Here is a 46,480-nt window from a genome sequence, read left to right as displayed (position 1 = left end):
GCGTGACCTGCGAGAGGTTCACGGCCTGCGCGCGCGTGTCGCCCAGTCGTCGTACGGCTTCGAGGACGGCTTTTTGCGCTGCCTTGAGGAGCTGCCGGCCCCAGGCGAGGCCTGCCGCCGTGAGCGCGCCCCAGATCGCGAGCGCGGCGATCGACCTCGGTGAGCCGAGGTCGCTGAGCGCGTCTCCCAGTGTCGCGGCGAGCACGGTGGACGGGATGAGGCCCAGTGCGGTGCCGGTGGCGAAGTGCCGCGGTTTGACCGACGTGACGCCGGCACCGTAGTTCGCCGGCGTGAAGGGCACGATCGGGAGCAGCCGGACGACCAGTGTGGCCTCGACGCCTTTCTCGGCGAACACGTCTTCGATCGTGTGCAGCCGCTCCCCCAGCCAGTTCCGCACGGCTTCGCGGCCGAGCCCGCGGGCGATGCCGAACGCGATCATCGCCCCCGCCGTGAACCCCGCGATCGCCAGTGCGCTCCCCCACGCGACGCCGAACAGCAGCCCCGCCGCCGTGGCGAGGACCGGTTTCGGGAAGAAGATCGCCGTGCCGAGCGCGCAGAGCGTCAGGAACGCCGCTGGGGCCAATGTGCCCGCTTGGCTGACTCGTTCGCGGAGCTGTGCGCCGTCGGGGATGTCCACGAACTGTGCGATGGCGGCCAACGCGACCACGAGCAGCACCAACAACACAAGGCCCGCACGTCGCATCAGTCCAACCTACCCACCTGAATGGAACAAACCTCGCGCCGCAGCGGGCCGCACTGCCACCCTCAAGATCATGATGAGGACAGGTGTGGGCGTTGTGATGGCACTGGCGTTGGGGACCGCGCCTGCCCAGGCGGCTGCGGGTTCGTTCGCGGTGAGCGTGCCGGGCGGCGAGCTGGCCGGTCGCGTTGCCTGGAACGCGTCGACCGCCACGGTGGACGCGGTGGTCGTGGGGCACCGGCAGGACAGGTGGACGACCGCGATCGTCCTGGCGTATTCCGGCGACACCCAGGTCGGCGCCTGGACGCAGGGCGTGCTTCGCGAGGCCAAGGAGTTCTCGGTCGAGCTCGGCGAGCCCGGTGTCGTCGTCTCCCGCGTCACGGCGCAGGTGTGCGCGCCGGTCGGCCAGACCCGCGAGCGGTGCAGCTCGGTCAAGGAACTTCACCGCCGCTGAGGCATGCTGGGCGGTATGACCGTGACGCTGCCGTCAGGAGAGATCGTCCCAGCCCTGGGCATGGGCACGTGGATGATGGCCGAGCACCCTTCTCTGCGCGCCGCCGAGATCGCGGCGCTGCGGGAGGGTCTCGACCTCGGCCTGGCGTTGATCGACACCGCCGAGATGTACGGCTCTGGTGCCTCGGAGTCGCTCGTCGGCGAGGCGGTCCGCGGCCGCCGGGACGAGGTGTTCCTGGTGTCGAAGGTGTTGCCCTCCAACGCTTCGGTGTCCGGGACGGTGCGCGCGTGCGAGGCCAGCCTGCGCCGCCTCGGCACCGACCGCCTGGATCTCTACCTGCTGCACTGGCGCGGCAGTGTGCTGCTGTCGCAGACGGTGGAGGCGTTCACGGGGCTGGTGTCGTCCGGCAAGATCCGGCATTGGGGCGTCAGCAACTTCGACCTGGCGGACATGCGCGAGCTGGTGGAGTTGTCCGGCTCCTGCCAGACCAACCAGATCCTCTACAACCTGTCGCGGCGCGGCCCGGAGTACGACCTGCTGCCGTGGCACGCGTCGGCCGGCCTGCCGATCATGGCCTACTCCCCCGTCGAGCAGGGCCGGTTGCTGGGCTCGCCGGTGCTCGCTTCGGTGGCGGCCCGCCACGACGCCACGCCCGCCCAGGTGGCGCTGGCGTGGGTGCTGCGGCTGCCCGGTGTCATCGCGATCCCCAAGGCGGGTTCTGCCGCGCACGTGCGGGAGAACGCGGCGGCTTCGGCGTTGCGGCTGTCCTCTGAGGACCTGGCGGAGCTGGACCGCGCCTTCCCTCCCCCCGCGGGTCCTGAGCCGCTCGAGATGCTTTAGTTCCTTGCCATGAGCTGGACTGGGATCGAGAGCTGGATCCGCGCGACGTCGCCGACGCTGCACGCCGCGCTCCGGCCGCCCGCCACGGACGCGGACATCGCCGCCGCGGAGGAGACGCTCGGGCTGTTGCTGCCGGCCGAGCTCGTCACGTGGTGGCAGCAGTTCGGTGGCATCGCGCAGACGTACACGCATTGGCCGCTCATCCCGCCGCACTGGCAGCCGCACGGGCTGGAGGACGCGCTTCGGTTGCGCAAGCTGATGATCCAGGCGATCAGCGGCATCCACTTCGCGACGCGGGGCGAGGAGAAGGACTTCGAGGCGGCGGCCTTGCGGGAGCCCGCGGGGACGCCGTGCGTGGAGCTGTGGCTGCCCGCGTGGTTACCGGTGGCGGGTGATGGCGCCGGGTACGAGCTCTTCGTGGACCTGCGCGGCGGGGCGCGGCACGGGTGCGTGATGGAGTGGGACAAGTACAGCGGCGCGGACCGCGAACCCGTGTGGCCCGGCGTCACCGCGATGCTGGAGGAGACCGTGCGGGCGTTGAGCGGTGAGCACGAGCAGCATCGCCTGGTGTTCGAGCACCACAACTTCTTCTGGGAGTGAGACGTCCGTCCCACTCTCACCCTGCGCTCACACCTCGTTCAGTAACGTGAACCGGTCTTGCCAACCAGACACCAGGAAGCGAGGTGAGCGACACATGCCAGGCGACAGTAGCCCGCGCAGGTCTTTCACCTCGCACGCTCCAGTTTCTGGCGTGTGACGCACACCCCCTGCACAACAAGGGGAGTCACACGATGCACGTCTTCGACATGACGCTGCGCATTGCCGAGAGCATGGGCCTCGGCGCGTTGATCGGTTTTGAGCGGCAGTACCGCTCGCGCATGGCGGGCCTGCGCACCAACGCCCTCGTGGCGGTGGGGGCGGCGCTGTTCGTGCTTTTGTCCGCGCAAGGGTTCGACGGCCAGGGCGACCCGACGCGGGTCGCCGCCCAGGTGGTGTCCGGCATCGGTTTCCTGGGCGCGGGCGTGATCCTGCGCGACGGGCTGTCCGTGCGCGGACTCAACACCGCGGCCACGCTGTGGTGCGCGGCCGCGGTGGGGTCGCTGGCGGGTGCCGGGCTGCACGTCGTGGCGGCCGCGGGCACGGTGGCGATCATCGCGGTCAACGTCGGCCTGCGTGAGCTCGGCCGCGCCGTGGACCGCAAGGAGGACTAACGCGGCTGGTAGGTCAGGCAGTTCGCGTGGTGGTCGCCCTGGCCCTCGCCGATGCGCACGCTCGGCGCCGTGCACTCCAGCGACGAGTTGTGCGTGCAGTCCGTCCGCGAACAGGCGCCCACCTGGGCGACGACCTTGTCCAGACCGCCCTTGGTGCCCAGCGGGATGAACGTGCCGCAGTCGGCCGCGCCGTTGTCGCCGCGCACGGTGATCGCGAACGCGTGGCAGCCGTCGTGGTTGTACGAGCAGTCGCTCACGGTGCAATCGTGGACGGAGGGCATCGCCGGGTTCTCGAGGGTGGTCATGTCCGCTCCTGCCGTGGTGGGAAAGGTTCGGTGATTCGGACGATGCCACCACGGCAGAAGGGCCGCAATTCGAACGAGAATTAGGCGAGCCTATCCTCAAGAATGGCGATCGCGTCGGTCAGCCACTGTCGTTGCGCGGCGCTGAGCAGCGGTAACGCCGCTTCGAAGTCGATCTGGTCCTTTGGACGTGGCGATTTCGACTTGTAGAAGAGCTGGATCTCCGGCACGAGGTACGGGATGCCGGAAGCGGTGATGTTCCCGATCGAGGAGATGCTTCGACGCACGTCTGGATGGCGGCGTGAGACCCAGTCCTCGCCATCGGATTCGTCGAGCATCACCTGCACTCGCCAGTGGTCGGAGCCCGCCGGCCGGCACCAGATGTCGTGCACACCGACAGGCAGGACCTCGCCGGGTCGCCACGGGCGGAGCGTTCCCGGCGGGTCGGCCGCCCACCACTCCCAGCCGGCCAGCGCGCGTTGTACGGCGAGCTGACCGCGGCGCAGCACCAACACGTCGATGTCGGAGTGCGAGCGCAGCGGGCGCCCCACAGCCAGCTCGATCGCGTACCCGCCTGCGATCCACCACGGCGCGCCCGTGAACAGCCCGGCGACCTCGGCCGGGCTGAGCGGGTCCCACGGGAGCTCGGTGAGGTTCAGCCGTGGTCCAGGATTCGGCTCAGGAACCGTCGGGTGCGTTCCTCTTGCGGGTCGCCGATCACCTGTGCGGGCGGGCCGCTTTCCACGATCACGCCGCCGTCGAGGAACAGCACCTGGTCGGCGACGTGGGACGCGAACTGGATCTCGTGGGTCACGATCACCATCGTCCAGCCCTGCGAGGCCAGGTCCTTGATCACCGCCAGCACCTCCCCCACCAGCTCCGGGTCCAGCGCGGAGGTCGGTTCGTCGAAGAGCACCACGCGTGGCTTCAGGGCCAGGGCCCTGGCGATGCCGACGCGTTGCTGCTGGCCGCCCGACAGCTGGTACGGGTACGACGAGGCACGGTCCGCGAGGCCCACCTGGTCCAGCAGGACGCGCGCTTCGGCCTCCACTTCCTCGACCGGGCGGTGTTGCGCCACGACCGGGCCCTCGGTGAGGTTCTGCAGGACGGTGCGGTGCGGGAACAGGTTGTGCGACTGGAAGACCATGCCGCTCTGCCCGCGCAGCCGCTGACTCACCACCCGACCTGCCTTACCTGCGGGCAAAGCGGCGAAGTCCACGGTCACGTCGTCGATGCGCACGACGCCGCGGTCCGGGGTGTCGAGGACGTTCAGCGAGCGCAGCAGGGTGGTCTTGCCGGAGCCGGACGGGCCCAGCAGGGCGGTGGAGGTACCGCGCGGGACGGAGAAGTCGATGCCGCGCAGGACGTCGAGGGAGCCGAAGGACTTGTGGAGGTCCGTGACCTCGATGCGAATGTCGGTCACGCGATCACGTACCTGTTCAGCCTGGTCTCCAGTCGTTTCTGGCCCGCGGAGAGCGCCACGCAGATCAGCCAGTAGTAGAGCCCCGCGAACGAGTACAGGGCGAGGAACTCGTTGCTCTCGGCGGCCGCGAGCTGCGACTCGCGGAAGAGCTCGGTCAGCAACACCACAGACCCGAGCGAGGTGTCCTTCAGCAACGACAGCAGCGTGTTGGACAACGGGGGCACGGCGGTGCGGGCCGCTTGCGGAAGCACGATGCGGCGCAGGGTCTGCGAGTAGTTCAGGCCGATGGTCGCCGCCGCCTCGAACTGGCCGCGCGGCACGGACAAGATCGCCGAGCGGATGACCTCGGCGGCATAGCCCGCCACGTTCAACGAGAAAGCCACCACCGCGGCGGTGAAGGGCGGGAACTTCAGGCCTATCTGGGGCAGGCCGTAGAAGACGATGAACAGCTGCAGCAGCAGGGGTGTGCCGCGGATGATCGAGATGAACGCCCGAGCCGCGCCCGACAGCACCCGGTAGGACGAGATTCGGGCCAGGGCGACGAGAAGTGCCAGGGCCAAGCCGATCGCGAACGACAGCGCGGTCAGCGGGATCGTCACCTTCACGAGGCCCACGAACATCGGCCACGCGGTAGAACGGATGACGTCCCAGGTGCTGCGCGGACCACGGCCCTGCGACAGATCCGCCGAGCCACCGTCCTCAACGGACACGTCCGCCTTGAAGTACTTCTGCGAGATGCCGCGCAGAGTGCCGTCCGCGCGAAGTGCGTCGATCGCCTGGTTCGCTTGCGACAGCAGCGAAGCATCGGCCTTGCGCAGTGCCAGGACCTGCTGGCTGCCCGACTGGCCCGCGTCACCCGCGATCTCGACGTCCTTGGAACCGGTCGTGGCGAGGTAGTCGAGCACGGCGATGTTGTCGTTGACGATCGCGTCGACCCGGCCCTGTTGCAGCAGAGCGGCGGCCTGGGCGAAGCCTTCGACGGCCTCCACGCGGGCTCCGGCGTCGCGGGCGACCTTGGCCCAGTTGCTGGTGCTGGACTGGGCGGTGGTCTTGCCGTTCAGGTCCGCGAGGGACTTGATGCGCGTGTCGCCGGCGCGGCGGACGATCACGCCGCGCGAGTAGGTGTACGGGGTGGACAGGCCGTACTTGGCCGCGCGTTCGGGGTTGACCGACACCTGGTTGGCGATCAGGTCGATGCGGCCGGAGTCGAGGGCGGGGAAGATCGCGTCCCACTGCGTCTCGACGAACTCCAGCCGCCAGCCGGCCTTCGCGGCGATCGCCTTGATCACCTCGATGTCGTAGCCGGTCAGCTCGGCGGTCTGGGGGTCGTGGAACGAGAACGGCGGGTAGGTTCCCTCGGTACCGACCTTCACCACCGGCTGTTGTTGCGCCGTCGCCGGTGGCGGGACGACGACCAACAGCAGCAGGAGCAGCAGAGCGCCCCTGATCACTTGTCGCATCCGGGCAGGGTAGAACGAACAGGGCAGGTGGTGCTGAAGATCCACTATGCGGGAAGCGCGAGGTGCGGTGGCATGGCGACGGTGACGACGGGCGACGGGCAGCTGGTGTCCTACGTGGACCACGGCGGCGACGGGCCCGCGGTGGTGCTGCTGCACAGCTTCCTGATGGACGCGTCGATGTGGGCGCCGCAGGTCGAGGCCTTCGCAGACGCCTACCGGCTGATCGCGGTCGACGAACGCGGTCACGGTGAGACGCCGGCGACCGGGCCGTTCGACCACTGGGACGTCGCGCGGGACGTGCTCGCGGTGCTGGACCACCTGAACATCGGCAGCGCCGCGGTGATCGGCACGAGCCAGGGCGGGTTCGTGGCGCTCAGGATGGCGTTGCTGGCCCCGGAACGGGTGAGGGCGCTCGCGGTGCTGGGCACGTCCGGCGAGGCGGAGGACGAGCAGATCGCCGCCGCCTACGACCAGCTCACCGAGGTGTGGATCGCGCAGGGGCCGGAGACCGTGGTCGAGGCCACCGCCAAGATCTGCCTGGGCGACCACGACGCCTCGGAGTGGATTCCGAAGTGGTCGCAGGTCGAACCCGAGCGACTGAGGCTGATCATGAACGCCCTGGTCAGCCGCGATGGCGTGCTGGACCGTGCCGGGGAGATCGCCGTGCCCATGATCGTGCTGCACGGCACGGCGGACCTCGCCTACCCCGTCGCGAAGGCCGAAGCCCTGACCGCCGCGCTGCCCAAGGCCGAGCTGGTCGTCGTCGACGGTGGCGCGCACTTCCTGAGCCTCACGCACGCCGCCGACGTGAACCCGCACCTGGAGCGGTTCCTCAGCGCGAACCTCTGACGGCCCACGCCCTGGCGGTCAACGAGATCGGGCCTTCCGCGGGCAGACGTGACCGGAGCAGGTCGCGGATCGCGTCGCGCTGCTCCACGGGCAGCGTCGCGGCGTAGGCGGGCGCCGCGCCGGTGCCGCCCTCGAACGGCTCCCAGAAGTCGGCGAAGTCGCGGAACACCGTGGGCACGACGATCCCGGTCACCTCGACGTCCCGCAGCCCGGCGCCGGTCCAGAACGTGCGCAACGGGTCGGGATCGCTCACGTCGCCGAAGCGCAGGCCTTCGTCCTCGGCCTCGGCGGCGGGGTCGACATCGCGGGCGGCGTCCCAGAACAGGCGCATCATCTGCATGCCGCTGCTGTAGTCCCACAGGTAGGAGCCCACGTACGACCCGACGCGGGCGAACTCGGCCACGGCCTGGGCGACATCAGGCACGAAGGTGAGCACGAGCCCGCTCACCACGACGTCGGCCTGGCGATCACCCAGATCCACCGCGGACCCGGCCTCGAACGTCGCGCCGGGGACCCGTTGCCTGGCGAGCTCCAGGAACGCGGCGGAGGGATCCACACCGGTCACCGACGAAGGCTGAGACTGCGCCAGCACGGTCTCGGTCAGCGCGCCGGTGCCGCAGCCGACGTCCAGCCACGACCGGCCCGGTGGCACGTCGAGCCACCGCAGGAACTCCACCGCGACCGGCCGGCTCCACCGGCCGACGTACCGCTCGTACGCGTCACCGCCGTCCCACATGCGAAGAAGCTAACGCAGCGAACGGAATCCCGCTCGGAGCTCCTCGGCGAGGATCCGCGGCTGTTCCCAGGCGGCGAAGTGCCCGCCCGCGGCGACGCGGTGGTAGTGGATCAGGTTCGGGTACGCGCGCTCGGCCCAGCTGCGCGGCGCCTGGTAGACCTCCTCGGGGAACACGCTGACCGCGACCGGCAGCGTCACGCCCTTCGCGGCGATCACCGAGTACTTGCTCTCCCAGTACAGCCGCGCCGCGGAGATCGCCGTGTTCGTGAGCCAGTAGAGCGAGATGTTCTCGACGACGTCCTGCCGCGACAACGACTCCTGGTGCCCGTCGAACGCCCGCGTGATCAGCGCGAGGCTCGCGAGGTTGTGGTCGATCATGAACGACGCCAGCCCCACCGGGGAGTCCGCGAACCCGGTCAGCGTCTGCGTGCGGGTCGCCATGATCCGCGCGTAGTTCTGTCCCTTGCCGTACCGGAACAGGATGTCCTGCCACGCTTTGAGCTCGTCGCCGACGAGTCCGGCAGGCTGCGGGCCACCGGCACGGGCGGCGTTGTCGATCTCGACCGGCACCGCGCCGGGCAGGTTCGTGTGCACGCCCAGCAACCCGGCGGGCTGCTGCATCGCCATCAGGTCGACGATCAACGCACCCCAGTCGCCGCCCTGCGCGACGTACCGGTCGTAGCCGAGACGCCGCATCAGCTCGATCCACGTGCGGGCGATGCGATCGGGTCCCCATCCGACAGTCGTGGGCTTGCCGGAGAAGCCGTAACCGGGCATCGACGGGATCACCAGGTGAAAGGCATCAGCGGGCCGGCCGCCGTGCGCGGTCGGATCGGTCAACGGCCCGATGATCTTCAGCTGCTCGATGACCGAGCCGGGCCAGCCGTGCGAGACGAGCAACGGCAGCGCGTTCTCGTGCTTCGAGCGGATGTGCAGGAAGTGGATGTCCAGCCCGTCGATCTCGGTCATGAACTGAGGCAGCGCGTTGAGCTTGGCCTCCGTCGTCCGCCAGTCGTACTCCTTGGCCCAGTAACGGGCGAGAGCACGAACGGTCCGCTGCGGCGCGCCCTGCGACAGGTCGGTGACGGTCTCCGCATCAGGCCAGCGGGTCTGCGCCACGCGGCGGCGCATCTCCGCCACCTCGCGCTCCGGGATCCGCACCCGGAACGGCCGGATCTCCCCCGCTGCCAGCGCCGGACCGGCGTTGAGCAGGCCGAACCCGACGGCGGCAGCGGCGGAGACGGACAGGAAACGGCGGCGAGACGGCTCGTTGGACACGCGAAAGACCGTACGAACGCTCCGTGACGGGTCGCGAGCGTCGCGTGACGGTGATCCGGTACGTCACCCGAGGAATAAGCGGGGTACAGTCCGGTTATACCCGGTGTGAAGACAGCTGTTCTGGGTGCGGGCCACGTCGGCCCCGTCATCGCCCGCCTCGCACTGGCGGCGGGTTACCCGGTGACCATCGCGGGCTCCGGCGACCCGGCGCGGATCGAGATGATCATCGAGTTCCTCGCGCCGGGTGCCACCCCGCTGGCGGCCGCCGACGCCGTCGCGGACGCGGACCTGGTGGTGCTCGCGATTCCGTGGCACCGGTTCGTGACGCTCGATCCCGGGATGTTCGCGGGCAAGGTCGTCATCGACGCCATGAACCAGTGGCCGCCCACCGCCGAGCCGCAGGGCACGAGTGAAGAGGTCGCGCAGCGGCTGGTGGGCGCGCGTGTCGTGAAGAGCCTCAACCACATCGCCTACCAGGACATGGAACCGCCGGACGGCAAGGCGGTCGGGCTGGCCGGCGACGACCCGGCGGCGCTGGACGTGGTGGCGGAGTTCTTGTCCCGCATCGGTTTCGAGCCGGTGCGCGTGGGTTCGTTGTTCGACGGGCGGCTGCTGGAACCCGGCAGCCCGGTTTTCGGGAAGTTCGCGAAGGAGCTGTCATGACCACGTTCGGGCTCGACACGTTCGGCGACGTCACGTTCGACGCCGAGGGCAAGCCGCTGACGCACGCCCAGACCATCCGCAACCTCGTCGAGGAGGGTGTGCTCGCCGACCAGGTGGGCCTGGACTTCTTCGGCATCGGCGAGCACCACACCCCGGACATGCCGTTGTCGGCGGCCGACGTGGTGCTGGCCGCGATCGCCGCGCGCACGCGGAACATCCACGTCGGCTCGGCCGTCACCGTGCTCAGCTCGGACGACCCGGTGCGCGTGTTCCAGCGCTTCTCCACGCTGAACGCGGTGTCCGGCGGACGGGCGGAGATCATCCTGGGCCGCGGGTCCAGTGTGGACTCGTTCCCGCTGTTCGGGTACGACCTCGCCGACTACGAGGACCTGTTCGAGGAGAAGACCCATCTCTTCGCGGAGATCCTCAAGGGCGGCCCGGTGACGTGGCAGGGCAAGACCCGCGCGTCACTGCACGAGCAGGACGTGGTGCCGTTCAGCGAGCCGTTCCCGGCGTGGATCGGCGTGGGTGGCAGCCCGCAGTCCGTGGTGCGCGCGGCCTCCTACGGGTTCTCGCTGATGCTGGCGATCATCGGCGGCCACCCCGGCCGGTTCGCGCCGTTCTCCGAGCTCTACAAGCACGCGCTGGAGAAGTTCGGCCGCGACCCGTTGCCGATCGGGATCCACTCCCCCGGTCACGTGGCGCCGACCGACGAGCAGGCGCGCGAGGAGTTCTGGCCGCACTACCTCGACGTGATCAGCAGGCTCGGCCGGACGCGCGGGTTCTCGACGCCGACGCCCGAGTCGTACGCGCACGAGGTGGGGCCGCACGGCGCGTTGTTCGTCGGGTCGCCGGAAACGGTCGCGGAGAAGATGGCGCGGACGATGAAGACGCTGGGCGCCAGCCGGTTCGACCTGAAGTACGGGATCGGCGGGCTGTCGCACGAGTCGCTGATGCGGACGATCGAGCTGTACGGGACCGAGGTCGTGCCTCGGGTCCGCGACCTGCTCAGCTGATCAACCGCTCCATCTCGGCGTGGCTGATCGGCAGGAACCGGCCGGGATACGCCCTGCCGACCTCTTCGCCCGGGCCCACCGGCACCCAGCCGGCGGGCCCGGCGAACTTCTCCTCCGCCTCGTCCCGGCGCCGGATCACCAGCACGGCCTGGGAGAGGTCGAGGGCGTGAGACGGAAAGACCGCGAAGTACCGGTACTCGTCCTTCGCGAACCGCACCGACCGCCCCTGCAGCGCGGAGGTGTACCGGAGCCGTTCCACGCCCTGCTCGTCGACCTCGCCGACGAACCACGACCGCTCACCCGGCAGCCGGGTGAGGACGTCGGACGGTTCCCAGCCGAGGTCGACGGCCGACTCCTCGGTGGTGCCGGTGAGCCGCAGCAGCGCGACGGGTCCCGTCTCGCGGCTGCGCACCTTCAGATAGCGGTGCTCACGGGACATGAGTGCGGCGGTGACGGCGTCCAGGTCCGCTGCCGCAAGTGGCAGCAGCGTCCGGTCCGACGGTCGCACCGCGGGCAGCCACTCCCCCTGCCGCAGGAACACCTCCCACTTCTGCGGCCACGAGTCCACTGTGGAGCGGATGACCGAGTGGGCGTTGCGCGGGTCCACCGCGTCCTCCGTGCGGATGAAGAGCGCGAAGTACTGGTGACCGGCGACCGGTCCGGCCTGCTGCTTCGCTCTCCTGAGGCCGATCAGCGCGGTCAGGCGGCGCGCCTCCTGCTCGCTCAGCCGGGCCGTGAACTCATGCTCGGGACCCGGCCGCGGCACCACCGCGTACGCCGAGTCGAGGTCGAGGACGTCGATCAGCGTGTCGAAGACCGCGTACCCGCCGGAGTACCACGGGTCCTCGCGCTTCCGTTCTTCCATCCGCACCAGTGCTTCGATCGCGGCCGCCGGTTGAACGTCCTCGACGCTCCACGTCGGCTCGTCCGGCACGCGATCGAGCAGGTCCGTCCGCCCGTGCCCGCGGTGCTCGTGCCGCCCGATCCGGTACGGCCCCGCTCCCCACTTGGGGTCCTTCGCGGACACGACCACCGCGAACGGCGTCCCGTCAGCGGAGATGACGTGGTGGTTCCACGCGGTCGCCCAGCCCGTGTCGATCTGCTGCCTGAGCTCCCGGGCCTCGGCTTCGGTGAGCGCGCGGTAGTCGTCGTTCCAGTCCCGGCCGGAGTCGAGCCGGTAGAGCTTGTCCGTGTCCACCCACAGGCCGTGGCCGGCGTACTCCTCCTCGCGGTGGCGTTCCGGCCTGCGCACGAGCATCGAGGCCCGGTCCACGCCGCCGACGCCGTTCTTGAAGACCGCGTAGTGGTGAGATTCGGCGAGTTCTCGTTCGAAATCCATGTGATCGCCCCCCAGCGGATCTGTCGCCCGAGTGATCATCGTCACTGATGTGGAACTCTCGCGCAGGTTTTCACGTTAGTGCGCTGGGAGGCCACGCGTGATTATTCCGATGCCGTCGAGCGCGCCCCGTCGCACGGGTGCGTTCGCGTTGACCGAGGACGTCGCGGTCCGGGTGACCGGGCAGGCGCGGACGGCGGCCGCGATGATGCGCGAGCTCATCTTCCGGCAGACCGGTTATCTGCTCGCCGAGTCGGCGGACGGCATGCTGATGGTGTCGCACGACCCGGCGATGCGCGGCCTCGGACCGGAGGGGTACGCGCTGCTGGTCAGCAACTCCGCGGTGATGCTCCGCGCGGGCACGCAGGCCGGGCTGCGGCACGGGGTGCAGTCGTTCCGGCAGCTGATGACCGCTGACGGCACGGTGCGCGCGGCCGACGTGCAGGACTCCCCCGCGTTCCAGTGGCGTGGCGTGACGAGCGCGTTGCTGCCGCCCGCCGAGATGCGCAAGGCCATCGACAGGATGGCCGCCTACAAGCTCAACGTCATGCACGTGTTCCCCGAGGGCGATCCGGACGCGTTGCGCGAACTGGTCGAGTACGGGCGGGACAACGGCATCACGGTCGTGCCGGAGCTCAGCCCGGCGACGCTCGACCTGCTGGAGCTGTTCCCGAGCCGGTGGGTGCACATCGGCAGTGCCAAGCTGACGTCCAAGCTCGCGGGTGTGCTGGAGCGGCACGGGCGGCTGCCGGTGCGGTGGCACGACGGCAACTCCGCGGCGGACGTGCTCGGCCCGCACGGTCAGCTCGCCGAAGGTGATCCCGGGCTGCGCGCGATCGCGACGGCGGGCTGGGTCGGCGGCCGCTTCACCACGCCGGCCGTCGTGCGCGCCTGACCGTTCACACACATCGGGCTCGCGCAGGTCATGATCGGCGCGTGATTCACATGTTTATTCGTTGATCAGCGCATTCACGGCTGATACAAAGGCTCGCACACGGCTGCTGAGCTGTGAATATCACATTCGTGAACAATATCGGCAGCCTGTCCGTTGGCTGTTGCACTGCCGGTGACCTGGTCGGATGCCGTGGCAGCGTGGGATTCTTCGTCTGTGCGGCTACTGCTCGTGGAAGACGACAGAGAGCTCGTGGAGTTGCTCGCCGTGGTGTTGCGCGGTGAGGGACATGTCGTCGATGTCGCCCTCGACGGGCAACGCGGACTGCACCTCGCCCTGACCCGGCCCTACGACGTGGTGGTGATCGATCGCGGCCTGCCGGTGCTCGACGGGCTCGATCTGCTGGCGCGGCTGCGGTCACGCGCGGTGCGCACGCAGGCCTTGATGCTGACCGCGATGGGGTCGGTGCGGGACCGGATCGACGGGCTCGACGCGGGTGCCGACGACTACCTGATGAAGCCGTTCGACCTGGGTGAGCTGTTCGCGCGGTTGCGGGCTCTGGGCCGGCGGGCGGCGGAACTGGCGGCGGTGCTGCGCATCGGGGCCGGTCGCCTGGAGCTCGAACAACACCGGGTGGTGCTGCCCGACGGCGAGCTCGTGCCGCTGACCGAGCGCGAGTTCGGCCTGCTGCGGGTGCTCGCGACGCATCCCGAGACGGTGCACACGCGAGCGTCGTTGCGGCGGACCGTGTTCCACGACGCGCCTTCGCAGTCCATTGTGGACACCTACGTGCACTACCTGCGGACCAAGGTCGGGCGGTCCGTGGTGCACACGGTGCAGGGGGTCGGTTACCGGTTGGGGGCCTTGTGAAAGAGGAAGTCCGGACGGCGCGGTTGCGGGTCAGCGTGCTGGTGGGGCTGGCGATCACGCTGATGGTCGCGTTCGTCGGCGGGATCGCGTACGCCGTCATGGTCCACGCGCAGGAAACCCAGGTGACGCGCGAACTCCAGTACAACGCCCGGTTCGGTGTGCCGAGTGTCGCGCCCAAATGCGCGTGGGTGTTCGTGCTGAAGGACGGCGTGGTCGACGTGGGGCCGCTGGAGGTGCCCGCCGGGTTTCCGCTGCGCGCCGATCTCACTGCCGTCGGGTCGTCCGGGGTGGCGATCTCGCGGGACGTGTCCGCGAACGGCACCTCGTACATGGTGCTCACCACGCCAGGTGCGGCCGGCGCGGTGCAGGCCGTGTTCGACCTGCGGTACCAGTTGGCCGACCGCGCGCACCTCTTGCAGGCGCTCGGGATCGCGCTGCTGGCCGGGTTGCTGCTGGCGGCGTTCATCGGGTTGAGCGTGGGGCGGCGCACGGTCGGGCCGCTGGCCGAGGCGCTGGCCCGGCAGCGGCGGTTCGTCGCGGACGCGAGCCACGAGCTGCGGACGCCGATCGCGCGGGCGTACCTGCGGGCGCAGTTGTTGCAGACCGCCACTGATCTGCCGGACGGCCACCGGGACAACCTCGACGCGTTGGCGAGGTCGATCCGCGGACTCGGGGACGTCGTGGACGACCTGCTGCTGTCGGCGCAGTTGAGCGGGCAGCCCGGGCAGCCGGTGGATCTGACGGCGGTGGCGGACGCGGCGGTCAAGGGCGAGAGCGTGCGGGCCGTCGAGCGCGGGATCGTCCTGAGCGTGGAGCACGCTGGGATTCCATTGGTGGTCAACGGGATTGAGACGGCGTTGCGGCGTTCGGTGGACGAGCTGCTCGCGAACGCGGTGCGGCACACGCCGGAAGGTGGGCGCATCTCGGTGCGGCTGCGCGCGGTGGGCGGGTTCGTGGAGCTGGTGGTGGCGGACACCGGTGAGGGGTTCGACCAGCGCGAGGCTGACGGGTTGTTCGAGCGGTACCGGCACGGAGCCGGGGAGAACCGGTTCGGGCTCGGCTTGTCGCTGGTGCGGGAGATCGTCACCGGGCACGGCGGAACCGTGGAGGCGGTGGGACATCCCGGCCGGGGAGCTCGGTTCACGCTGCGGCTGCCGTTGGCGGGGCAGCGGCAGAACCCGGTGCCGCTGCGGGAGAGGATCACGGCCGCCTGTCCATGACCACGTGCGCCGCGACACGGACGTCCTCGTCCAGCGGCCTGTCGGGATCGATCGGTTCGATGGCCTCGGCCAGTGCGTCCAGCAGCTCCGCGCACTTCGGTGCGGTCGGTCGTCTCCCACCGACGTGCACGGCCTGCCGCAGCCCCAACGCGAGCGAGCCGATCAGCAGGCGGAGCAGTTCGGCCAGGTCGTAGGCGCGCAAGGCGGCCTGGGTGCCGAACGGCACGACGTCCTGGTTGCGCAGGTTGGTCGAGAGGCTCTGCGTGCTGGCGGGCAGGACGTTGCGGCGGATCTCCGCGACGAACGCGGTCGTCGCCAGCTGCACGCCCTGCAATCCGTGCTGCTGACCGGGTCCGGCGGCGAGCATCGGTGGCAGACCGGTGTTGCGCGAGGGGTCGACCAGGAGGTCCAGCTGGCGTTCGGCCAGGTTGCCGACAGATGCCGTGACCATCGCGAGCACATCAGCGGCGAACGCGGCGGGCTGGCCGAAGAAGTTGCCGCCGTGCGCGACCAGGTCGTCGTCGGGGAAGAACAACGGGTTGTCGCTCACTCCCCCGAGATCCGCGGCGACCACGCCGTCCACGTAGCGCAACGCGTCCTCGGCCGCACCGAGCAGCTGCGGTGAGCACCGCAGGCTGTACGGCTCCTGCAACGGGCGGTCGCCGCTGGGCTGAACGCCTGCCAGCAGCGCACGCATCCGTTCGGCGACCGAAGTGGCACCGGCGTGACCGAACGCGGTGATCAGGCGGTGGTCCAGGAAACCGGGATCCGCACCGAGAACGTCGGCCAGCAGACAGGTCAGGTCCGCGGCTGCCCGATGTGAGGCGCGGATCGACGACAGCGCGAGAGAAGTAGCCGCCGTGGTGACGGACGTGCCGTTGACGAGGGCGAGCGCGTCCCGGCCGTCCAGGTCCAACGACGTCAGACCGGCTGCTGCCAACGCATCGGCGGCGGGCCTGCGGACGCCGCCCAGGTAAGCGTGTCCACGACCGCGCAACGCCTGCGCCGCGTACGCCAGCGGGATGAGGTCTCCGCTGGCCCCAACAGATCCGTAGCGCGGGATCGCCGGAACGAACGTGGTCGCGAACATCGCCGCGAGCCCCTCCACGACGTGCGCGGACACGCCGGAGAGTCCCTGCGCGAGCGACCACGTGCGCACCAGCAGCGCCGCTCGGGCGATGTCGAGCGGGAGGTCGGGTCCTTGGCCCGCACCGAGATGTGCGAGGGTGTTGTCGCACTGGTCGGCCTCGGTCGACCGGCCCGCGAAGCCCACCAGGGCACCGAACCCGGTCTTGGCGCCGTACACCGGGCGTTCGTCGTCGGCCAGCACCTTGCGCAGGTACGCGCGGCCCTGCTGAACCCGGTCCAGCACCACGGGTCCGACCAGCACGGGCAGTGGCTCCGAGGCACGGAGAAGGTGCCCGGCGGTCAGCGGCGAACTCAGGTCCACGGTCACCGCACGGACCGTAGGCAGTCGATCTCAGAAAGTTCTGAGATCACCTCAGTACGTTCCCCGGACATGGCGCACGACTACCTGATCATCGGCGCGGGACCGGCCGGTTTGCAGCTCGCCGCACTGCTGGAGCGGGACGGTCGCGACTACGCCGTCCTCGAACGCGGCAGCGGGGCCGGCACGTTCTTCACCCGCTTTCCCCGGCACCGCAAGCTGATCTCCATCAACAAGGTGCACACCGGGTTCTCCGACCCGGAGCAGCGGATGCGGATGGACTGGAACTCGCTGCTGCTCGACGACCCGGACCTGCTGTTCACCCGCTACAGCCCCCGGTACTTCCCGGACGCGGACGACATCGTCCGGTACTTCCAGGACTGCGCGGCCGGGCTCAGCGTGCACTACGACATCGATGTCACCACGATCTCGCGCTCCTCCGGCGGATTCGTCGTGACCGACCACAGTGGACAGACGTGGCAGGCGAGGAACCTGGTGATGGCCACCGGGGTCTCGCAGCTGTACGTGCCGGAGATCCCCGGCATCGAGCACGTCGAGCGGTACGACACCTTCAACACCGACCCTCGGGAGTTCACCGACCAGCGAGTGCTCGTGATCGGCAAGGGCAACTCGGGCTTCGAGACCGCCGACGCACTGGTCGAGCACGCCGCCGTCATCCACGTCGCCGGGCCGCACTCGGTGAAGCTGGCGTGGCAGACGCACTACGTCGGGCATCTGCGCGCCGTCAACAACAACTTCCTCGACACCTACCAGCTCAAGTCCGAGAACGCGGTGATCGACGGCACGGTCGAACGCATCGAACCGCGGCCCGCTGGTGGGTTCCGGATCCAGTTCCGGTACGCGCGCACGGTCGAGAAGCTGCGCGAGCTGGAGTACGACCGGATCATCGCGTGCACCGGGTTCCGGTTCGACGCCTCGATCTTCGACGACAGCTGCCGGCCTGCGCTGGTGATCAAGGACAGGTTCCCGGAGATCACGCCTGCGTTCGAGTCGGTGAACGTCCCCGGGCTGTACTTCGCGGGCACGATCACGCAGTCGCGTGACTTCAAGAAGTCGACCAGCGGGTTCATCCACGGGTTCCGCTACGGCGCCCGCGCGCTGCACCGCGTGCTGTCCGCGCGCAACCACGCCGTTCCCTGGCCTGGCGCCGACCTGGAGGTGTCGCCGGAAGCCATCAGCGACGCCGTGATCGCTCGGGTGAACAAGTCTTCGTGCCTGTGGCAGCAGTTCGCGGTCATCGGTGACGTCGTCACGGTCTCCGACGGCGAGGCCCGCTACGAGGAGGAGGTGCCGGTCGCGTACGTCGCGGACGGCGGGCTCGGCCCCGCGGAGCACCAGTTCATCGCGACGCTGGAGTACGGGCCGGACCACGACACCGTGGACCCGTTCGACATCGACGTCCCCCGTGTCGCGGAGAACGACGCGGCCAACGCCGCCCAGGCCAGTTACCTGCACCCGGTGGTGCGCTACTACCGGCACGGCGTGCTCACCTCGACCCACCACCTGGCCGAGAACCTGGAGAACCACTGGGACTTCCCGGACGTGCACCAGCAGCCGCTGGTCGTGTTCGTGAAGGAATGCCTTGCCGGCGCGTGAGCCGTTCCCGCGGGCGGTGCTCGACGTGCTCGGCGCCGCCGCGGATCGGCCGGTGTTCGAGCACGGCACCCGCGTGGTGACCGGCGGCGAGCTGTTGGACCTGGTGGCACGGATCGCGGGTGGGTTGCGCGCCAAGGGTCTTGGGCCTGGTGACGGCGTCGCGCTGGTGCAGGGGGTGAACCCGGAGGCGTTCGCGACGATCTTGGCGGCGCACGCGGTGGGCGCACGGGTGGTGGGCGTGCGACCGGGACTGACCGAGGCTCAGGTGGAGCACCTGCTCGGCCTGGACATCAAGCTCGTCGTGCGTGACTCGGACATTCCCCTGGGTCGTGCGTCGGATCTGCGCTGTGACGGCAGGCCCGGCGACATCGCCCGGCTCATCCACACCAGCGGCAGCACCGGCCGACCGAAGGCCTGCGCGCAGACCTACTTGTCGATGACCAACGCGTGGACCGCACGTCCTGACGCCTGGCCTCCTGCGATCCGGGAGCTCGCCGGTCGTCTGCAGCGCTATCTCGTGTTCGGATCGCTGTCCAGCCAGGTGATGTTCGAGTACGCGGTGCTGACGTTGACCGCGGGCGGCACGATCGTCGTCGCGGACAACCCAGCCGACGCGATCAGCCGGCACCGCGCGACGGCCCGCGTGATCACCGTGCCGGGCTTGGTGAAGCTCGTCCACTCCCCTGCCGGCCTGTCGTCGTTGCGCGCACTGCTGGTGTCCGGCTCGCCGCTGACCACCGAACGTCATCGTGAGGCCCTGGAAGTGCTGGGACCCGTGCTGTTCCACGGTTACGGCCAGACCGAGACCGGCATGATCTCGATGGCCACGCCGTCCGACCCGCCCGGCACGGTCGGGAAACCGCCGGTGGACGTGGAGATCCGCGACGGTGAGCTGTTCGTCCGCACTCCCGGTCAGGCCAGTGCGTACTGGGCGGATCCGGAGGAGTCGGCCGAGGTCTTCGTGGACGGCTGGGTCCGGACGCGCGACCTCGGCGAGTTCGACGCCGACGGCTACCTCCGCCTGACCGGTCGCGCGCGAGACGTCGTGATCGTCAACGCCAACCTTCATCACACAGGACCGATCGAGCACGCGATCGCCGAACACCCGGACGTCGCCGAGGCCTACGTCGTCGCGGTGCCGGACGACGAGACCGGCGAGGCGGTGCACGCGTTCGTCGTGCCGAAAGCGGATCGCGTTCCCGAACTCGGAGAGCTGCGCAAGCTCGTGACCGAACGGCTCGGCGCGGCCTGCGCTCCCGTGCGGGTCACCGCCATCACCGAACCCCCTGTCGCCCCCAGCGGCAAGCCCGACAAGCGCCAGCTGACAGCGTGAAGGAGATCGTCGTGTCCAGCGAGGTTTCGACCGAGTGTCTCGTGATCGGCGCCGGTCCGGCGGGGCTGCAGGCGTCCTACCTGCTCAAGCGGGCGGGCCGCGACCACCTGGTGCTGGAGGCCGGCGCGGCGGCGGGGACGTTCTTCACCCGCTTCCCCCGGCACCGCCAGCTGATCTCCATCAACAAGGTGTACACGGGCTGGGACGACCCGGAGCTGAACCTGCGCGTCGACTGGAACTCGTTGCTGAGCGACGATCCCGAGCTGCTGTTCACCGGCTACACGCCGCGCTACTTCCCGCAGGCCGACGACATGGTCCGCTACCTCGGCGACTTCGCGGTGAAGAACGACCTGCCGATCCGGTACGACACGCGGGTCGTGTCGGTGAGCAGGCCGGACGACTTCGTGGTGCGCGACCAGCACGGCGTGACGTACCGGGCGAAGCGGATCATCGCGGCGACCGGGGTGTCGAAGCAGTACGTGCCGGAGATCGACGGGGTCGAGCACGCCGAGCCGTACTACGACGTTTCCGTTGAACCGCAGGACTTCGTGAACAAGAAGGTGCTGATCATCGGGCGTGGCAACTCGGCGTTCGAGACCGCCGACGCGCTGGTCGAGACAGCGTCGGTGATCCACGTCGCCGGGCCCGGCTCGCTGAAGCTGGCGTGGCAGACGCACTTCGTCGGACACCTGCGGGCGGTGAACAACAACTTCCTCGACACCTACCAGCTCAAGTCGCAGAACGCGGTGCTGGACGGGCACATCGCCGGCATCCGGCGCGACGGCGACGACTACCTGGTCAAGGTCAGCTTCCAGCGAGTCAACGAGGTGATCAAGGAGATCCGGTACGACCGGGTGATCCTCGCGACCGGGTTCCGGTTCGACGCCTCGATCTTCGCGCCCGAGTGCCGGCCGCGGCTCACGATCAACTCGCGGTTCCCGGACCAGACGGCGGCGTGGGAGTCGGTGAACGTGCCGGACCTGTTCTTCGCGGGCACGATCACGCAGGCGCGCGACTTCAAGAAGTCGACCAGCGGGTTCATCCACGGCTTCCGCTACGGAGTCCGCGCGCTGCACCGGATCCACGAACACCGGTACCACGGCGTGGACTGGCCGAGCCGGGAGCTGGCCGCGGACGGCATCACCGAGGCGATCATCGAGCGGGTCAACCGGACCTCCGCGCTGTGGCAGCTGTTCGGCTTCCTCGCGGACGTGGTGCTGATCGGTCCGGACGGGGTTCGGTACGTGGAAGAGGTGCCGGTCGCGCACCTGCACGAAGCGGTGGCGCGCGGGGAGTTCGGCGAGGTCGAGTCCTACCTGACGGTGACGCTGGAGTACGGCGCGGACCACGACAAGGTCAACCCGTTCGACATCACGGCCGGCCGAACGTCCCAAGAGGACACCAGCGGGCTCGACGGCCGCTACCTGCACCCCGTGGTGCGGCGGTTCCGCGGCGGCTCGCTGGTCGACGAGCACCACCTCACCGAGAACCTCGAGAACGAGTGGGACAGCGAGAACGTGCACAAGGCACCGTTGCGGGAGTACCTGCGGTGAACCCGGTGCTCGCCGAACTGCACGAGAAGGCACGCGGGGTGCTCGACCCCGTCCACTACGACTTCTTCGCGGGCGGGGTCGGGGACGAGGTCGTGCTCGCGGAGAACGAGGCCGCGTTCCGGCGCCTCGCGCTGCTGCCACGGGTGTTGCGGGGCGAGGAAGTGCGGGACTTCGGCTGTCCCGTGCTCGTCTCTCCCACCGCGTTCCACAAGCTCGCACACCCCGAAGGCGAGGTGGCGACCGCACGGGCGTTGAACGGCACGGTGCTGGTGTCGAGCATGGCGTCGACCGTGCCGATCGCCGACGTCGTGGCGGCCGCGACCGGGCCGGTGTGGTTCCAGCTCTACGTGCAGCCGGACTTCGAGGTCACGGAAGCGTTGGTGCGGCGGGCGGAACGAGCGGGCTGCGCCGCGGTGGTGGTCACGGTCGACTCCCCCGTCTTCGGCCGGCACCGGCGCGACATCGAGCACGGCTTCCGCGACCTGCCCGCCGGGCTCGCGGCGGAGAACATGCGCGATCTGGCCGGCACCGGGTTGCGGAAGATCGAGATGGGCGCGTTCTCCTGGGACGACGTCGAGCGGATCTGTGCGCTGACGTCACTTCCGGTGTGGCTCAAGGGAGTGCTGCACCCGGCCGACGCGGCGCTCGCGGCCGGGCACGGGCTCGGGATCTTCGTGTCCAACCACGGTGGCCGCCAGCTCGATCTCGTGCCCGCGGCCGTGGACGCGCTGCCCGCGGTGGTCGACGCGGTCGCCGGACGAGTTCCGGTGGTGCTGGACGGCGGTGTTCGAAGTGGCGGTGATGTCGCTCTGGCTCTCGCGCTGGGCGCCTCGGCCGTCGGTGTCGGCAGGCCGGTGTTGTGGGGACTCGCGGCCGACGGGTCGGCCGGCGTGCGCACGGTGCTGGACGTGCTCAGGGACGAGTTCGAGCACGTGCTGGCCATGTGCGGAGGCGATCTGACGCGCGACATGGTGGTGGCCAGGTGTTGAGCCGGCTCGTGGTCGCCCTGCGCGCCAAGGTGTTCGAGAAGGTCAACGGCGACAACGCGATCACCTTCCCCAACGAGCAGGTCGGCGCGGACCGGTTCGAGGAGCTCTACGGCCATCCCGCCGCGAACGGCCGCAGCAAGGGCGCCGGGCTGTCGGACCTGTTCTGGTACTGGCTCGCGCCCGGCCCCGAGGTCCACCAGGAACACCTGGAAGCCGGTCCGCGCTACGACGACGTGGCCCGTGCGACACGGGGCTTTCTCGCCGGACCGAGCGAGGAGCTGGCGGCAGCGGCCACGAGGTGCACCCGGAACGTGCTCGACGAGGTGCTGGCCGGGCCCGTGACGCTGGTCCGGTTGCGGGACCTGATGATGCCGGTGTGGGCGGAGTTCTTCTACGAGCTGGTGTTCGGCGAGCCGTGCCCGCGAGCCGCTCGTGACCTGATCGTCGGGCACGCCGACGACGTCGTGACCTCGTTGAAGTGCACAGGTTTGCGTCATCCGGCCCGACGCGCCCGCCTGACACGCCACTTGGAGACGCGACTCGCGGACGTCCGCCATCCGCTGCCCGGGACCTTGTCCGAGCAGGAGCAGGTGCATTACCTGCAGGGCACGTACTTCAACACCGCCGTGGTGCAGATGTCCGAGGCGATGGCGCACCTGCTGCTGGCGCTGGCGCAGCACCCCGAAGTGGCGGGGCGGGTGGACGACGACAGGTACTTCGCCCACGTGCTGGACGAGACGTTCCGGCTCTACCCGTTGTTCGGCATCGCGCACCGCATCACGACCGAGGACATCGAGCTGGACGAGCACACGAGGTTCCCGGCGGGCTCGGTGCTGTGCTTCAACTATCCGGCCTACCACGCGACCGGCTACCCGAGACCGCACGAGTTCGACCCCGGCCGCTGGGAGCACACCGCGGCCCGCCACGAGCACCACATCCCGTTCGGCGTCGCCGCCAACCGCCCGTGCCCGGCCTGGCGGCTCTCCCCCATCGCGATGCGGGCTGCCGCAAGAGAGGTGCTGCGCCGGGTCACGTTGCACTCCTCCGTCACGCACACGAGGTCACTGCCGAGCCGCGGCCCGTGCCTGCTCGTCCGCGACGGTTCCGCGCCTCGCTTCCGGCTGTCGTGGATGCGGGTGCGCGACCGCTGGGAGGACGTGGGACGCAGCGTCGTCCAGCTCGTGCTCGGCACCGCGATGGTGCTGCACGCCCACCGGCTGCGGCTGGCGGGCCGGTACTTCGACACGCACGACCCGCAGGGTTGCCCGGTCCGGCACTAACCCCAGGAGATCCCGGTGAACCAGATCCACTTCGCGTTGCAGGTCTTCGCCGCGCTGGCGGTGGTGCTCGTCGCGACCACCCTGTGCGGACGGCTCGCCATGCTGGTCAAACAACCCAGGGTGGTCGGCGAGATGGTCGCCGGCGTCCTGCTCGGACCGGCGCTGCTCGGCGCCGTCGCACCCGGCGTGCAGGCCCAGCTCTTCCCCGCGGACGTCAAGAGCACCCTCTACGTGCTGAGCACGATCGGGCTCACGTTCTACATGTTCCTCGTCGGAACCTCCTTGGACCACAAGCTGACCGCGGGTTCGAACGCGCGGAGAGCAGGCGTTCTGGCCCTGTCGGGCATCGTGCCGACGTTCCTGCTCGGCGCCGGCACCGCGGTGATCTTCTTCGACTCGCTCGCGCCGAAGGGATCGAGCCTCTGGGTGTTCATGCTGTTCGTCGGCGGCGCCCTGTCGATCACCGCTTTCCCGATGCTGGCCAGGATCCTGCAGGAACGCGGCATCGCGAACACCCCGATCGGCGGCCTGACCCTGGTGGCGGCGGCGATCGACGACGCGGTGGCGTGGGCGTTCCTCGCGCTGATCATCGCCGTCGGCACGTCCGGCAGCCCGTCCGGCGCGCTGCGCACCATCATCGGCGCGACGATCTTCGCGGTGCTGATGCTCACGGTGGGCCGCAAGTGGCTGGCCAAGCTCGGCGAGCGGGCCGAACGCGACGGCAAGCTCAGCCGCGACATGATGGCGATCATCCTGCTCGTCGTGCTCGGCGCGGGCTGGTTCACCGACTACATCGGCGTGTTCTCGGTGTTCGGCGGCTTCGTCACCGGACTCGCCATGCCCAAGGGCGCGGTCGTGCGGCACGAGCTCGAAACCAAGCTCACCGACCTCAACTCGATCCTGCTGCTGCCGGTGTTCTTCGCGTTCAGCGGCCTCAACACCCAGGTCTCCGGCTTCGGCGCGGGCGGCAGGCTGTGGTTCCCGCTGGCCGTGATCATGCTGGCCGCGTTTGCCGGCAAGTATCTCGGCTGCGGCCTGGTCGTGCGCGCACAAGGCTATTCCTGGCGCTACGCCTCGGCCGTGGGTGGGCTGATGAACGCTCGCGGGCTGATGATCCTGATCTTCATCAACATCGGGCTGGCGTACGGGCTGGTGACACCCGAGATGTTCGCGATCCTCGTGGCCGTCGCGATCGTCACCACGGCCGCCGCCATGCCGATCTACCGCGCCTCCCTGCCGGATCATCTGGAAGCGCAGGCCGACGTCAGGACGCCAGCGCCGACGCGGTGACTCATTTTACTCAACACTGAAGTTATAGAGATTATGGACAGACCGTCGGATCGATAGGCTCGGCCGATGGACAGCAGTCGGCAGGATCGTGTGCGCCAGGCGTTCGACGACTTCTTCGCGGACACCCCGCAGCGGTCGGAGAGCTGGGTGCTCGACCTGTTCCAGCACACCGCCGCGACCGTGCCCGCGTACCAGAAGCTGTTGCGGGAGAACGGGATCGAGCCGGAGTCGATCAGGACGTTCGAGGACTTCCAGCGGCTGCCACTGCTCGACAAGCCGGGCTATCACGAGCGGTATCCCCTGCCGGAGCTGTGCCGGGACGGATCGCTGGTGGGCTGCGACATGATCGCGGTGTCGTCCGGGTCGAGCGGGCGGCCGACGATCTGGCCGCGGGCGCTGGAGGACGAGCTGCACGTGGCGCGGCGGTTCGAACAGGTGCTGGTGGACGGGTTCCAGGCGGATCGGCGCACCACGCTGGCCGTGGTGTGCTTCCCGCTCGGCACCTGGGTCGGCGGGCTGTTCACGCAGGCGTGCGTGCGGCACCTGGCGGCCAAGGGATGCCCGATCACCGTGGTGGCGCCGGGCAACAACAAGGCCGAGATCCTGCGGGTGCTGCCCGAGCTGGCGCCGCACTTCGAGCAGGTGGTGCTGCTCGGGTATCCCCCGTTCCTGAAGGACGTCATCGACGCACCCGGCGCCGACTGGCCGTCGTACTCGATCAAGCTGGTGCTGGCCGGCGAGGTGTTCAGCGAGCAGTGGCGTGATCTGGTGTGTCAGCGCGCGTCCATCGCCGATCCGCTGCGGGACGTCGCATCCCTTTACGGCACAGCGGATTCCGGCGTGCTGGGCAACGAGACCGCGCTGTCGGTGAGCATTCGCCGGTTCTTCGCGCTGCGCCCCGATCTGGCGCGCGAGGTGTTCGGCGGCTCGCGGCTGCCGACGCTGGTGCAGTACGACCCGGCGAGCCGGTTCTTCGAGGTGCACGACGGGACGCTGGTGTTCACCGCGGACGGCGGGATTCCCTTGATCCGCTACCGGATCGCCGACGAGGGCGGGGTTTTCGGGCACGCCGAACTGCTGGAGTACTGCGCGCGGCACGGCTTCCGGCCGGATCCCGGACCGGAGCTGCCGTTCGTCTTCCTGTTCGGGCGGTCGCTGTTCACCGTGTCGTTCTTCGGTGCCAACGTCTATCCGGAGAACGTGACCGTCGGCCTGGAACAGCCAGGGATCAGCGAGACGGTCACCGGCAAGTTCGTGATCGAGTCCGTCGAGGACGCCGACCGCGACCGGTTGTTGCGGATCACCGTGGAGACCGCGGCCGGGAAGACCGCGGACCAGCACGCCATCGCCGAGTCGATCAAGGAGCAGCTGCTGCGGCTCAACAGCGAGTACGCCCACTACGTCCCGGCCGAACGGCAGCTGCCCGAGGTCGTGCTGCGCTCCGCCGGCGATCCCGAGTACTTCCCGGCCGGCGTGAAACACAGGTACACCCGACGAGCGTGAAATGAGCTATTGCGCCACAGAGCAATAGCTTTTCCTGGCTTCCTCCCGGTGCTTAAGGTGACGTCGGCCGAATTCATTCAGTGGGCTGGGAGGAATCCTTTGAAGTTCGTTCGGCGTGTTTTCTTGGCGTTGGTTCCGGTTGCGTTGCTCATGGTCGTGGGGGTCGCGGCTCCGAGCGCACAGGCGGTGGCTCCGGTCGCCCAGACCGCGGCGGTGGGGGCGGCGTACGACACCGAGACCGGTCAGGCGCTGGCCGCCTGGGACTGCAACACCGGCAACGTCTGCTTCTGGAACGGCTTCGGCGGCACCGGCGGCCGCTGCATGTGGGACGTGGCCGACCCGGACTGGACGTCCGGTTCCGTCAAGTGCTCGTGGGCGACGACCGCGGAGGTCAAGTCCGTCTACAACCGCGGCACGTCTTCGTCGTTGACGGGCGTCGTGTTCTTCCGCAACACCGGCTACAACAACCGCATCGGCTGCACCCGGCAGGGGCAGAAGGGCGACCTGGCCGGCACCTACCAGGTGAGGTCGCACCAGTGGACGAGCGGCCGCTGCGGCTGAGCCGGTAAACCACAGAACTGTGCGCGGGGCAATAGCCTCGCGCACAGTTTTCGTTGCGTGATTCGGCGGAGTGACACGGCGGGTAATGTTCTCCACGGTGACCTGGGCCTGGGGAGGTTGCTGTGTTGCGCATCCATTTTTCCGCTGGCGATCTGGAGCGAACGCAGATAGCAGAAAGGGTCGATCCGCTCTGGGAGATGGTGTTCAGCCGGCTGAGGCTGACCGAAGGGGACAGCGGGGTTCTGCTCGAACCCTGGCTGCGTGACGTCCGGCGCCACGGCGACCGGCAGGTGATCCGCTCGGGGGTGCGGCTGCTCGCGGTGCTCTCACCGCTCGGCCCGTACTTCCCGGACTTCCTGACGCCGCCGGAAGGTGCGGACGGGCTGGGTGCCGCCCTGGACGCGATCCGGGCGACGCCGCGGGCCCGGCTGCGCGACGAACTGAAGCGGCTCGCCGGGGTCAGCTCGACTCCATCGTGGACTCGTCCGCTGGCGGAGGGCTGTGACGGTGCGCTGGCCGAGCTGACCGAGGCACTGGCGGGGTACCACGCCGCCGCGATCGAGCCGTACGGCGAGCTGATCGAGGAGGCGGTCGAGACGGACCGTCTGCATCGGACCGGTTCGGGCTCGGTCGAGGGGCTGCTGCACGGGATGTGGCCGTTGATGAACTGGCGGCCGCCGGTGCTGGAGGTGCAGTACGCGTACGACCGGGACCTGCACCTGAACGGGCGCGGGCTGCGGCTGGTGCCGTCGTACTTCTGCCGCCACACGCCCGTCGCGTTCGCCGATCCGGGGTTGCCGCCGACCGTCGTCTACCCGGTGCACCACGACTGGACGTGGCAACGGCAGCTCGCGAGTGGACGAAGGCAGGCGGGCGCTTTGGCCGCACTGCTGGGATCCACGCGGTCGGCGGTGCTGGCGGCCGTCGGCAGTGGGGCCACCACTACGGAACTGGCGGAACGGCTCGGTGCCTCGGCGTCCGCGGTCAGCCGCCACACGACCGTGCTGCGGGAGGCCGGACTGCTGACGACCGAGAGACAGGGGTTGTCGGTGCTGCACCAGCGAACGGTGCTGGGGTCGGCTCTGCTCGGCACCAACTGAGGTTTCGCCGGGCGCGGAATCCGTGGCGGCTCCGGCCGCCACGGCTGTCCACTGGTGTGGTGGCGGCATACGACGAGATCGCGGACTGGTACGAGGGACAGTTCCTCGCGGCGCAGCGGGACGATCCGCTCGGGATCGGCCTGGCGCTGCGGGAACTGCTCGGCGAGGGCACCGGCGTGTGCCTGGAGGTCGGCTGTGGCACCGGGGTGCACGCCGCGATCGTGCGGGAGCTGGGGTGGACGCCCGTCGGCATCGATCTGTCCGCCGGGATGCTGCGCCACGCACACGACCGGTTGCCGGTGGCCCGGACGGACGCGGGGCGACTTCCGCTGCGGGACAACAGTGTTCCGGCCGTGGTGGCGGTGATGGTGCACACCGACATGCCTTCGTACCCGGACGTGCTGCGCGAGGTGGCCAGGGTGCTCAAGCCCGGCGGTCTGTTCGTGCACGTCGGTGTGCACCCGTGTTTCTGCGGAGGGTTCGCCGACCGCACCGACCCCGCGGCTGTCGTGATCCGGCCCGGTTATCTCGACGGGTACTGGACCAGGAAGTCGTGGACGGACCGCGGACTGCGCGACAAGGTGGGTGCCTCGCACTGGCCGTTGCCCGCGCTGCTGAACGCGTTCCTCGACGCCGGTCTGGCGCCGGAGCGGTTCACCGAGGGAGGGACTCCGGTTCCGGTCGTGCTCGCCGTCGCAGCCAGATCGCGCACAGGCACGCTCCGAACGCTCCCGCGGTGAGCAGCACGTGGATCGCGCCGCCGAACCTCGTGGCGAACGTGATGTCCGTCCGCAACGGCACGGACTCGACCATCAGGGCGTCGGTGAACATCCCGGTGGACTGCACGACGCTGCCGTCCGGGCGGACCACCGCGCTCACGCCGCTGATCGCCGCGACGACGACCGCTCGGCCGTGTTCGATCGCGCGCAGGCGGGCCATGGCGAGCTGCTGGTAGGTCATCTCGCCGCGGCCGTACCAGGCGTTGTTGGTCGGCACCACCAGGACCTGCGCGCCCGCCGCCGCACTTTCGCGCAGGACGTAGTCGTAGGCGGCCTCGTAGCAGATGCCGACGCCCACACGGGTTCCGGCGACGTCCATGACGCCGGGTTCACTGCCCGGGATCATGTCCGGGGTGTCCGCGAACGGGGTGAAGAGGCGGGCCAGCGGGCGCAGCGGGATGTGCTCGGCGAACGGGACGAGCTCCTGCTTCGCGTACGACTGGCCGGGACCGGTGCCGGGCTGCCAGGCGATGACGGCGTTCTCGCCGTCCCGCAGTCCGCTGACCAGCACGGGCACGCCGAGCGAGTCGACCGCGCGGTCGATCACCGGGTCGTGGTCCTGGGTCCTGGTGGCGCTTTCCGGCCACACCACCAGGTCCGGCTTGGGGATCGACCCGCCGTCGATCAACGCTTTGAGCTCGGCGGTCTTGCGCAGGTGGTTGGCGCGCAACGTGTCCGCGGCGTCGAGCAGGCCGAGGCCGATGTCCGGCGCGTTGCCCTGGACGACCGCGATGGTGCGCTGGCCGTGCTGCGCGTCAACGCTGATCAACGGGCCGACGGCGAGTGCCGCGGCGAATGGCAGCACGGCCCAGGCGGCCCTGAGCCGCGGCAGCCAGTGGGCCAGGCCGAAACCGGTCAGCACCACCGCGAAGCTCACCAGCGGGGCGCCGCCGATCACCGCGAGCTGACCGAACGGGCCATCGGGCTGGCCGAACGCCACGCGGCCCCACGGGAAGCCGTTGAACGGGATCAGGCCCCGCGCGGTCTCCTGCAACACGAACAGCATCGCCGCCCACACCGGTGCCGCGGGCAGCTTCGACACCAGCGGCATCACGGCCGTCGAGCCGCAGACGAACAGCGCCATGAGCGCCGAGAGCACGAGCCACGGCCACGGGCCGAAGTCGTTGCCCAGGAAGTGCTCGATCCAGAGCAGGTGCGGCAGGAAGAACGCCAGGCCGAACACGAAGCCCAGGCCGGCCGCGCGCCGGGCCCGGACGTTGCGGAGCGTCAGCCACAGCACGACGAACGCCGGAACCGCGAGCCACCAGAGCGTGCGGGGCGGAAAGCTCAACGCCAGCGCGCCACCGGCCAGAGCGGCCGCGCCGTAGCGCACGAGGTCAGTCCTGGGCGGCAACGGGCACCCGGCGCAGGACGAAGTAGGCGCCACCCACGAGGGCGATGCCGAGGGCGTAGGCCGTGATCAGCTCGGGCACGCGGCCGGCGAAGTTGCCCGCGAGCGGCGGCACCAGCAACGCGAACACACCGACCAGCGCGGCCACGCGGGTGCGCCACTTCCCCACCGGCAGGCAGGCGGCCAACGGCAGCACCGCCCACAGCAGGTACCACGGCTGGATCACCGGCCCCAGCACCACGATCAGGCTCATCATCATCCCCAGCGCCGTCACCTCGGAGACCCCGCCCCGCAGCTGGCGCCGCAGCACCACCGCGATCCCGCACAGGATCAGCACGAGCCCCGCGATCCGTGCCGAGGAAATCATCGCCTGACCGCTTTCCGGTCCGAACACCGCACCCGCCAGATAGCCCGGCCAGTTCGTCGGCGCCATCCAGGAGTTGACCTTCGACGGCGTGCCGAGCGCCCGCACCCAGCCGAAACCGGTCCCGCCGGCCGACGTCAGCACCGACACGACCACGGCCGCCGCGACCATGCTCACGCCGGCGATCACGAACCTCGTCCAGCCGCCGCCCAGCCTTCTGGCCAGCGCGGTTCCGACGACTGCCAGTGCCACGAGCGCGGGCAGCTTGACCTGCGCGCCGAGCCCGATGAGCACCACCCCGGCCGTGAGCTGCCACCAGCGAAGTTCGGGCAGTGCGTGCAACGCGATGACAGTGCCGGACAGCATGAGGCCGAGCATCAACGCGTCGTTGTGCACGCCGCCGACGAGGTGCCACAGCACCAACGGGTTCAGCACGCCGAGCCACAACGCCCTCCCAGCCGATGTCCTGGCCGGCGCCGACGTCCCGGCGATCGCGGCCAGCCTCGGCACCGCCCAGACGATCAGCAGCAGCCCCAGCACCGCGACCAGCCGGTACAGCACGATGCCCGCCACCGGATCGCCGCCGGTGAGGTTCGTGATGGCCCGCTCCACGGTGCTGAACAGCGGCCCGTACGGCGACGGAGTGTCCCGCCAGTACACCCCGACCCGGGCCACGGCTTCCGCGCTCGCGCCGACCGCCGGGCTGACGACGTTGGGATCGAGCCCGCGTGCCGCCACCTCACCCTGGGCGAGGTAGCTGAACACGTCCCCGCTGAACAACGGCGGTGCGACGGCCACCGGAGCGCACCACCAGACCAGCGTCCGTCGCAACCACTGCGCGTCCGGGTTCGCACGACCGAGCAACGTCCAGGCCAGTACGACCAGCCCGGCTCCCGCGATGGCCAGAGCGAGCGCCATCGGCACGGCTCTCGTCGCCCAGGCCCCCGCCGTGAGCAGCACGGCACCACCGAAACCGGTCCAGCGCAACAGCTCCGGGGTGCGGGTGGTGACGCGGTAGCTCAGGGTCGACTGCATCTGCACGGACAAGACAGTGCTTTCCGGACGGATCGTCACGCGTCCGACTGCGGTCGCCTCTGGGCGTACGACTTCAGGATGATCTTTTTTAGCCCGGAGTCGGTCAACCCGCGAAGTCGTGCGTCATCCACACGGTTCCCTTGGCGTCCCGGACCACGACGATGCCGATGCGGGTGAAGGACTTGCTGAGGATGTTCTTGCGGTGACCGTCGTTCGGCGGCTTCTCGTCGATCATGCCCTGGGTCAGGTTGAGAGCCATCTTGGAGATCGGGTCGACGGCGTCCTTCACCGGACCGCCCATGCCGATGTTCTCGCCGACGGAGCTCCACTTCACGCCCGCGTCCGAGGCGCGCTCGCCGAGCCCGCTCTCCCCCGGGCACTGGTGCGAGAGACCGCAGCCGTTGCTCATCATCGCCTTGGTGTGCCGCTCGGCCGCGGTGACCAGCGTCGGGTCGATCTTCAGCGCGGGCAGGCCGTTCGCCGCCCTGGTCTCGTTGATCAGTGCGAGGACGCGTTCCTCCGGCGTGGCAACGCGAACAGGCTCGGGCGTCTGCGTCGTGGTGGTCGTCGTCGTGGTCGTTGTCGTCGTGGACGACGTTGGCGCGCTACTGCTCGTGGAGGACGTTGTGGTCTCCGCGAGTGAGGACGTCACCGTCGTCGGCGGGGCAGTGTTCGGAATCGCCACGGCAGCAGGCGGATCAGACGGGAACAGCACCATCGTGCCGACCACGCCGACCAGCGCACACACGGCCGCAGCGCCCGCCACCGCCAGAACCGGCTTGCCCGAGGCGATACCGGCGAGCCGCGAGAACGGGCCGGAGGACTCGGCCAGGTGCGCGGCGTGGCCGGTGTCGGGCCCGAAGTCGCCGAAGTCGCCCAAGTCGGTGGTGTGCGCGACGGGTTCGAGCGCCGGGTCGGCCAGGTTCTCCAGCAACCGCGGCAGGTAGGCGGCCGGAACGGTGAGCAGCGCGGCGCCGGTCAGGATCCGCTCGACCGGCATCGCGTCGTCCACCCCGCGGTTGCAGCGGGAGCACTCGTCGACGTGCCGCAGGAGCCGCTTGCGCCACAACGGACTGGGCTGTCCGGACCAGCCCTGTGCCGCCTGCGCCAGGCCCGGGCAGCGCGGTTCGGCCGACAACGCCCGGACCAGGTGCCGCACGGTCTCCAGGCGGCCCTTCAACCGGCTGAGCCGCACGGTCACCGCGTGCGCGCCGAGGTCGAGCGCGTCGGTCACCTCGGCGCGGGTCAGCTGCCCGACGCGCTCCAGCGTCCACAACGCCAGCAGCTCGCGGTCGGCCGGGTCGAGCCAGCGCGCGGCCTCGTCGACCTCACGCCGTTGCTGGGCGAAGTGCAGGCGGGACAAGGCGACCTCGACGAACTCGGCGCCAGGGTCGGCCCGGTCGTACTCCTCCAGCGGCGCGGGGGCGAGGTCGCGGCGGCGGTAGTGCTCGCGGATCTGGTTGATCGTCACCGCGACCAGCCACGACCGGAACCGCTCCGGCTCCCGCAGCGAGTCGATGCCCCGGATGACGCGGAACATGGTGTCCTGCACGACGTCGTCGACGTCGGCGTCGGCGGACAGGGCTCTCCCGGCGATGTTGTAGACCAGAGGTAGGGAGGCTTCCACGACCGCGTCGAGCGCCGCACGATCACCGGCTCGTGCGGCGATCACCTGCTCCGCGTCCAAATGGCCCAGCCACTCCGTCACGTCCAACACCCTCACTGTCGCAGACGATTTCCGTACGCCATGGGAGACCGGGCAGTCTCACCTCAGGTCACAGAAACCGGGCGCGTAAGTGAGCCAGGTCACACCGCGATCACGGCCACCCCGGTGCGGCCGCCGTCGACGTCGATCACGGTGCCGTGCACGAACTGCGCGTCGTCCGAGGCCAGGTACACGGCGGCGGTGGCGATGGCGTCGGGATGCCCCGAACGTCCCGCCGGAGTGCCCTGCATCATCACGTCGCCGGGGTGCGGGCCGTCCCAGTCCGGCGGGACGATGACGCCGGGCGAGATCGCGTTGACACGGATGCCCCGTGGCCCGAACTCCGCCGCCCACGCGCGGGTGAGCGTCTCCATCGCGCCCTTGGTGGAGCTGTACAGCGAACTGACCCCGATGCCGAGCCGGGCGATCCACGAGCCGAGGTTGATGATCACGCCCGCGTTGGCGTCGATCATCGCCGGGACGAGGGCCTGGGTGAGGAAGAACGGGGCTTTCACGTTGACGCCGTAGACGTGGTCGAACGTGTTTTCGTCGGTCGTCGGGGTGGTCGACGGCGGGTAGATGCCGGCGTTGTTCACGAGGATGTCGACGCGGCCCACCAGCTCGGCGGCTTCCGCGGCGAGCGCGTGACTCGCGGCGGGGGTGCCGTCGAGGTCGGCTCGGGCGAAGTCGGCCTTTCCTCCCCTGGCTCGGATCTGGTCGACGACGGCGGCGCCGCGTGCCTCGTCGCGTCCGGAGACGACGACATGCGCGCCCTCTCTTGCGAACGCCTCCGCGATCGCGCGGCCGATGTTGCTGGTGGAACCGGTGATGAGGGCCGTCCTGCCCTGCAGTCGCTGTGCCATGCCCTCGAAGTTAGGCATCCATTTTTGGACCAGCAAGTCCAGAAGTTCAGGCTTTGAGGTAGTCGAGGAGGGTGTCCAGCGACGCTTCCAGGTGCGTGCTGCTGCCCGACGACCTGAGCACCTGCACCCCGCCTTGGATGCCCGCGATGAACGCCGCCGCGGTCTTCTCCGGGTCGACACCAGGCCGGACGAGCCCGGCTTCCTGCATCTCCTCGATGCCTTCCCGGACGTGGAACTGCCAGCGGTTGAGGAGCGTGCTGATCACCTCCGCCGCGCCCGGCGTGCTGCCGACCTGGCTCATGAGCGCGCCGAGCGGGCAGTTCCGGCCCTGCGTGCGGTACCGGGCGACCACCGAGTCGCGCCAGCGGTCCCAGGCGGCCCAGCTCGTCAGCGCGCCGAGGTGCGGCTGCTGGTCGTCGAGCACCCGGCCGGCCTCGTGGCGGGCGACGGCGAGGAACAGCTCTTCCTTGCCGTCCGGGAAGTAGTGGAAGATCTGGCCCTTGCTGGTGCCGGTGATCGCGCGGATGTCGTCCAGCGTCACGCCCGCCGGGCCGTCGCTGCGCAGGTACGCCGCCGCGCCCTCGATGATGCGCTGCCTGGTCGCGCGCCCTTTGGCTGTGAGTCCCACCTGGCGATTTTAGGCTTTCTGGACCGCCCGGTCCACTGTGGTTGACTGGGATCATGCTCCCTTGGGAAGGCTCGCTGGCCGGTCGGCTCGACCGGCACACCGTCGTGTCCGAACTGCTGCGCGACAACGTGCTCGGTGATCCTTTCGAGCGGCCGTTGTGGGTCTACGTGCCGCCGGGCTACTCCGAGGGCTCTGAGCGATATCCGGCGGTGTACGTCATTCAGGGCTACACGGGCCACTTGTCCATGTGGGCCAACCGGACGCCGTTCCGCCAGCCGTTCATCGAGACGGCCGACGCGGTGTTCGCCAACGGCGCGCCGGGTTGCATCGTGGTCTACGTCGACGCGTGGACGACCTATGGCGGCTCGCAGTTCGTCGACTCCCCCGGCACCGGCCGCTACCACTCGTACCTGTGCGATGAGATCGTGCCGTGGGTCGACGCGCACTACCGCACGATCCCGGACCGGGAGTCGCGGGCGATCTCGGGCAAGTCGTCCGGCGGGTTCGGCGCGATGATCACGCCGATGCTGCGCCCCGACCTGTTCGGCGCGCTGGCCACGCACGCGGGCGACTCGCTCTACGAGCTCTGCTACGTCCCGGACTTCGGCAAGGCCGTGCGAGCGCTGCGGTCCTACGACCACGACATCCGGACGTGGTGGGCGGACTTCCAGAGCCGTCCCGCCTTCACCAGGCCGGAGGACATGGACCTGATCGGCACTCTCGGCGTCGCCGCGTGCTTCTCCGCGTTGGACGACGGCACGCCGGAGCTGCCGTTCGACCCGGTGACCGGCGTGCTGCGGCCGGACGTGTGGCAGCGCTGGCTCGACTGGGACCCGGTGCGGATGGTGCCGCGACATTCCGACGCCGTGCGGTCGTTGCGCGCGGTGTGGATCGACGCGGGCCGCAGCGACGAGTACTTCCTCGACCTGGGTGCCTCGGCGTACCGGGAAGAGTTGTCGAAGGCCGGAGTGCCGGACGACCGCGTGCACTTCGAGCTCTTCGACGCCGGCCACGGCGCCATCGACTACCGTTACCCGCTCTCACTGGGGTGGTTGGCGGAAAGGCTGGCTCGCTGATGCGCGACGTGACGCTGCGACCGATCGAGGACAGCGACCTGGACGCGGTGTTCGAGTTCACGCGCGACCCGGAGTCGGTGCGGATGGCCGCGTTCACCGCGAAAGACCCTGACGACCGCGAGGCGTTCGACGCGCATTGGCGCAAGATCCGCGCACGTACCGACGTCACCAACCGCGTGATCGTCGGCGACGGCCGGGTCGTGGGCACCATCGCGAGCTTCGTGCAGGAAGGCGACACCGAGATCACCTACTGGATCGACCGCTCGGTGTGGGGCCAGGGCGTGGCCACGCGCGCGCTGGCGTTGTTGCTGCAGGAAGTGCCGGTCCGGCCGGTGTACGGCCGTGTCGCCAGCGACAACGCGGGCTCGATGCGGGTGCTGACGCGGGCGGGCTTCGAGAAGGTCGGCACTGACGTCGGGTACGCCAACGCGCGGAATGCGGAGATCGAGGAGACGATCCTGCGCCTCAGCTGACCACGTTCCCGGTACCCAGCACGCCGAGGGAGCTGCGGCTCGTCGAACGCCTCGGTGCGGTGGCCAGACGCAGGTGCGGAGACGGCCGTCAGTGGCGACACGACCGGCGCCTGATGGCCGGCTCGGCGAGCGGAGATCCAAGAGACGAACCTGCGTCTCAGCCGACGAACTTCTCCGTGCCCAGCACACCGAGCAGCTGCAGCTTGTCGAACGCCTCGGTGCGCGGCGGCGCGGTGAGCACCAGCAGCATCTGCGACTGGTCCTCGGTGAACAGGGCCTGGCAGTCGACCTCGATCTCGCCCAGCTGCGGGTGGACGAGCACCTTGTGGTCCTCGAAGCGTTTCGCGACCTCGTGGCGGTCCCAGATCGACGCGAACTCGGCGCTTTCCCGTTGCAGCACGCGGACGAGCTCGCCGGCCCGCGACTTGGGGCCCATCGCGGCGTAGGCGGCGCGCAGGTTCGCGACCTGGGCGCGGCTCTGGCGGTCGCGGTCGTGTTCGGGGTAGATCGAGCGCTCCTCCGGGTTCTTGAACCAGCGGTAGATGGTGCTCCGAGCGAGTCCGGTGAACTGGGAGGAGTCGCCGTACAGCGCCTCGGCGTACCGGTTCTGCACGAGGATCTCGCCGAGGTTCGACAGGATCAGCGCGGGCGTGTCGTTCAACCGGTCGAGCACCCGTTGCAACGCCGGTGCGACGTGCGAGCTGGTGGCCTGGGGCGACGGGGCGTTGCGGCCGGCGACGCGGAACAGGTAGTCGCGTTCGTCGTCGGTCAGCCGCAGCGCGCGGGCCAAAGCGGCCAGCATCTGTTCGCTGGGCTGCGGGCCGCGTTGCTGTTCCAGGCGCGTGTAGTAGTCGGTCGACATCGCGGCCAGCGACGCGACCTCTTCGCGCCGCAGGCCGTGAGCTCGCCTGCGAGCGCCGACGGGCAGGCCGACGTCCGCCGGCCTCAGTTCTTCCCGGCGGCGGCGCAGGAAGGCCGCTAGTTCCGCACGATCCACAACCCCGAGTATGGAGGGCGCACGCGAAGTAACCAGGGATCGCCGATCCCCCGATAAGCGCTCTCTGCCGCGCCTCGTGCGCCGGGGCCGAAGCTCGGTGCATGGACATCACCGGAAACACCATCTTCATCCCTGGCGCCACCAGCGGCATCGGCCTGGCGCTCGCCCACGCCCTCAAGGAGCGCGGCAACACCGTGATCGTCGGTGGCCGCCGCACCGAACTGCTCGAGCGGATCGCGGCCGAGGGCCTGGAGACCGTCCGGATCGACACGACCGACGCCGACAGCGTCCAGACCGCGGCCAAGGACGTGCTCGCCCGCTTCCCGGCGACCAACGTGCTGATCACCATGGCCGGCGTCATGCGGGTCGAGGACTGGCACCGGCCGGAGTCGTTCCTGGAGTCCGCCGAGGGCATCGTGACCACGAACATCCTCGGCCCGATCCGCCTGATCGCCGCGTTCGTCGAGCACTTCCAGACCCTCCCGGACGCCACGATCATGACCGTCTCGTCCGGCCTGGCGTTCGCGCCGCTGAAGGTCACGCCGAGCTACAACGCCTCCAAGGCCGCGATCCACATGCTCAGCGAGTCGCTCCGGCTACAGCTCGCCGACACCTCGGTCAAGGTGGTGGAGCTGGAGCCGCCGTCGGTGCAGACGGACCTGCTCCCCGGTCAGGCGGACAACGACCACGCCGTGCCGCTCGACGAGTACGTCGCCGACGTCATGAACATCATCGAGACGCAGCCCGACGCGAAGGAGATCCAGGTCGAGCGGGTGAAGTTCCTGCGCTACGCCGAGGCACGCGGCGACTACGACCAGGTCGTCGCCGCGCTCAACGCCTCCGACCCGCACTAACTCACGTAACGCACTGTCAGGTTGGGATCGCGGGCGATCTCCTGTTCGGAGAACCGCCCGCTGACCCACTTCTTCTCCACGTACAGGTGCGCCTGGTCGTGGTGGTGCGGTGAAGCGCGGTTGGCCGACTGGCCGTAGACCATCAACGAACTCATGCGCGGCCCATTCGCAGTGAGTTCCACGGCCATCACGAAGCTGGTTCCGTGCGGGACGTCGGAAATCTGGTCCAGCGGCCGCGGCACGCCGGGCACCGAGACGACGTTGAAACAGCCTTCCGGGCCGCGGCAGCCGTGGATCGGGATGCCCTCGTAGTGCTGGACGTCGTCGAGCTTCACGTCGACCGGCACGCCGGCGCTGGCGAAAGCCGTCACCGTGTCGGCGAAAGCTCGCCCGACACCGGGGTCGGCGGTGTTGAGGCCGCGCGGGGTGTGGACGGGATCCGCCGGGTCGTACGGCACCAGCCACCGGTTGACGCCGGGACGCTGGGTCAGGCCGATGAAGGCCCGCCAGAAGAACGCTCCCCTGCTCTGCTCGCCGATGTCGCCGGTTCCGCCCCACTTCGCCAACGTCTCGCAAGCCGCACGGACGTCCACCCCGTTCAGCGTCGGATTCGCCTGGCACAGCGCGACAACGGCCTTCAGGCCCTCCTCGGCGCTCAGGTTCCGGTTGCCGAACATCGCCGATTCCACAGTGGACAGGGTGAAGGTGCGATCGGTGATCATGTCGAGACCGAGGCGGGTGCGCGGTGACCGTTCGCCGCCGGAGTCGCCGACGATCGAGGGGTAACCGGTCAGCGGGGCGGCCGGGTTCGTCAGCCACGGGCTGTCGTTCATGTTGCTCACGTGGTCGTCGCGAACGAGCCGCGGCAACCGGCTCGCGCCGAACACGCCCGGCCGAACCGCGTCGGGATCAGTCCCCCAGCCGCACGACGAACGGCTGCCGTCGAGGATCACGAAACCGATGTCAGGACCGGTGCCGCACCGGGCGCGCTGGTCGTCGGTGACGTGCGGGACGACCTGGATGTCGGCGTAGTAGGCGGTGCCGGTCGAGTCGGAGGCGAGCGTGTTCACCCACGGCAGCGCCTGATGTCCGACGAGCGCCTGCTGCAGGTCCGCAACGCTGCGGGCACGGGCGATGGCGAGCCACTGGTCGACGACCGCGAGGTTGCCGGAGTTGGCGTCGCGCAGCACGTACGCCGTCGTGTCGGTCCATTGCAGCGCACCGGGATCGGCGATCACCGGGCCGTCCGGCGTCCGGTACAGCGTCCTGGTCACCGGCTTGGTGCCATCGGACACGGTGACGTTCTCGGCGATCATCCGGTGCGTCTTGCCGTCGACGACGTAACTGGTGGGGTCGCCGGGCACGAGGGCGAGCTTGGCGAGCGTGACCGTCTGCGCTTCGGACGCGGTGTGGGTCCAGCCGAGCCGGTCGTTGTGGCCGATGTTGACCAGCGGGATCCCGTACAGTCCGGCGCCGCTCACGTTCAGCTCGCCGGGGATCGTGAGCTGCTGCTGGTAGAAGCGCCAGTCGTCGGCCCAGTAGAAGTGCGGGTTGCCGAGAACGATTCCGCTGCCCGTGGTCGCCTCGCGGCCGAGCGCGATTCCGTTGCTGCCCGGTCGTTGTTCGGCGCGCCGCACGGGTTTCGCCGGTGCCGGTGAGCCGGGAGGCTGGGCGGACGCGACGGGTTCCTGCAGTCCTTCGCCGCCGGTGAGAGCCGCGACCTGGTGCACGCGCCGCCACACGTCGATCTCGGTGATCGGCCGCACCCAGGCCGCGCCCCGGCAGCGGGCGTCGGGCAGATTGGCCACGCCGGTCTTCGCGAGGTAGCGGTTGAAGCCCGTGACGTAGCCGCGCACGAGGTCACGGGCCTGCCGCGACTGCTGCGGCAACGCGCGTTCGAGCACGCCGGACTGGTTGAGCCGCTGGTGGTAGAGGTCGCTGACGAGGTTCCCGTCACCGGACTCCGTGGTCGCGTCCGGCCCGAACCACCGCGAGCGCTGTGCTGACGTCGTCACCACGATGTCCGCCATCATGCAGACGTTGTCCTCGGCGAACGCGAAACCGAGGCCCAGCCCCAAACCACGGTAGTCGGCCGCGCGGATGTGTGGAATTCCGTAGGACGTCCGCCGGATCATGACACCGGCGCCGGCGTGGCTCACGGCAGGAGTGGTGACCAGCAGCGTGAGGCACAAAGCGATCAGCCTGAACATGCTTCCCCTATTCGTTGTGCAGCACGGTGGCGATCGACAGGCGTGCGGCTCCCCTGGCCGGCACGAGCGCGCCGAGCACGGCGATCACCACTCCAGCGAGAGCCAGCAGGGCGAGCGCGGGCGCGTGGTAGACCTCCATGAGGACGTCGACGGCGTCGGCCTGGCCCGCGTGAGCCATGGCGGGCACGACGAGCTGGTGTGCCGCCACGCCCAGGGGCACCCCGGCCAGCCCGCCGACCACACCGAGCGCGCCCATGGAGGTCACCAGCATCGCCGTGACCTGGCGCGGGGTCATGCCGATCGACTTGAGCATCCCCAGGTCGCGGCGGCGCTCGCGGGCGTTGAGGACGACCGTGTTGAACACGCCGAGCGCCGCCACCGCCCCCAGGACCAGCGTCAGCGTGATCGAGGCGCTGACGATGATCACCCCCGTCGACGACGAGCCGTCGCGCGGTGGCATGACGCGCAGGCCAGAGTCTCCCTTGGCGATCGCGGCCGTGTAGGTCGCGCGGTCCGTGCTGTTCGTGAACCTGGCCTGGTAGGAGTGGGCACGGGTGCCCGGTGCGAGCACGCTCAGCGCGCTCCAGTCGGCGAAGATCTGGTCGTCGTTGTTGGTGAGCACGACGCCGACGATCTTCAGTGCCGTCCGGTTCTCCTTGGCCTGCACGGTGATCGTGTCGCCGACGGCGAGCCCGCGCTGGTTGAGGAACCTCGACGGCACGACGACCTGGCCGGGTCCGTCCGGCCAGTGCCCGGTGAGCACGCGCGGGCCGAGCGCGCCGATGTCGCCGCGGTAGAAGAAGATCGTGGCGTTCTGGGTGCCGCCCGCGACCTCGGTCTCCAGCTCGGAAATCGCCAGCACCGCGGCCGTACCGGGCAACGAGCGCAACATCTTCTCGTCGTCGGCGTCGCTCAACGTCGCGTTGGGCGGCTCCCCCATGGCCGGGTTCATCATGGGTGGAAGCCCTTGTGGCCGTCCGGCCAGGACCTCGACGCGGTCGGCGTAGGAGGGGCGGACCGCGTTGTTGTAGCCCGTCACCGACATCATCACGCCCGCGGCGAGCGTCACGGTCATGACGCCCAGCACGACCGACGCCAGAGTGAGCGCGCTGCGGCCCGCGCGGGCGAACGGCACGCCGAGACCGAGGCTGACCGAGCGCGGCAACGGCGTTCCGGTGAGCCACCGCTGGATCCTCAGCGCGCGACCGGTGTGCGTGGTGGTGCCCGCGCTGATCGCCCTGGCGGCCGGAAGCCTGCGGGCCCGCAGTGCCGGGACGAGCGCGGCCGAGATCACGAGCGCGGGCATTCCCAGCAGCGCCACCGCGTTCACCCACGGCGCGAAGCTCATCTCGGTCACGCCGAATCCCTCGACCGCGTCCTGCACGATCGGTTTGGCGAAGAAGTTGCCCGCGACAGTCCCGAGCACGCAGCCGGCAACGGCCGGGATCGAGACCATCACCAGGTACACCGCCATGACCTGGCCCGGCGTGAACCCGAGGGCCTTGAGCATCCCGATGTGCCGGAAGCCCGCCACGACCGCGCCGCTCACGACGTTGGCGACGATCAGCACCGCCACGACGAGCCCGAGCAGGCCGAAGATCATCAGGAACGGGATGAACACGCCCAGCTCGGACGTGACCTTGTCCTTGACCGTGAGGTGCGACAGGCTGCCCAGCACCGCGCCCTCGGGAAGGCCCTGGGTGACCGACTTCTGGTCCTCGGCCACCTCGGCCGCGGTGCCGGCGTCCGGGAACCGGTAGAGCATCTGCAACGCGGTCGGGTGCAACGCCTTGACCTGCTCGGGAGTCACCCACGCGTCGGCAGAGCCCGTGACGGAGTGCGCGAACCCGACGACGGTCAGCTTGGGCAGGCCGGCGGCGGCGACCTCCAGGCCGTGGCCGGTCGGGCCCTCACCGCCGCCCGGTGGACGGTTCAGGACGATCTCACCGGGTGCGGTGGCCCAGCGGCCCTGCCAGACGGTCAGGCGGTCGACCTGGCCGCCGGGATCCGCGCGGCCCGCCACGGTGAGCGTGCCCATGAAGACCGGACTGGTCGAGGTGTCCACTGTGGCCTGTTCGAACGGTCCCGCGTACTCGGTCTGCCCCGCGGCCTGCCTCACCTGTTCCGCAGTGGTCCTGGCAGAGTCGAACGCTACCGCGAGGTGCGCCCCGCGCTGGGTGGCGAAGGCCTTGTCGAACGGCGCCGCGGAGGATTCGAGCAGCCCCAGGGCCATGACGATGGTCGCGGTGGAGGCGCACACGACGACGCCGATCACGATCGTCTGCAGCATCCGCCGCCGCACCGCCGCCCACGCCGCGGTCCAGACCGCGCTCACGGGGTGCGCTCCAGGCTCTGCTCCCGCGCGATCCGGCCGTCGACGACCTCGACGACCCTGCTGGCACACCGGGTCGCGAGCCGTTCGTCGTGCGTGACCAGCAGCAGCGTCTGGCCGAACTGGTTGAGGTCGAGCAGCAGGTCCATCACCTGCTCGCCGGACCTGCTGTCCAGCGCGCCGGTCGGTTCGTCGGCGAGCAGCAGCGCGGGCCGGTTCATCAACGCCCGCGCGACCGCGACGCGCTGCCGTTCACCGCCGCTGAGCCGGGCCGGGTAGATGTCCTTGCGGTTCTCGATGCCGAGCTCGCCGAACAGCTCCAGCGCCCGTTTCCGCGCCTGCCCCGCCGCCGTGCCGGTGAGCTGGGCGGCCAGCGCGACGTTGTCCAGCGCCGACAGGTCGTCGAGCAGGTTGAAGAACTGGAAGATCATGCCGATCCCCCGCCGGCGGAACAGCGCGAGCCCGGTCTCGTCCAGCGCCCCCAGGTCCGTGCCCTGCACGACGACCGAGCCCGAGGTCGGCCGGTCGAGGCCCGCGATCATGTTGAGCAGCGTGGACTTGCCGCTGCCGGACGGTCCCATCACCGCGACCGCTTCCCCCGCCCGCACGGTCAGCGACAACCCGTCCAGTGCTGTCGAGTCGCTGTACTCCTTGCGCAGGTCCGTTATTTCGACGACGGCGTCGTTGTTCATGGCGGCCATCCTGTTCGCCTGAGGCCGGGCCGGGCATCAGTCCCGGGAGGTAACCTGCCGGACGGGGTCATCCTGGGGATGTAGCGGCTGCATCCCGGGTGTGATGCGCGCACACCTCGCGCTCTGGGAGGGTGATCGTGTGTGGGAGCTGATCGTGGCGGTCGCCGCGTGCCTGGCCGCCGTGTTCTTCGCGGTGCGGCTGGCGATGGCGAAGCGCGCGTACACCCGTGCGATGGAGGAACGCGGCTGGCTGCTCGAACGCGAACGGGAAAGCGCCGCGCGTGGAGCCGTGGACGCCGAACGCGCCCGGATCGCGAGGGAGCTGCACGACATCGTCAGCCACAACGTGAGCGTCATGGTGGTGCAGGCCGGAGCCGCGCGCCGGGTGCTCGCCACCGAGGCCGAGGACGCCGCCGGCGCGTTGCTGGCCGTGGAGTCCGCCGGGCGCGACACGATGACCGAGCTGCGGCACATGCTCGGCCTGCTCGCGCCGTCGGCCGACGGTGAGGACCTGCTGTCGCCGCAACCGGGTCTGAGCAGGCTCAGCTCACTGGTCGACCGGATGTGCTTCGCAGGGCTGCCGGTCGAGGTCCGCATCTCGGGCGAGCCACGCCCGTTGCCGTCCGGAGTGGACCTGACGGCGTACCGGATCGTCCAGGAAGCCCTGACGAACGCGCTCAAGCACGGCGACGGTGGCAAAGCGGACGTGACGGTGCGCTACGCCGATCACTACCTGCGGGTCGAGGTGCTCAACACAGGTCCCAGCGTGCTGTCCGGCGAACCGCTGTCCACAAAGGACGGCGAGGGCCGCGGGCTGCTCGGGTTGCGCCAGCGCGTGGCCGTGCTCGGTGGCGACCTCGACGCGCGCCGGCGGCTCGGCGGCGGGTTCCGCGTCCGGGCGAGGATTCCGCTGTGACCGCGCCACGGGTGGTGATCGCCGACGACCAGGCGTACGTGCGCATCGGGTTCCGCATGATCCTGACCTCGGGCGGCATCGACGTCGTCGGCGAGGCCGCGGACGGCGCCGAGGCGGTGACGGCCGTGCGGGACCTGCAGCCGGACGTCGTGCTGATGGACATTCGCATGCCCACCATGGACGGTCTCGAAGCCACCCGCCGCATCGTGCGCGAGACGCCCGGCTGCCGGGTGCTGATGCTCACGACGTTCGACCTCGACCGCTACGTCTACGACGCCCTCTCGGCCGGTGCCAGCGGGTTCCTCCTGAAGGACGTCACGGCCGAGCACCTCGTCGCCGCCGTGCGCCTCGTCGAGACCGGTGACGCCCTGCTGGCGCCGTCGATCACCCGCCGGTTGGTCGAACAGTTCGCCGCACCGGTGGCGCGGGGCCCGGTCGTGCACGGGGACGTCGCGGTGCTGACCCCGAGAGAACGGGAGGTGCTGACGCTGGTGGGGCAAGGGCGTTCCAACGCGGAGATCGCCGACGACCTGACCTTGAGCGAGGCGACCGTGAAGACCCACGTGGCGCGGATCTTCGCCAAGCTGGAACTGCGCGACCGGGCCCAGGCCGTCGTGCTCGCCTACGAGACCGGGCTGGTCGCGCCCGGCAGCTGAACACTGATCGCCAGCAACGCGGTGTCGTCCTCGACGCCGGCGCCGAACGAGGTCAGCAGCCCGGTCACCGCGGTGATCACGGACCGCGCGGTGGCCGGGCCGCTCAGATCGTCCCGCAGCTCTTCCTCGCTGTAGCGGGTGTCCGCGCCGATCCGCGCCTCGGTCAGCCCGTCGGTGTAGAGCAGCAGCGTGTCGCCCGGTCCAAGATGGACGGTCGTGGTGGTGAAACGCGCCTGCGGCAACACACCGACGAGCTGGCCGCCCGGCATGCGCACCAGCTCTCGCGTGCCGTCCGCGCGGATCAGCACCGGCGGAGGGTGCCCGCCGGTCGCCAGGGTGACGGTGGCACCGGTGCTGTCCGGGCGGAGGCGGCCGTAGATCACCGTGCACAGGCGCGGGTCCGTGTGGTTCAGCACGGCGTTGAGATGCTGCAGCACGCCTGCCGGTTCCGGGTCGTCGATCGCCGCCGAACGCAGCGTGTAGCGGGTCAGCGAGGTCACGACCGCCGCGTCCGCGCCCTTGCCGGACACGTCGCCGAGGAAGAAACCCCACGTGCCGGCGGTGAGCGGGAACAGGTCGTAGAAGTCGCCGCCGACCTGGTCGAGCGACGCCGGGTGGTAGTAGGCCTCGACCTCCACCCCCGGCACCTCGGGCAACGCCGGTGGGAGCAGGGTCTGCTGCAACGTCCTGGCCAGCTGCTGGGCCCGGTCGCGTTCCAGTTCGGCCTGCCGGCTGGCCCGCAGCAGCTCCTCCTCGTACGCGCGCCGGTCGCGGGCGTCGAACACGGTGGTGCGGATCAGCTGCGCCTGGCCGCCGGGACCCGTCTTGACCACCGAGGTCAGCAGGACCGGCAGCCGGGTGCCGGCCGCGGTCTTCATCTCCACCGCCACCCCGCCGAGCTCACCCTGCATGTGCAGCAACGGCGAAACGTGCGTCTCGTAGTACATGCGGCCGCCGACCGTGAGCAGATCGGGGAACCGGCGGCGGCCCACGAGCTCGTCGCGGTCGAAGCCGAGCCACCCGAGCAGCGTCGCGTTGACCTTCGCGATCGTGCCGTCCAGCAAGGTGGAGATGTAGCCGCAGGGCGCGTTGTCGTAGAGGTCCTCCGCGCTGTCTTCCAGCAACGCGGCGAAGGTCACGCACTCCGGCCCGGTCATCGGCCGACCACGAACTCCAGGATCGCCTCCGCGGTCATCTCCGGCGCGCTCAACTGCGGACAGTGCCCGACCGCGTTCAGCGTCACCAGCTTGCTTCCGGCGATCTGGTCGTGCGTGAACCGCCCCACCTCCGGCGGCGCGATGGCGTCCACCGCGCACTGGATCACCAGCGTCGGCACGGTGACCTTCCGCAGGTCCTCCCGGTTGTCGGACAGGAAGGTGGCGCGCGCGAACACCCGCGCGACCGCCGGGTCCGTGCGGCAGAAGCTGTTCCTCAGCTCCTCGGCCAGTTCCGGCTGGTCGGGGTTGTCCACGATGACCGGCGCCATCGTCGCGGACCAGCCGAGGTAGTTCGACTCCAGGGCGGCGAGCAGCTCGTCGACGTCCTCGCGGCTGAAGCCGCCGCGGTAGTCGCCATCGTCCACATAGCACGGTGACGGCGTGAGCAGGACCAGCTGCGCGAACCGTT

At 69.8% G+C, this 46,480-nt stretch carries 44 protein-coding genes and 1 pseudogene; 25 read left to right on the top strand and 20 right to left on the bottom strand.

What is annotated here, in order from left to right; genetic code table 11:
* A partial coding sequence (locus ABZX92_RS22655; RefSeq protein WP_355562624.1) for a TVP38/TMEM64 family protein occupies positions 1 to 703 on the bottom strand: 703 nt, incomplete at its 3' end.
* 70 nt (positions 704 to 773) lie between these two features.
* On the opposite strand from ABZX92_RS22655, the gene ABZX92_RS22650 reads away from it, so the two are divergent.
* The 4 genes and pseudogenes from ABZX92_RS22650 to ABZX92_RS22635 form a co-directional block, all read left to right on the top strand.
* A complete protein-coding gene (locus ABZX92_RS22650; protein ID WP_355562621.1) occupies positions 774 to 1,154 on the top strand; it encodes a hypothetical protein in 381 nt (126 codons plus the stop codon).
* Positions 1,155 to 1,169: 15 nt separating this feature from the next.
* Positions 1,170 to 1,994: an aldo/keto reductase gene (locus ABZX92_RS22645; protein ID WP_355562618.1), complete on the top strand. Its 825-nt coding sequence runs from the start codon at positions 1,170 to 1,172 to the stop codon at positions 1,992 to 1,994.
* A 9-nt stretch (positions 1,995 to 2,003) separates the two neighbouring features.
* Positions 2,004 to 2,594 carry an SMI1/KNR4 family protein gene (locus ABZX92_RS22640; protein ID WP_355562616.1) on the top strand — a complete coding sequence of 197 codons (591 nt, stop codon included), beginning with the start codon at positions 2,004 to 2,006 and terminating at the stop codon, positions 2,592 to 2,594.
* A 191-nt stretch (positions 2,595 to 2,785) separates the two neighbouring features.
* Positions 2,786 to 3,196: pseudogene (locus ABZX92_RS22635) on the top strand (MgtC/SapB family protein); the annotation flags it as partial.
* Positions 3,197 to 3,201: 5 nt separating this feature from the next.
* Here ABZX92_RS22635 and ABZX92_RS22630 read toward each other — a convergent pair.
* From ABZX92_RS22630 to ABZX92_RS22615, 4 genes are all read right to left on the bottom strand, one after another.
* Positions 3,202 to 3,510, bottom strand: coding sequence for a DUF1540 domain-containing protein (locus ABZX92_RS22630; RefSeq protein ID WP_355562613.1), 309 nt, complete (start codon positions 3,508 to 3,510; stop codon positions 3,202 to 3,204).
* Between the two features lie 80 nt (positions 3,511 to 3,590).
* A complete protein-coding gene (locus ABZX92_RS22625; RefSeq protein WP_355562610.1) occupies positions 3,591 to 4,058 on the bottom strand; it encodes an amino acid transporter in 468 nt (155 codons plus the stop codon).
* A 104-nt stretch (positions 4,059 to 4,162) separates the two neighbouring features.
* On the bottom strand, positions 4,163 to 4,930 hold the full coding sequence (locus ABZX92_RS22620; RefSeq protein WP_355562608.1) for an amino acid ABC transporter ATP-binding protein: 768 nt from the start codon (positions 4,928 to 4,930) through the stop codon (positions 4,163 to 4,165).
* Positions 4,927 to 6,390, bottom strand: coding sequence for an ABC transporter substrate-binding protein/permease (locus ABZX92_RS22615; RefSeq protein ID WP_355562605.1), 1,464 nt, complete (start codon positions 6,388 to 6,390; stop codon positions 4,927 to 4,929). The genes ABZX92_RS22620 and ABZX92_RS22615 overlap by 4 nt, the downstream gene beginning before the upstream one ends.
* A 72-nt stretch (positions 6,391 to 6,462) precedes the next feature.
* Between ABZX92_RS22615 and ABZX92_RS22610 the strand changes: the two genes are divergently transcribed.
* Positions 6,463 to 7,239 (top strand): alpha/beta fold hydrolase, encoded by a 777-nt coding sequence (locus tag ABZX92_RS22610; RefSeq protein WP_355562602.1) that lies wholly within the window; start codon positions 6,463 to 6,465, stop codon positions 7,237 to 7,239.
* Here the strand turns inward: ABZX92_RS22610 and ABZX92_RS22605 are convergent.
* Together ABZX92_RS22605 and ABZX92_RS22600 are read right to left on the bottom strand one after the other, a co-directional pair.
* Positions 7,223 to 7,975, bottom strand: coding sequence for a class I SAM-dependent methyltransferase (locus ABZX92_RS22605; protein WP_355562600.1), 753 nt, complete (start codon positions 7,973 to 7,975; stop codon positions 7,223 to 7,225). The genes ABZX92_RS22610 and ABZX92_RS22605 overlap by 17 nt on opposite strands.
* Before the next feature lie 9 nt (positions 7,976 to 7,984).
* Entirely contained in the window at positions 7,985 to 9,253 is a 1,269-nt protein-coding gene (locus ABZX92_RS22600; protein ID WP_355562597.1) for an epoxide hydrolase, read from the bottom strand.
* A 105-nt stretch (positions 9,254 to 9,358) separates the two neighbouring features.
* On the opposite strand from ABZX92_RS22600, the gene ABZX92_RS22595 reads away from it, so the two are divergent.
* Both ABZX92_RS22595 and ABZX92_RS22590 read left to right on the top strand, forming a co-directional pair.
* The gene (locus ABZX92_RS22595) at positions 9,359 to 9,916 is read left to right on the top strand and encodes an NAD(P)-binding domain-containing protein (RefSeq protein ID WP_355562594.1); all 558 of its coding nucleotides are present in this window, start codon (positions 9,359 to 9,361) and stop codon (positions 9,914 to 9,916) included.
* On the top strand, positions 9,913 to 10,932 hold the full coding sequence (locus ABZX92_RS22590; RefSeq protein ID WP_355562591.1) for an LLM class flavin-dependent oxidoreductase: 1,020 nt from the start codon (positions 9,913 to 9,915) through the stop codon (positions 10,930 to 10,932). Before ABZX92_RS22595 ends, ABZX92_RS22590 begins: the two co-directional genes overlap by 4 nt.
* On the opposite strand, the gene ABZX92_RS22585 is transcribed toward ABZX92_RS22590, so the two are convergent.
* Complete coding sequence (locus tag ABZX92_RS22585; protein WP_355562588.1) at positions 10,925 to 12,271, bottom strand: hypothetical protein; 1,347 nt, start codon at positions 12,269 to 12,271, stop codon at positions 10,925 to 10,927. The two genes, ABZX92_RS22590 and ABZX92_RS22585, sit on opposite strands and share 8 nt — an antisense overlap.
* A 97-nt stretch (positions 12,272 to 12,368) precedes the next feature.
* On the opposite strand from ABZX92_RS22585, the gene ABZX92_RS22580 reads away from it, so the two are divergent.
* From ABZX92_RS22580 to ABZX92_RS22570, 3 genes are all read left to right on the top strand, one after another.
* Positions 12,369 to 13,163, top strand: a complete 795-nt coding sequence (locus ABZX92_RS22580) for a glycoside hydrolase family 20 zincin-like fold domain-containing protein (protein WP_355562586.1) — start codon at positions 12,369 to 12,371, stop codon at positions 13,161 to 13,163.
* 228 nt (positions 13,164 to 13,391) lie between these two features.
* Positions 13,392 to 14,030, top strand: coding sequence for a response regulator transcription factor (locus ABZX92_RS22575; RefSeq protein ID WP_355562583.1), 639 nt, complete (start codon positions 13,392 to 13,394; stop codon positions 14,028 to 14,030).
* Positions 14,027 to 15,250 (top strand): HAMP domain-containing sensor histidine kinase, encoded by a 1,224-nt coding sequence (locus tag ABZX92_RS22570; protein WP_355562581.1) that lies wholly within the window; start codon positions 14,027 to 14,029, stop codon positions 15,248 to 15,250. The genes ABZX92_RS22575 and ABZX92_RS22570 overlap by 4 nt, the downstream gene beginning before the upstream one ends.
* Here ABZX92_RS22570 and ABZX92_RS22565 read toward each other — a convergent pair.
* Positions 15,231 to 16,706 carry an aromatic amino acid ammonia-lyase gene (locus ABZX92_RS22565; protein ID WP_355562578.1) on the bottom strand — a complete coding sequence of 492 codons (1,476 nt, stop codon included), beginning with the start codon at positions 16,704 to 16,706 and terminating at the stop codon, positions 15,231 to 15,233. The two genes, ABZX92_RS22570 and ABZX92_RS22565, sit on opposite strands and share 20 nt — an antisense overlap.
* Positions 16,707 to 16,769: 63 nt before the next feature.
* On the opposite strand from ABZX92_RS22565, the gene ABZX92_RS22560 reads away from it, so the two are divergent.
* The 10 genes from ABZX92_RS22560 to ABZX92_RS22515 all read left to right on the top strand — a co-directional run bounded on the left by ABZX92_RS22560 (position 16,770) and on the right by ABZX92_RS22515 (position 28,663).
* Positions 16,770 to 18,314: an NAD(P)-binding domain-containing protein gene (locus ABZX92_RS22560; protein WP_355562575.1), complete on the top strand. Its 1,545-nt coding sequence runs from the start codon at positions 16,770 to 16,772 to the stop codon at positions 18,312 to 18,314.
* Complete coding sequence (locus tag ABZX92_RS22555) at positions 18,301 to 19,647, top strand: long-chain fatty acid--CoA ligase (protein ID WP_355562572.1); 1,347 nt, start codon at positions 18,301 to 18,303, stop codon at positions 19,645 to 19,647. The genes ABZX92_RS22560 and ABZX92_RS22555 overlap by 14 nt, the downstream gene beginning before the upstream one ends.
* A gap of 11 nt (positions 19,648 to 19,658) precedes the next feature.
* The gene (locus tag ABZX92_RS22550) at positions 19,659 to 21,200 is read left to right on the top strand and encodes an NAD(P)-binding domain-containing protein (protein WP_355562569.1); all 1,542 of its coding nucleotides are present in this window, start codon (positions 19,659 to 19,661) and stop codon (positions 21,198 to 21,200) included.
* Complete coding sequence (locus ABZX92_RS22545) at positions 21,197 to 22,189, top strand: alpha-hydroxy acid oxidase (RefSeq protein WP_355562566.1); 993 nt, start codon at positions 21,197 to 21,199, stop codon at positions 22,187 to 22,189. Before ABZX92_RS22550 ends, ABZX92_RS22545 begins: the two co-directional genes overlap by 4 nt.
* Entirely contained in the window at positions 22,183 to 23,469 is a 1,287-nt protein-coding gene (locus ABZX92_RS22540) for a cytochrome P450 (RefSeq protein WP_355562564.1), read from the top strand. Before ABZX92_RS22545 ends, ABZX92_RS22540 begins: the two co-directional genes overlap by 7 nt.
* A 15-nt stretch (positions 23,470 to 23,484) precedes the next feature.
* Positions 23,485 to 24,759 (top strand): cation:proton antiporter, encoded by a 1,275-nt coding sequence (locus ABZX92_RS22535; RefSeq protein WP_355562561.1) that lies wholly within the window; start codon positions 23,485 to 23,487, stop codon positions 24,757 to 24,759.
* A gap of 66 nt (positions 24,760 to 24,825) precedes the next feature.
* Positions 24,826 to 26,262 carry a phenylacetate--CoA ligase family protein gene (locus ABZX92_RS22530; protein WP_355562559.1) on the top strand — a complete coding sequence of 479 codons (1,437 nt, stop codon included), beginning with the start codon at positions 24,826 to 24,828 and terminating at the stop codon, positions 26,260 to 26,262.
* A 123-nt stretch (positions 26,263 to 26,385) separates the two neighbouring features.
* On the top strand, positions 26,386 to 26,823 hold the full coding sequence (locus ABZX92_RS22525; protein WP_355562556.1) for a peptidase inhibitor family I36 protein: 438 nt from the start codon (positions 26,386 to 26,388) through the stop codon (positions 26,821 to 26,823).
* 197 nt (positions 26,824 to 27,020) lie between these two features.
* Positions 27,021 to 27,923: a helix-turn-helix domain-containing protein gene (locus ABZX92_RS22520; protein WP_355562553.1), complete on the top strand. Its 903-nt coding sequence runs from the start codon at positions 27,021 to 27,023 to the stop codon at positions 27,921 to 27,923.
* A 59-nt stretch (positions 27,924 to 27,982) separates the two neighbouring features.
* On the top strand, positions 27,983 to 28,663 hold the full coding sequence (locus ABZX92_RS22515; protein WP_355562550.1) for a class I SAM-dependent methyltransferase: 681 nt from the start codon (positions 27,983 to 27,985) through the stop codon (positions 28,661 to 28,663).
* Here ABZX92_RS22515 and lnt read toward each other — a convergent pair.
* The 5 genes from lnt to ABZX92_RS22490 all read right to left on the bottom strand — a co-directional run bounded on the left by lnt (position 28,578) and on the right by ABZX92_RS22490 (position 34,648).
* A complete protein-coding gene (lnt, locus tag ABZX92_RS22510) occupies positions 28,578 to 30,056 on the bottom strand; it encodes an apolipoprotein N-acyltransferase (RefSeq protein WP_355562548.1) in 1,479 nt (492 codons plus the stop codon). The two genes, ABZX92_RS22515 and lnt, sit on opposite strands and share 86 nt — an antisense overlap.
* Positions 30,040 to 31,452: a polyprenol phosphomannose-dependent alpha 1,6 mannosyltransferase MptB gene (gene mptB / locus ABZX92_RS22505; protein WP_355562627.1), complete on the bottom strand. Its 1,413-nt coding sequence runs from the start codon at positions 31,450 to 31,452 to the stop codon at positions 30,040 to 30,042. Before mptB ends, lnt begins: the two co-directional genes overlap by 17 nt.
* 103 nt (positions 31,453 to 31,555) lie before the next feature.
* Positions 31,556 to 33,160 carry a sigma-70 family RNA polymerase sigma factor gene (locus ABZX92_RS22500; RefSeq protein ID WP_355562545.1) on the bottom strand — a complete coding sequence of 535 codons (1,605 nt, stop codon included), beginning with the start codon at positions 33,158 to 33,160 and terminating at the stop codon, positions 31,556 to 31,558.
* A gap of 98 nt (positions 33,161 to 33,258) precedes the next feature.
* Positions 33,259 to 34,020, bottom strand: a complete 762-nt coding sequence (locus ABZX92_RS22495; RefSeq protein WP_355562542.1) for an SDR family oxidoreductase — start codon at positions 34,018 to 34,020, stop codon at positions 33,259 to 33,261.
* 46 nt (positions 34,021 to 34,066) lie between these two features.
* On the bottom strand, positions 34,067 to 34,648 hold the full coding sequence (locus ABZX92_RS22490; RefSeq protein WP_355562539.1) for a TetR/AcrR family transcriptional regulator: 582 nt from the start codon (positions 34,646 to 34,648) through the stop codon (positions 34,067 to 34,069).
* A 53-nt stretch (positions 34,649 to 34,701) separates the two neighbouring features.
* Here ABZX92_RS22490 and ABZX92_RS22485 point away from each other — a divergent pair, with 53 nt between their 5' ends.
* On the top strand, positions 34,702 to 35,724 hold the full coding sequence (locus tag ABZX92_RS22485) for an alpha/beta hydrolase-fold protein (RefSeq protein ID WP_355562536.1): 1,023 nt from the start codon (positions 34,702 to 34,704) through the stop codon (positions 35,722 to 35,724).
* The gene (locus ABZX92_RS22480) at positions 35,724 to 36,197 is read left to right on the top strand and encodes a GNAT family N-acetyltransferase (protein WP_355562533.1); all 474 of its coding nucleotides are present in this window, start codon (positions 35,724 to 35,726) and stop codon (positions 36,195 to 36,197) included. Before ABZX92_RS22485 ends, ABZX92_RS22480 begins: the two co-directional genes overlap by 1 nt.
* Before the next feature lie 157 nt (positions 36,198 to 36,354).
* Here ABZX92_RS22480 and ABZX92_RS22475 read toward each other — a convergent pair whose 3' ends face one another.
* Positions 36,355 to 37,194: a helix-turn-helix transcriptional regulator gene (locus ABZX92_RS22475; protein WP_355562530.1), complete on the bottom strand. Its 840-nt coding sequence runs from the start codon at positions 37,192 to 37,194 to the stop codon at positions 36,355 to 36,357.
* A gap of 101 nt (positions 37,195 to 37,295) precedes the next feature.
* On the opposite strand from ABZX92_RS22475, the gene ABZX92_RS22470 reads away from it, so the two are divergent.
* Positions 37,296 to 38,048: an SDR family NAD(P)-dependent oxidoreductase gene (locus ABZX92_RS22470; RefSeq protein ID WP_355562527.1), complete on the top strand. Its 753-nt coding sequence runs from the start codon at positions 37,296 to 37,298 to the stop codon at positions 38,046 to 38,048.
* Here ABZX92_RS22470 and ABZX92_RS22465 read toward each other — a convergent pair.
* From ABZX92_RS22465 to ABZX92_RS22455, 3 genes are read right to left on the bottom strand one after another with little or no spacing between them, the layout of a single operon-like run.
* A complete protein-coding gene (locus ABZX92_RS22465; RefSeq protein WP_355562524.1) occupies positions 38,045 to 40,258 on the bottom strand; it encodes a penicillin acylase family protein in 2,214 nt (737 codons plus the stop codon). The two genes, ABZX92_RS22470 and ABZX92_RS22465, sit on opposite strands and share 4 nt — an antisense overlap.
* Positions 40,259 to 40,265: 7 nt before the next feature.
* Complete coding sequence (locus ABZX92_RS22460) at positions 40,266 to 42,593, bottom strand: ABC transporter permease (protein WP_355562521.1); 2,328 nt, start codon at positions 42,591 to 42,593, stop codon at positions 40,266 to 40,268.
* The gene (locus ABZX92_RS22455; protein WP_355562518.1) at positions 42,590 to 43,282 is read right to left on the bottom strand and encodes an ABC transporter ATP-binding protein; all 693 of its coding nucleotides are present in this window, start codon (positions 43,280 to 43,282) and stop codon (positions 42,590 to 42,592) included. Before ABZX92_RS22455 ends, ABZX92_RS22460 begins: the two co-directional genes overlap by 4 nt.
* A gap of 103 nt (positions 43,283 to 43,385) precedes the next feature.
* Between ABZX92_RS22455 and ABZX92_RS22450 the strand changes: the two genes are divergently transcribed.
* Both ABZX92_RS22450 and ABZX92_RS22445 read left to right on the top strand, forming a co-directional pair.
* Positions 43,386 to 44,198: a histidine kinase gene (locus ABZX92_RS22450; protein WP_355562516.1), complete on the top strand. Its 813-nt coding sequence runs from the start codon at positions 43,386 to 43,388 to the stop codon at positions 44,196 to 44,198.
* Positions 44,195 to 44,854, top strand: a complete 660-nt coding sequence (locus ABZX92_RS22445) for a response regulator transcription factor (RefSeq protein ID WP_355562513.1) — start codon at positions 44,195 to 44,197, stop codon at positions 44,852 to 44,854. Before ABZX92_RS22450 ends, ABZX92_RS22445 begins: the two co-directional genes overlap by 4 nt.
* On the opposite strand, the gene ABZX92_RS22440 is transcribed toward ABZX92_RS22445, so the two are convergent.
* Both ABZX92_RS22440 and ABZX92_RS22435 read right to left on the bottom strand, forming a co-directional pair.
* A complete protein-coding gene (locus tag ABZX92_RS22440) occupies positions 44,821 to 46,011 on the bottom strand; it encodes a SpoIIE family protein phosphatase (protein WP_355562511.1) in 1,191 nt (396 codons plus the stop codon). The two genes, ABZX92_RS22445 and ABZX92_RS22440, sit on opposite strands and share 34 nt — an antisense overlap.
* Positions 46,008 to 46,480 (bottom strand): alpha/beta hydrolase (locus ABZX92_RS22435; RefSeq protein ID WP_355562508.1); only part of this gene is annotated, 473 nt, incomplete at its 5' end. The genes ABZX92_RS22440 and ABZX92_RS22435, both read right to left, overlap by 4 nt.

It is taken from the genome of Lentzea sp. NPDC006480, assembly GCF_040611995.1.
GTDB lineage: Bacteria > Actinomycetota > Actinomycetes > Mycobacteriales > Pseudonocardiaceae > Lentzea.
The sequence above is the reverse complement of the archived record's forward strand: the minus strand, read 5'-3'. Positions and strand labels throughout refer to the sequence as shown.

What these genes read in the sequence shown, in the direction of transcription:
- ABZX92_RS22615 (WP_355562605.1), bottom strand. Translation starts at nt 6,390, where the DNA reads ATGCGACAAGTGATCAGGGGCGCTCTGCTGCTCCTGCTGCTGTTGGTC.
- ABZX92_RS22440 (WP_355562511.1), bottom strand. Translation starts at nt 46,011, where the DNA reads ATGACCGGGCCGGAGTGCGTGACCTTCGCCGCGTTGCTGGAAGACAGC.
- ABZX92_RS22480 (WP_355562533.1), top strand. Translation starts at nt 35,724, where the DNA reads ATGCGCGACGTGACGCTGCGACCGATCGAGGACAGCGACCTGGACGCG.
- ABZX92_RS22630 (WP_355562613.1), bottom strand. Translation starts at nt 3,510, where the DNA reads ATGACCACCCTCGAGAACCCGGCGATGCCCTCCGTCCACGATTGCACC.
- ABZX92_RS22645 (WP_355562618.1), top strand. Translation starts at nt 1,170, where the DNA reads ATGACCGTGACGCTGCCGTCAGGAGAGATCGTCCCAGCCCTGGGCATG.
- ABZX92_RS22465 (WP_355562524.1), bottom strand. Translation starts at nt 40,258, where the DNA reads ATGTTCAGGCTGATCGCTTTGTGCCTCACGCTGCTGGTCACCACTCCT.
- ABZX92_RS22585 (WP_355562588.1), bottom strand. Translation starts at nt 12,271, where the DNA reads ATGGATTTCGAACGAGAACTCGCCGAATCTCACCACTACGCGGTCTTC.
- ABZX92_RS22590 (WP_355562591.1), top strand. Translation starts at nt 9,913, where the DNA reads ATGACCACGTTCGGGCTCGACACGTTCGGCGACGTCACGTTCGACGCC.
- ABZX92_RS22495 (WP_355562542.1), bottom strand. Translation starts at nt 34,020, where the DNA reads ATGGCACAGCGACTGCAGGGCAGGACGGCCCTCATCACCGGTTCCACC.
- ABZX92_RS22560 (WP_355562575.1), top strand. Translation starts at nt 16,770, where the DNA reads ATGGCGCACGACTACCTGATCATCGGCGCGGGACCGGCCGGTTTGCAG.
- ABZX92_RS22455 (WP_355562518.1), bottom strand. Translation starts at nt 43,282, where the DNA reads ATGAACAACGACGCCGTCGTCGAAATAACGGACCTGCGCAAGGAGTAC.
- ABZX92_RS22520 (WP_355562553.1), top strand. Translation starts at nt 27,021, where the DNA reads ATGGTGTTCAGCCGGCTGAGGCTGACCGAAGGGGACAGCGGGGTTCTG.
- ABZX92_RS22610 (WP_355562602.1), top strand. Translation starts at nt 6,463, where the DNA reads ATGGCGACGGTGACGACGGGCGACGGGCAGCTGGTGTCCTACGTGGAC.
- ABZX92_RS22450 (WP_355562516.1), top strand. Translation starts at nt 43,386, where the DNA reads ATGCGCGCACACCTCGCGCTCTGGGAGGGTGATCGTGTGTGGGAGCTG.
- ABZX92_RS22605 (WP_355562600.1), bottom strand. Translation starts at nt 7,975, where the DNA reads ATGTGGGACGGCGGTGACGCGTACGAGCGGTACGTCGGCCGGTGGAGC.
- ABZX92_RS22470 (WP_355562527.1), top strand. Translation starts at nt 37,296, where the DNA reads ATGGACATCACCGGAAACACCATCTTCATCCCTGGCGCCACCAGCGGC.
- mptB (WP_355562627.1), bottom strand. Translation starts at nt 31,452, where the DNA reads ATGCAGTCGACCCTGAGCTACCGCGTCACCACCCGCACCCCGGAGCTG.
- ABZX92_RS22640 (WP_355562616.1), top strand. Translation starts at nt 2,004, where the DNA reads ATGAGCTGGACTGGGATCGAGAGCTGGATCCGCGCGACGTCGCCGACG.
- ABZX92_RS22650 (WP_355562621.1), top strand. Translation starts at nt 774, where the DNA reads ATGATGAGGACAGGTGTGGGCGTTGTGATGGCACTGGCGTTGGGGACC.
- ABZX92_RS22530 (WP_355562559.1), top strand. Translation starts at nt 24,826, where the DNA reads ATGGACAGCAGTCGGCAGGATCGTGTGCGCCAGGCGTTCGACGACTTC.
- ABZX92_RS22485 (WP_355562536.1), top strand. Translation starts at nt 34,702, where the DNA reads ATGCTCCCTTGGGAAGGCTCGCTGGCCGGTCGGCTCGACCGGCACACC.